At 64.2% G+C, this 54,321-nt stretch carries 59 protein-coding genes and 1 tRNA gene (2 of these 60 only partly in view); 28 read left to right on the top strand and 32 right to left on the bottom strand.

Translation table 11 applies throughout. The features are described 5' to 3' along the window. From AKL02_RS00850 to mbfA, 4 genes are all read right to left on the bottom strand, one after another. Positions 1–197, bottom strand: the 5' portion of a protein-coding gene (locus AKL02_RS00850; RefSeq protein ID WP_078522289.1) for a YaiI/YqxD family protein. Its footprint begins 262 nt before the window's first position; the window shows 197 of its 459 coding nt (coding positions 1–197); it begins with the start codon at positions 195–197; its stop codon lies off the left edge, out of view. Next, positions 194–1,024 carry an S-formylglutathione hydrolase gene (fghA, locus tag AKL02_RS00845; protein WP_083076386.1) on the bottom strand — a complete coding sequence of 277 codons (831 nt, stop codon included), beginning with the start codon at positions 1,022–1,024 and terminating at the stop codon, positions 194–196. Before fghA ends, AKL02_RS00850 begins: the two co-directional genes overlap by 4 nt. Positions 1,025–1,034: 10 nt before the next feature. Continuing rightward, positions 1,035–1,952 carry an AEC family transporter gene (locus AKL02_RS00840; protein ID WP_083076389.1) on the bottom strand — a complete coding sequence of 306 codons (918 nt, stop codon included), beginning with the start codon at positions 1,950–1,952 and terminating at the stop codon, positions 1,035–1,037. A 198-nt stretch (positions 1,953–2,150) separates the two neighbouring features. Beyond that, entirely contained in the window at positions 2,151–3,128 is a 978-nt protein-coding gene (gene mbfA, locus AKL02_RS00835; protein ID WP_083076393.1) for an iron exporter MbfA, read from the bottom strand. 155 nt (positions 3,129–3,283) lie between these two features. Here mbfA and AKL02_RS00830 point away from each other — a divergent pair, with 155 nt between their 5' ends. Beyond that, positions 3,284–3,448 (top strand): hypothetical protein, encoded by a 165-nt coding sequence (locus AKL02_RS00830; RefSeq protein WP_157771528.1) that lies wholly within the window; start codon positions 3,284–3,286, stop codon positions 3,446–3,448. Here AKL02_RS00830 and trhO read toward each other — a convergent pair. Further along, positions 3,445–4,350 carry an oxygen-dependent tRNA uridine(34) hydroxylase TrhO gene (gene trhO / locus AKL02_RS00825; RefSeq protein WP_083076396.1) on the bottom strand — a complete coding sequence of 302 codons (906 nt, stop codon included), beginning with the start codon at positions 4,348–4,350 and terminating at the stop codon, positions 3,445–3,447. The genes AKL02_RS00830 and trhO overlap by 4 nt on opposite strands. Before the next feature lie 98 nt (positions 4,351–4,448). On the opposite strand from trhO, the gene pncA reads away from it, so the two are divergent. Both pncA and pncB read left to right on the top strand, forming a co-directional pair. After that, positions 4,449–5,048, top strand: coding sequence for a bifunctional nicotinamidase/pyrazinamidase (pncA, locus tag AKL02_RS00820; RefSeq protein WP_083076399.1), 600 nt, complete (start codon positions 4,449–4,451; stop codon positions 5,046–5,048). 3 nt (positions 5,049–5,051) lie between these two features. Beyond that, on the top strand, positions 5,052–6,359 hold the full coding sequence (gene pncB, locus AKL02_RS00815) for a nicotinate phosphoribosyltransferase (RefSeq protein ID WP_083076402.1): 1,308 nt from the start codon (positions 5,052–5,054) through the stop codon (positions 6,357–6,359). A 4-nt stretch (positions 6,360–6,363) separates the two neighbouring features. Here pncB and AKL02_RS00810 read toward each other — a convergent pair whose 3' ends face one another. The 7 genes from AKL02_RS00810 to dapF form a co-directional block, all read right to left on the bottom strand. Next, positions 6,364–7,845: an inorganic phosphate transporter gene (locus AKL02_RS00810; RefSeq protein ID WP_232621687.1), complete on the bottom strand. Its 1,482-nt coding sequence runs from the start codon at positions 7,843–7,845 to the stop codon at positions 6,364–6,366. 90 nt (positions 7,846–7,935) lie between these two features. Next, a complete protein-coding gene (locus tag AKL02_RS00805; protein ID WP_098409674.1) occupies positions 7,936–8,379 on the bottom strand; it encodes an NUDIX hydrolase in 444 nt (147 codons plus the stop codon). Next, on the bottom strand, positions 8,376–9,353 hold the full coding sequence (locus AKL02_RS00800) for a phosphotransferase enzyme family protein (RefSeq protein ID WP_083076409.1): 978 nt from the start codon (positions 9,351–9,353) through the stop codon (positions 8,376–8,378). The genes AKL02_RS00805 and AKL02_RS00800 overlap by 4 nt, the downstream gene beginning before the upstream one ends. Continuing rightward, positions 9,350–10,612, bottom strand: coding sequence for an aspartate aminotransferase family protein (locus tag AKL02_RS00795; protein ID WP_083076426.1), 1,263 nt, complete (start codon positions 10,610–10,612; stop codon positions 9,350–9,352). The genes AKL02_RS00800 and AKL02_RS00795 overlap by 4 nt, the downstream gene beginning before the upstream one ends. Then, positions 10,602–11,024 (bottom strand): alternative ribosome rescue aminoacyl-tRNA hydrolase ArfB, encoded by a 423-nt coding sequence (gene arfB, locus AKL02_RS00790; RefSeq protein WP_075775325.1) that lies wholly within the window; start codon positions 11,022–11,024, stop codon positions 10,602–10,604. The genes AKL02_RS00795 and arfB overlap by 11 nt, the downstream gene beginning before the upstream one ends. A 101-nt stretch (positions 11,025–11,125) precedes the next feature. After that, positions 11,126–12,388, bottom strand: coding sequence for a tRNA (N(6)-L-threonylcarbamoyladenosine(37)-C(2))-methylthiotransferase MtaB (gene mtaB / locus AKL02_RS00785; RefSeq protein ID WP_083076429.1), 1,263 nt, complete (start codon positions 12,386–12,388; stop codon positions 11,126–11,128). After that, a complete protein-coding gene (gene dapF / locus AKL02_RS00780) occupies positions 12,385–13,221 on the bottom strand; it encodes a diaminopimelate epimerase (protein ID WP_083076433.1) in 837 nt (278 codons plus the stop codon). The genes mtaB and dapF overlap by 4 nt, the downstream gene beginning before the upstream one ends. 106 nt (positions 13,222–13,327) lie before the next feature. Here dapF and AKL02_RS00775 point away from each other — a divergent pair. Further along, positions 13,328–13,403: transfer RNA gene (locus tag AKL02_RS00775), tRNA-Lys, on the top strand. 75 nt (positions 13,404–13,478) lie between these two features. On the opposite strand, the gene fliP is transcribed toward AKL02_RS00775, so the two are convergent. Genes fliP through fliF form a run of 4 tightly spaced genes read right to left on the bottom strand, consistent with a single transcriptional unit; the run spans position 13,479 to position 16,713 of the window. Beyond that, positions 13,479–14,255 carry a flagellar type III secretion system pore protein FliP gene (fliP, locus tag AKL02_RS00770; protein ID WP_083076436.1) on the bottom strand — a complete coding sequence of 259 codons (777 nt, stop codon included), beginning with the start codon at positions 14,253–14,255 and terminating at the stop codon, positions 13,479–13,481. A gap of 1 nt (position 14,256) precedes the next feature. Further along, on the bottom strand, positions 14,257–14,535 hold the full coding sequence (locus AKL02_RS00765; protein ID WP_078522277.1) for a FliM/FliN family flagellar motor switch protein: 279 nt from the start codon (positions 14,533–14,535) through the stop codon (positions 14,257–14,259). Further along, positions 14,528–15,127 (bottom strand): FliH/SctL family protein, encoded by a 600-nt coding sequence (locus AKL02_RS00760; protein WP_133051932.1) that lies wholly within the window; start codon positions 15,125–15,127, stop codon positions 14,528–14,530. The genes AKL02_RS00765 and AKL02_RS00760 overlap by 8 nt, the downstream gene beginning before the upstream one ends. Beyond that, the gene (gene fliF / locus AKL02_RS00755; RefSeq protein WP_232621805.1) at positions 15,124–16,713 is read right to left on the bottom strand and encodes a flagellar basal-body MS-ring/collar protein FliF; all 1,590 of its coding nucleotides are present in this window, start codon (positions 16,711–16,713) and stop codon (positions 15,124–15,126) included. Before fliF ends, AKL02_RS00760 begins: the two co-directional genes overlap by 4 nt. A gap of 158 nt (positions 16,714–16,871) precedes the next feature. Here fliF and AKL02_RS00750 point away from each other — a divergent pair, with 158 nt between their 5' ends. The 10 genes from AKL02_RS00750 to AKL02_RS00705 all read left to right on the top strand — a co-directional run bounded on the left by AKL02_RS00750 (position 16,872) and on the right by AKL02_RS00705 (position 26,724). Beyond that, positions 16,872–17,363, top strand: coding sequence for a flagellar basal body-associated FliL family protein (locus AKL02_RS00750; protein ID WP_083076447.1), 492 nt, complete (start codon positions 16,872–16,874; stop codon positions 17,361–17,363). Between the two features lie 11 nt (positions 17,364–17,374). Beyond that, a complete protein-coding gene (locus AKL02_RS00745) occupies positions 17,375–17,728 on the top strand; it encodes a hypothetical protein (RefSeq protein WP_083076450.1) in 354 nt (117 codons plus the stop codon). Further along, positions 17,725–18,327, top strand: a complete 603-nt coding sequence (locus tag AKL02_RS00740; RefSeq protein WP_078522272.1) for a MotE family protein — start codon at positions 17,725–17,727, stop codon at positions 18,325–18,327. Before AKL02_RS00745 ends, AKL02_RS00740 begins: the two co-directional genes overlap by 4 nt. A 77-nt stretch (positions 18,328–18,404) precedes the next feature. After that, positions 18,405–19,274: a flagellar motor stator protein MotA gene (gene motA / locus AKL02_RS00735; protein ID WP_078522271.1), complete on the top strand. Its 870-nt coding sequence runs from the start codon at positions 18,405–18,407 to the stop codon at positions 19,272–19,274. Next, on the top strand, positions 19,271–21,580 hold the full coding sequence (locus tag AKL02_RS00730; protein ID WP_083076454.1) for an NACHT domain-containing protein: 2,310 nt from the start codon (positions 19,271–19,273) through the stop codon (positions 21,578–21,580). Before motA ends, AKL02_RS00730 begins: the two co-directional genes overlap by 4 nt. An 84-nt stretch (positions 21,581–21,664) precedes the next feature. Then, positions 21,665–22,411, top strand: a complete 747-nt coding sequence (locus tag AKL02_RS00725) for a transglycosylase SLT domain-containing protein (protein ID WP_083076458.1) — start codon at positions 21,665–21,667, stop codon at positions 22,409–22,411. Then, positions 22,411–24,495, top strand: a complete 2,085-nt coding sequence (gene flhA / locus AKL02_RS00720; protein WP_083076461.1) for a flagellar biosynthesis protein FlhA — start codon at positions 22,411–22,413, stop codon at positions 24,493–24,495. The genes AKL02_RS00725 and flhA overlap by 1 nt, the downstream gene beginning before the upstream one ends. A 101-nt stretch (positions 24,496–24,596) precedes the next feature. Beyond that, on the top strand, positions 24,597–25,280 hold the full coding sequence (locus AKL02_RS00715; RefSeq protein WP_232621685.1) for a flagellar biosynthetic protein FliR: 684 nt from the start codon (positions 24,597–24,599) through the stop codon (positions 25,278–25,280). Then, positions 25,277–26,368, top strand: a complete 1,092-nt coding sequence (locus AKL02_RS00710) for an EscU/YscU/HrcU family type III secretion system export apparatus switch protein (RefSeq protein ID WP_083076468.1) — start codon at positions 25,277–25,279, stop codon at positions 26,366–26,368. Before AKL02_RS00715 ends, AKL02_RS00710 begins: the two co-directional genes overlap by 4 nt. Beyond that, positions 26,356–26,724 (top strand): hypothetical protein, encoded by a 369-nt coding sequence (locus tag AKL02_RS00705; protein ID WP_083076471.1) that lies wholly within the window; start codon positions 26,356–26,358, stop codon positions 26,722–26,724. Before AKL02_RS00710 ends, AKL02_RS00705 begins: the two co-directional genes overlap by 13 nt. Positions 26,725–26,766: 42 nt before the next feature. On the opposite strand, the gene AKL02_RS00700 is transcribed toward AKL02_RS00705, so the two are convergent. Genes AKL02_RS00700 through AKL02_RS00660 form a run of 9 tightly spaced genes read right to left on the bottom strand, consistent with a single transcriptional unit; the run spans position 26,767 to position 31,343 of the window. After that, complete coding sequence (locus AKL02_RS00700) at positions 26,767–27,297, bottom strand: flagellar basal body-associated FliL family protein (RefSeq protein ID WP_083076475.1); 531 nt, start codon at positions 27,295–27,297, stop codon at positions 26,767–26,769. Positions 27,298–27,306: 9 nt separating this feature from the next. After that, the gene (gene flgH / locus AKL02_RS00695; RefSeq protein ID WP_078541761.1) at positions 27,307–28,032 is read right to left on the bottom strand and encodes a flagellar basal body L-ring protein FlgH; all 726 of its coding nucleotides are present in this window, start codon (positions 28,030–28,032) and stop codon (positions 27,307–27,309) included. 10 nt (positions 28,033–28,042) lie between these two features. After that, positions 28,043–28,468, bottom strand: a complete 426-nt coding sequence (gene flgA, locus AKL02_RS00690) for a flagellar basal body P-ring formation chaperone FlgA (RefSeq protein WP_083076479.1) — start codon at positions 28,466–28,468, stop codon at positions 28,043–28,045. Then, positions 28,468–29,253, bottom strand: coding sequence for a flagellar basal-body rod protein FlgG (gene flgG, locus AKL02_RS00685; protein WP_083076482.1), 786 nt, complete (start codon positions 29,251–29,253; stop codon positions 28,468–28,470). Before flgG ends, flgA begins: the two co-directional genes overlap by 1 nt. A gap of 15 nt (positions 29,254–29,268) precedes the next feature. Continuing rightward, positions 29,269–29,985 (bottom strand): flagellar hook-basal body complex protein, encoded by a 717-nt coding sequence (locus AKL02_RS00680; protein ID WP_083076486.1) that lies wholly within the window; start codon positions 29,983–29,985, stop codon positions 29,269–29,271. Position 29,986: 1 nt separating this feature from the next. After that, entirely contained in the window at positions 29,987–30,253 is a 267-nt protein-coding gene (locus tag AKL02_RS00675; protein ID WP_078522260.1) for a flagellar biosynthetic protein FliQ, read from the bottom strand. Next, entirely contained in the window at positions 30,253–30,543 is a 291-nt protein-coding gene (gene fliE, locus AKL02_RS00670; protein WP_083076489.1) for a flagellar hook-basal body complex protein FliE, read from the bottom strand. The genes AKL02_RS00675 and fliE overlap by 1 nt, the downstream gene beginning before the upstream one ends. A gap of 18 nt (positions 30,544–30,561) precedes the next feature. After that, complete coding sequence (gene flgC, locus AKL02_RS00665) at positions 30,562–30,954, bottom strand: flagellar basal body rod protein FlgC (RefSeq protein ID WP_083076493.1); 393 nt, start codon at positions 30,952–30,954, stop codon at positions 30,562–30,564. A gap of 2 nt (positions 30,955–30,956) precedes the next feature. Next, positions 30,957–31,343, bottom strand: a complete 387-nt coding sequence (locus AKL02_RS00660; protein WP_083076496.1) for a FlgB family protein — start codon at positions 31,341–31,343, stop codon at positions 30,957–30,959. An 80-nt stretch (positions 31,344–31,423) separates the two neighbouring features. Here AKL02_RS00660 and AKL02_RS00655 point away from each other — a divergent pair, with 80 nt between their 5' ends. After that, positions 31,424–32,749: a FliI/YscN family ATPase gene (locus AKL02_RS00655; protein WP_083076500.1), complete on the top strand. Its 1,326-nt coding sequence runs from the start codon at positions 31,424–31,426 to the stop codon at positions 32,747–32,749. Between the two features lie 3 nt (positions 32,750–32,752). Here AKL02_RS00655 and AKL02_RS00650 read toward each other — a convergent pair whose 3' ends face one another. Next, entirely contained in the window at positions 32,753–33,511 is a 759-nt protein-coding gene (locus tag AKL02_RS00650; RefSeq protein ID WP_075775250.1) for a TSUP family transporter, read from the bottom strand. Between the two features lie 168 nt (positions 33,512–33,679). Between AKL02_RS00650 and AKL02_RS00645 the strand changes: the two genes are divergently transcribed. From AKL02_RS00645 to AKL02_RS00630, 4 genes are all read left to right on the top strand, one after another. Next, entirely contained in the window at positions 33,680–34,573 is an 894-nt protein-coding gene (locus AKL02_RS00645) for a CPBP family intramembrane glutamic endopeptidase (protein ID WP_083076504.1), read from the top strand. A gap of 66 nt (positions 34,574–34,639) precedes the next feature. Then, positions 34,640–35,584, top strand: a complete 945-nt coding sequence (gene accD / locus AKL02_RS00640; protein ID WP_078522256.1) for an acetyl-CoA carboxylase, carboxyltransferase subunit beta — start codon at positions 34,640–34,642, stop codon at positions 35,582–35,584. Between the two features lie 91 nt (positions 35,585–35,675). Beyond that, positions 35,676–36,947: a bifunctional folylpolyglutamate synthase/dihydrofolate synthase gene (locus AKL02_RS00635; protein WP_078541614.1), complete on the top strand. Its 1,272-nt coding sequence runs from the start codon at positions 35,676–35,678 to the stop codon at positions 36,945–36,947. 92 nt (positions 36,948–37,039) lie between these two features. After that, a complete protein-coding gene (locus AKL02_RS00630) occupies positions 37,040–38,062 on the top strand; it encodes an LLM class flavin-dependent oxidoreductase (protein ID WP_083076507.1) in 1,023 nt (340 codons plus the stop codon). On the opposite strand, the gene zapE is transcribed toward AKL02_RS00630, so the two are convergent. Beyond that, positions 38,059–39,150: a cell division protein ZapE gene (gene zapE, locus AKL02_RS00625; RefSeq protein ID WP_083076773.1), complete on the bottom strand. Its 1,092-nt coding sequence runs from the start codon at positions 39,148–39,150 to the stop codon at positions 38,059–38,061. The genes AKL02_RS00630 and zapE overlap by 4 nt on opposite strands. A gap of 77 nt (positions 39,151–39,227) precedes the next feature. Between zapE and AKL02_RS00620 the strand changes: the two genes are divergently transcribed. The 4 genes from AKL02_RS00620 to lpxK all read left to right on the top strand — a co-directional run bounded on the left by AKL02_RS00620 (position 39,228) and on the right by lpxK (position 42,629). Continuing rightward, positions 39,228–40,049 carry a sugar phosphate isomerase/epimerase family protein gene (locus AKL02_RS00620; RefSeq protein WP_083076511.1) on the top strand — a complete coding sequence of 274 codons (822 nt, stop codon included), beginning with the start codon at positions 39,228–39,230 and terminating at the stop codon, positions 40,047–40,049. An 87-nt stretch (positions 40,050–40,136) separates the two neighbouring features. Next, the gene (locus AKL02_RS00615) at positions 40,137–40,394 is read left to right on the top strand and encodes a DUF4170 domain-containing protein (protein WP_078522252.1); all 258 of its coding nucleotides are present in this window, start codon (positions 40,137–40,139) and stop codon (positions 40,392–40,394) included. Positions 40,395–40,401: 7 nt separating this feature from the next. Next, on the top strand, positions 40,402–41,640 hold the full coding sequence (locus AKL02_RS00610) for a 3-deoxy-D-manno-octulosonic acid transferase (RefSeq protein WP_083076515.1): 1,239 nt from the start codon (positions 40,402–40,404) through the stop codon (positions 41,638–41,640). Beyond that, positions 41,640–42,629, top strand: a complete 990-nt coding sequence (lpxK, locus tag AKL02_RS00605) for a tetraacyldisaccharide 4'-kinase (protein ID WP_083076518.1) — start codon at positions 41,640–41,642, stop codon at positions 42,627–42,629. The genes AKL02_RS00610 and lpxK overlap by 1 nt, the downstream gene beginning before the upstream one ends. Before the next feature lie 48 nt (positions 42,630–42,677). Here the strand turns inward: lpxK and AKL02_RS00600 are convergent, their stop codons facing one another. Further along, on the bottom strand, positions 42,678–43,355 hold the full coding sequence (locus tag AKL02_RS00600) for a DsbA family protein (protein ID WP_083076521.1): 678 nt from the start codon (positions 43,353–43,355) through the stop codon (positions 42,678–42,680). Continuing rightward, complete coding sequence (locus AKL02_RS00595) at positions 43,356–43,904, bottom strand: DUF721 domain-containing protein (RefSeq protein WP_108722333.1); 549 nt, start codon at positions 43,902–43,904, stop codon at positions 43,356–43,358. A gap of 150 nt (positions 43,905–44,054) precedes the next feature. Here AKL02_RS00595 and AKL02_RS00590 point away from each other — a divergent pair, with 150 nt between their 5' ends. After that, on the top strand, positions 44,055–45,041 hold the full coding sequence (locus AKL02_RS00590; RefSeq protein ID WP_232621804.1) for an A/G-specific adenine glycosylase: 987 nt from the start codon (positions 44,055–44,057) through the stop codon (positions 45,039–45,041). 58 nt (positions 45,042–45,099) lie between these two features. Further along, positions 45,100–46,242 carry an alkane 1-monooxygenase gene (locus AKL02_RS00585; RefSeq protein WP_083076530.1) on the top strand — a complete coding sequence of 381 codons (1,143 nt, stop codon included), beginning with the start codon at positions 45,100–45,102 and terminating at the stop codon, positions 46,240–46,242. A 66-nt stretch (positions 46,243–46,308) separates the two neighbouring features. On the opposite strand, the gene AKL02_RS00580 is transcribed toward AKL02_RS00585, so the two are convergent. Continuing rightward, positions 46,309–46,944 carry an alpha-ketoglutarate-dependent dioxygenase AlkB family protein gene (locus AKL02_RS00580; protein WP_083076533.1) on the bottom strand — a complete coding sequence of 212 codons (636 nt, stop codon included), beginning with the start codon at positions 46,942–46,944 and terminating at the stop codon, positions 46,309–46,311. Between the two features lie 182 nt (positions 46,945–47,126). Here AKL02_RS00580 and dnaK point away from each other — a divergent pair, with 182 nt between their 5' ends. The 3 genes from dnaK to radC all read left to right on the top strand — a co-directional run bounded on the left by dnaK (position 47,127) and on the right by radC (position 51,137). Further along, positions 47,127–49,043, top strand: a complete 1,917-nt coding sequence (dnaK, locus tag AKL02_RS00575) for a molecular chaperone DnaK (RefSeq protein WP_078605951.1) — start codon at positions 47,127–47,129, stop codon at positions 49,041–49,043. A 74-nt stretch (positions 49,044–49,117) separates the two neighbouring features. Next, on the top strand, positions 49,118–50,281 hold the full coding sequence (gene dnaJ / locus AKL02_RS00570; protein ID WP_078570707.1) for a molecular chaperone DnaJ: 1,164 nt from the start codon (positions 49,118–49,120) through the stop codon (positions 50,279–50,281). Positions 50,282–50,375: 94 nt separating this feature from the next. Continuing rightward, positions 50,376–51,137: a RadC family protein gene (gene radC, locus AKL02_RS00565; protein WP_083076777.1), complete on the top strand. Its 762-nt coding sequence runs from the start codon at positions 50,376–50,378 to the stop codon at positions 51,135–51,137. Here the strand turns inward: radC and AKL02_RS00560 are convergent. After that, entirely contained in the window at positions 51,128–52,090 is a 963-nt protein-coding gene (locus AKL02_RS00560; protein ID WP_133051933.1) for a hypothetical protein, read from the bottom strand. The genes radC and AKL02_RS00560 overlap by 10 nt on opposite strands. Positions 52,091–52,324: 234 nt before the next feature. Beyond that, positions 52,325–54,321, bottom strand: the 3' portion of a protein-coding gene (gene secA, locus AKL02_RS00555) for a preprotein translocase subunit SecA (RefSeq protein ID WP_083076540.1). The gene runs 712 nt beyond the window's last position; only the last 1,997 of its 2,709 coding nucleotides appear in the window; its start codon lies beyond the right edge, outside the window — the gene reads right to left on this strand; its stop codon occupies positions 52,325–52,327.

Genomic DNA, 54,321 nt, shown 5'->3' with positions numbered 1-54,321 from the left:
TCGCCGACCGTCGCCCGCTCGGCGATATACATATCGGCCACGTCCGGCCCCTGATCGACATAGACCATCTCGACCAGCGGATTGGGCGACGGCCGCAGCCCGCCATTGGAGACAAGCATCAACTTGACGCCGAGACGGGTCGCGACCTTCTCGGCCTCGGCTTTCACCGGGCAGGCATCCGCGTCGACCCAGATCACGCCCAGAGCGCCTCGGCGTGGAACTCAATGTGATCCGGAATGAAGGTCGAGACGAAATAGTAACTGTGATCGTAACCTTCCTGAATCCGGAAGGTGCCGGGCTGACGGCGCGCGGCCATCGCCTCGGCCAGCGCCTCGGGCTTCAGCAGATCGAGGAACTGGTCCGAGCCGCCCTGATCGATCAGCATTTCGCCCGCAAATCCGCGCTCGCGGACCAGTAGCGTCGCGTCATGCGCCGCCCATGCAGCCTCATCGTCGCCCAGATAGGCGCTGAATTGCTTGCGGCCCCAGTCGCTTTGCGTCGGGTTCGCAATCGGTGCGAAGGCCGAGACCGAGCGGAAGCGCTCGGGCAGCGACATCGCCAGCGTCAACGCACCGTGTCCGCCCATCGAATGGCCGGTGATCGCCTGCCGCTCGGGGTCGATCTCGAAGGCGGCGTCGATGGCGTTCGGCAATTCCTCGGCGATGTAATCCCACATCCGGAAATGCGGCGCCCACGGATCCTGCGTCGCGTTGACGTAAAAGCCCGCACCCTGACCCAGATCGTAATCCTCGTGATTGGCCACGCCCTCGCCGCGCGGCGAGGTGTCGGGGAACACGAGCGCGATCCCGTGCTCGGCCGCAAACGCCTGCGCGCCCGCCTTGGTCATGGCGTTCTCATGGGTGCAGGTCAGCCCCGAGAGATACCACAGCACCGGCACCGGACCGTCCTCGGCCTCGCGCGGCAGGAACAGCCCGAAGGTCATTTCGCAATCATTGACCTTCGAGCCGTGCGAATAGACGCCTTGGACGCCTCCGAAACAGCGGTTTTCCGAGATCGTTTTCATCAAAGCCTCCTTAGCCGTGAACCCAATGGATGACCGCCGGAACCGTGAGGATCGAGACGGCTGTCGAGACGAGGATGGCGGCCGAAACGCGCTGCGGCGCCACCCCGAAATGCTGCGCCAGAATATAGACATTGCCCGCGACGGGAAGGGCGGCGGCGGCAATCATCACGCCAGCCGCGAAGGGATCGACATCGAAGATCAGAAGCGAGGTGATGGCGATCGCGGCCGGGTGCAGGAAGAGCTTGCCGAAGGACAGCCAGACCGCCGGCGCGGGCTTCTCGGCCGATTTGCCCGCAAGCGAGGCGCCGATGGCGAACAGTGCCCCGGGCGTCGCGGCGGCACCCAAAAGCGTCACGAATTCCGATAGCGGGCCCGGCATCGGCAGCTTCAGCCCCGCCCAGGCGAGCCCCGCCACCATCGAGACGATCATCGGGTTCTTCACCAGCCCCAGCGCGATCGGCGCGAGCGAGACCTTCCCGTGCCGCGCGGCGGTGATGAAGATCGTGATGATCGAGGAAAACACGATCAAATCGCAGCTCAACACCATCAGCACCGGCCCGACCGCCGCCGGTCCCAGCAGCACCACCAGCATCGGCACGCCGAGGAAGCCGGTATTGCCGGTCATCGAGGTATGCGCCTCCATCGCCGAGAGCGCGGTGGGCAGCTTGCGCGCCTTGGCGACCGCGAAAGTGATCAGCCAGACCGCGCCCGAGCCGGTGAGATAGGCGAGGATGAATTGCGGATCGACGAGCGCGGCCAGATCGAGATTGGCGGAGAATTTGAACAGCATCGCCGAGAGCGCGAAGTAGAAGACGAATTTCGTCAGCCACGCGGTCGCCTCAGCGGTGAAAAAGCGGATCTGTCCGGCGAACCAGCCAAGCCCGATCAGGGCGAAAAACGGCAAGGTCTTCAGAAAGATCTCAAGCATGGCCAAGGGCTAGCATGGGCCTTTGGCAAGTGCCAGCTATGGAATGACCTCTGCGCGCCCGTGGCGGGGTCGGGAAGCCTCCGGCGGGGATATTTTTACCAAGCCGAAGGCAAAGCGCCCGTCTTCGCCTTGGCTCAAATATCCCCCGCGGAGCGTCCCGCATGCGCCGCTGGCGCGCGGGTCGGAGGTAAGGCTGTGTCAGCCGCCGCCGATCAAGACGCCGGCTGCGAAGACCAGCGCGCCGCCGAGCACGACCTGGAAGGCCGCGCGCAGGAAGGGCGTTTCCATGAAGCGGTTCTGGATCCAGGCGATGGCCCAGAGCTCGATGAACACGACGATGATCGCGATGGTAGTTGCGGTCCAGAAATCGGGGATCAGGTAGGGCAGCGCGTGGCCCAAGCCGCCAAGCATCGTCATCACGCCCGAGGCGATGCCGCGTTTGATCGGCGAGCCGCGGCCCGAGATCACGCCGTCATCATGCGCCGCTTCGGTGAAGCCCATCGAGATGCCCGCGCCGACCGAGGCCGCGAGGCCCACGAGGAAGGTGGTCCAGGGGTTTTGGGTCGCGAAGGCGGTGGCGAAGATCGGCGCGAGGGTCGAGACGGAGCCGTCCATCAGCCCGGCGAGACCCGGTTGCACCCAGGTCAGGATGAACTGGCGATGGGCCTGACGGTCTTCCTCTTCCTTTTCGCTCTCGGGCAGATGCGTGTCGGTCAGCTCTTCGGCCTTTTGCTCGTGACCGAGTTCGGCCGCGGCGAGATCGCCCAGCAACTCGCGCGTGCTGGCATCGGAGCTACGCTGGGCCGCGAGCGTGTAGAACTTGCCCGCCTCGCGCTCCATTGCCTCGGCCTCGCCGCGGATCGTGTCGAGCGAGAGGTTCTTCGTGAGCCAGATCGGTTTGCGGTTGTAGAAGCCCGCGACATGTTCGCGACGGATCAGCGGGATCACATCGCCGAAGCGGTCCGTATGCCGGGCGATCAGGAGGCGGCGATGCTCGTCTTCCTCTTTCGCCATCTCGTCGAAGATCTTCGCGGAGGCCGGGAATTCGGCGCGCAGATGTTCGGCATATTGGCGATAGATGCGTGCGTCGTCCTCCTCGGAGGAGATCGCGAGCGCAAGCACTTCCTGTTCAGTGAGATCGTCGAAACGGCGGCGTGACGCGAAACCGGGAAGCATGGGAGGCCCTCTTTTTTAGAACGGTTCTAAAATATGCAGAGTTGCGTCCAGCGCAAGGCAGTATTTCGAACTGATCGGTTCATTTGGACTTGATTTCCGAACCGAACGGTTCATATTAAATTCCGAACCAAGTAGTTCAGTTATGGAGAACCGCTATGAAACGTCTCGCTTACGCCCTTGTTCTGTCTGTGTTTGGCGCAACCGCCGCATCGGCTGGCGTCGGGGATTTCTCGCTGCCGCGTCTGGACTTCCCGACCACCGGGGCTCCGACCGTCACGCAAGGCTGCAACGATCTGACGCAGGTCTGCGCGGATAATTAATCGCGTCCGAGATGCGCTTCGCCCCGCTCGGCGGCGAGGCGCATCTGACGTTCGCGCTCGCGGAAGCGGTCGCGATCGGCATCGGAATACTCGCCGATGCAGCGGTGACAGGAGACGCCTTCCTCGTAATCGGGATGGCGTTTGTCTTCCGCGGAGACCGGGCGGCGACAGGCATGACAGCTGTCATAATCGCCCTGTTTCAACCCGTGGCGCAGGCTCACGCGCTGATCGAAGACGAAGCAATCACCCTGCCAGAGCGAGCCGTCTTCGGGCATGCCTTCGAGATATTTCAGGATACCGCCCTTGAGGTGATAGACCTCGGGCACCCCTTCCGAGAGCAGGAAATTCGTCGATTTCTCGCAGCGGATGCCGCCGGTGCAGAACATCGCGACGCGCTTGTTGTGGAAGCGATGCGCATTGTCGCGCCACCATTGCGGAAATTCGCGGAAGGATTTCGTGCCGGGGTCGATCGCGCCCTCGAAAGTGCCGATCTCGATCTCGTAATCGTTGCGCGTATCGATCACGACCGTGTCGGGCGAGGAGATCAGCGTGTTCCAGTCCTGCGGCTCGACATAATGGCCGACGCGGGCTTTCGGATCGATATCGGGCTCGCCCATCGTGACGATCTCGCGCTTGAGCCGCACCTTCATCTTGCCGAAGGGCATCTCCTCGGCCGCGCTTTCCTTCCATTCCAGATCGGCGCAGCCCGGCAAGCTGCGGATATGCGCCAGCACCGCGTCGATCCCTTCGCGGGTGCCGGCGATGGTGCCATTGATCCCTTCGCGCGCGATCAGGAGCGAGCCTTTCACGCCATGCGCGCAGGCGATCTTCGCCAGCGGGGCCTTGATGGCCTCTGGCGACTCGAACCGGGTGAAATGGTAAAGGGCGGCAACGGTGAACATGGGCCCCGCATTAGCGCCGTGCGGGGGCGTTAGGCAAGAGCCGTTGACCATGTGGGGCCCGCGCCCTACCCATGGAGAGACCCTGCGGGAGAGACAAAATGACCAAAGCCCTGATCGTGATCGACGTGCAAAACGATTTCTGCCCCGGCGGCGCGCTGGCAGTCTCGGGGGGCGACGAGATCCTTCCGCGCGTGAACACGCTGATGACCGAGTTCGACACCGTGGTGCTGACGCAGGATTGGCACCCGGCGGACCATTCCTCTTTCGCGAGCCAGCACGAGGGGGCCGCCCCCTTCACGCAGGTACATATGGAATACGGGCTGCAGACGCTGTGGCCCGATCATTGCGTGCAAGGCAGCAAAGGGGCGGAGTTCCACCCCGATCTCGCCGTGGACCGGGCGCAGCTGATCATCCGCAAGGGGTTCCGGCGCGGCGTCGACAGCTATTCGGCCTTCTTCGAGAACGACCACAAGACGCCGACCGGGCTTGCGGGCTACCTGCGTGACCGGGGCGTCGAGGACCTGACCTTCGTGGGGCTCGCCACCGATTTCTGCGTCGCATGGTCGGCGCTGGATGCGGCGAAGCTGAGTTTCCGCGCGACGGTGATCGAAGGCGCCTGCCGGGCGATCGACCTCGACGGCTCGCTGCAGGAGGCGCATAGCGAGATGCGCTCTGCCGGTGTGAAGCTGGAGGCCTGATCCATGGTCGACATCGCGAGCCGCGTCTATAACCACAAGTGGAAGATCGACCCGATCGTGCGATCTCTGATCGACACGGATTTCTACAAGCTGTTGATGTGCCAGTCGATTTTCCGCAATAAGCCGGAGACGCGGGTCACGTTCAGCCTGATCAACCGCAGCAAGTCGATCCGGCTCGCGGAGCTGATCGACGAGGCGGAACTGCGCGAGCAGCTGGATTATGCGCGCTCGCTGAAACTGTCGCGCGGGGAGAGCACCTGGCTGCGCGGCAACACGTTCTACGGCAAGCGGCAGATGTTCCGCTCGGATTTCATGGAGTGGTTCGAGGGCTATCAACTGCCGCCCTACCATCTGGAAAAGCGCGATGGTCAGTACGAGCTGACCTTCGAGGGCAAGTGGCACGAGGTGATGCTCTGGGAGATTCCGGCGCTCGCGATCCTGATGGAGTTGCGCGGCCGCGCGGTGCTGAACACGATGGGACGTTTCGAGCTGCAGGTGCTCTATGCGCGCGCAATGACCAAGGTCTGGGAGAAGATCGAGGCGCTGCGCGAGCTGGACAACCTGCGGATCGCGGATTTCGGCACTCGGCGGCGGCACAGCTTCCTGTGGCAGGACTGGTGCGTGCAGGCGATGCTCGAAGGGCTGGGCGATGTTTCCGAAGGGGGCGCGTTCACCGGCACTTCGAACTGCCTGGTTGCAATGCGCCGCGACATCGAGGCCGTGGGCACCAACGCGCATGAGATGCCGATGGTCTATGCGGCGCTGACCAATAGCGACCCGGAACTGGCGAAGGCGCCTTACAAGGTGCTCGCCGACTGGCATGAAGAGCATGACGGCAATCTGCGCATCATTCTGCCCGACACCTATGGCACGAAAGGTTTCCTCGACCACGCGCCGGATTGGCTGGCGGGCTGGACCGGCATCCGCATCGATTCGGGCGATCCGGCGACGGGTGCGGAGATCGCGATCGACTGGTGGAAAGCGCGCGGCGAGGACCCGCGCCAGAAGCTGGTGATCTTCTCGGACGGGCTGACGGTCGACAAGATTCGCGAATTGCACGCGCAGTTCGCCGGTCGGGTGAAGGTCAGCTTCGGCTGGGGCACGTTGCTGACCAACGACTTCCGCGGGCTGGTGCCGCATGATGCGCTCGCGCCGTTCAGCCTCGTGTGCAAGGCAGTCGAGGCCGATGGGCGCCCGACGGTGAAGCTGTCGGACAATCCCGCGAAGGCGATGGGCCCGGAGGGCGAGATCGCCCGCTACAAGCGCGTCTTCGAGGTCGGCCAGCAGCAGGCGATGAAGGTCATGGTCTGAGCGGTCAGGTGATCGCGTTCAGGATCAGGTAGACCACCGCCGAGAGCGCGGCCGAGGCCGGCACCGTGACGATCCACGCCGTGGCCACCGTCATCATATGCGAGCGGCGCACCAGCAGGCGGCGCTTGCGCTCTTCCGGCGGGACGGGCTTGCCCTTGCGGATGCCCAGCTCGCGGGCGCGTTTCTCGGCATGCCATTCGCGATAGAAGCCGACGCCGAAGATGCCGCCGACCGCGATATGGGTCGAGGAGACCGGCAGGCCCAGCCAGGAGGCCACGATCACCGTGATCGCCGCCGAGAGCGCCACGCAATAGGCGCGCATCGGGTTGAGCTTGGTGATCTCGTTGCCGACGAGGCGGATCAGCTTGGGTCCGAACAGGAGCAGGCCGACGGAAATCCCCAGCGCGCCCACGGCCATCACCCAGAACGGGATGCCGACCTGCGCGGCGATATCGCCCTGCTCGACCGTGTGCACGATGGCCGCGAGCGGGCCGACCGCATTGGCGACGTCATTCGCGCCATGGGCGAAGCTCAGCAGCGCGGCAGAGACGACGAGCGGCAGGCCGAACAGCGTCTTGAGCGACTTCTTGCGGTTCTCCATCCCCTCGGACTGGCGGCGGATCATCGGGATCGTGACGAGCCATGCCACCACACCGACGACGAGGCCGATCAGGACCGCTTCGACAATCGTGATCTTGAACAGGTGCTTGAGACCCTTGAGCGCAAGATAGGCGGCGAAGGCGCCCGACATGATGCCGATCAGGATCGGCACCCATCGGCGCGCGGCGGCGATCTTGTCGTCGACATAGATCACCTTCGTCTTGATCAGCGCGAGGAAGGCGGCCGCGATCACGCCGCCCATGACCGGAGAGATCACCCAGCTTGCCGCGATCTTCGCCATCGAGACCCAATCGACAGCCCCGAAGCCCGCGGCCACGATGCCCGCGCCGACGACGCCGCCGACGATGGAATGGGTGGTCGAGACCGGCGCGCCGAGCCATGTCGCGAGGTTCAGCCACAGCGCCGCTGCCAGAAGCGCCGCCATCATCGCCCAGACGAAATGCCCGGAATCGGGCAAGGCGGTCGGATCGATGATGCCCTTCGCGACGGTTTTGACGACATCGCCGCCCGCGACGAGCGCGCCCAAGCTTTCGAAGATGGCGGCGACGATCAGCGCCCCGATCAGCGTCATCGCGCGCGAGCCCACGGCGGGGCCCATGTTGTTGGCGACGTCATTGGCGCCGATATTCAGCGCCATATAGGCCCCGATCGCAGCGGCGGCGATCACCACCAGTTGGCCGGGCTGCCCGCCCACCAACACGGCCGCCACCAGACCGACCAGCACGATGAAGGCCAGCGCGATCCCCGGCGCGACCATGCCGCGCGCCACGAATTGCCCGGCACTTTCGACGCGCCCGATCCGCTTGAGATCCTTGTCGAGCGTTTTCCACTGATTGACGCGGGTCTCGTTGTCTTGATTGGCCACCGTCACGAACCTGTCATCTAATTGTCAGAAGTCCGCGCGGGCCTAGCGGGTTTGACCCGCTGTGACAAGACATTCGGTCGATCCCGGGGCTCAGAGCTTGCGCAAGAGCTTCTGCAGCCCCTCTTCGTTGACCAGCTTCGCCGCCTGCTTCGGCGCGAACCATTTGCGCTTGCGCTGATGCTCTTCGGGAAAGGACTTCATCAGGGTCTCGACCCGCATCGGGAAGACCACGACATCGGTGGGCGTGGCCAAGCCGCTATCGAGGATCTTGTCGTAGCGGAACGCCCCGGTGGGTTCCTTGTCGATCTTGCCGACCGCCCCGGCTTCTTCCCATGCCTCCTGCTTGGCCGCGCCGGACAGCGAGCGGCCCCGCATCGGCCAGCCTTTCGGGATCACCCAGCGCCCGGTGTCGCGCGAGGTGATCAGAAGGACCTGTGTCTTGCCGTCTCGGATTCGCAGACAGAGCGCGCCCACCTGCAAAGAGGCGGGGCGATACCCCAGCAAGCCCTTCGCGACGGATTTCGCCCATTTCATCGACTGGTCTCCCATGGCGGCGTACGGTTCTCCAAATGCTGTGCGAGTTCAAGCGCACGCTCTAAATATAGTCTTTGGCGCGGATCGGAACCCGGTGCCCGGGTCACAATCCAGCCAGCAGACGCGAAGGCTCTCAGCGCCACGAAAAGCGGCAGCAGTGCCTCCTGATCGGGCGGAAGCGGACGCAGGCTGCGATAGCCCTCGACGAGCCCTGCCGCCTGTTCACCCCAAAGCGGGTCGCCCCAGCCCTGCACCAGCGCCGTCGCGAGGTCGTAGAGCCGGTAGCCCGGCCCGCAATCGTCGAAGTCGATCAGGGCGAGCCCGTCCGGGGTCGATAGCACGTTCTCACGCAGGCAATCGGCGTGGATCGGACCGTAATCCTGTGCCTGTGCCAAGAGTGCACGCGCAAGGTCGCGGCCCGAAGACAGCGTTGCGGCCTCAACTTCCGAAAGCTGAGGATGTTCCCAGAAACGTCCCCAAAGCGGAGTCTCCCCCAGAAACCCCTCGCCATCCCACGGGTTCCGGTCGAACCCGTCGGGCGGGGCGGCATCGCTGCTGATATGCAGTTGCGCGATCAGACGGCCCAGCGCATGAGCCTCGGCGCGCACGGCCTCGGGCGCGCCAGAAAGCGGCTGATCGCCCGCGCCGATCGGCGCACCATCCAGCCACTCCACGCAGGAGGTGACGCGGTTGCGCACGCTGCCCGTCAGCGCCCCGTTCAGCGCACGCACCGGGCGCGGCACCGGCATCCCCTGATCTGCGAGGCTTTCGCACCAGCGCAACTCGGCCTCGATCCCTTCGCGGCCCTGATAGCCGGGACGGTGCAGCCGCAGCGCGACATGGCGGCCATCCTTCAGATGCGCCTCGAAGACGATATTCTCACGATTCTTCACCAGACGCGGCGGCGCGCTCGTCTGCCCCCAGGAATAGAGGGCGGAGTCCGCCATCGCCTGTGCGGTCTCGTCCGAAATCATGCCGGAAGCTCCTCGAAACTTTGCGCGAGTTTCTCCAGCATTTCATCGGCATCGGCCCGATTGAAGACCATCGGCGGGCGGATCTTGAGAATGTGTTGTGCCCGGCCCACCCGGCCCATCAACACATGGCGCTCGCGCATCGCCTCGACGATCCGGCCCGCGGCTTCGCTGGCGGGTTCGCCGTCCTGCGCAAGTTCGATCCCGAGGAAAAATCCCAAGCCGCGCGCCTCGGCAATCAGCGGATGGGACAGCTCGCGCAGCCGTTGCAGAAGATAGTCGCCGACCTGCGCCGCGTTCTCCTGCAGACCTTCGTCTTCGATCACACGCAAGGTCTCCATCGCCGCGGCGACCGAGACGGGGTTGCCGCCGAACGTGTTGAAATAGCCGAAGGCCTCGCGGAAGGCGGCCATCACATCGGGCTTCGCCACCAAGCCCGCGACCGGATGACCATTGCCCATCGGTTTGCCCATCGTGACCACGTCTGGCGTGAAGCCCAGCCATTCGTGGCCCCAGAAATGCGAGCCGATCCGGCCGAAGCCCGGCTGCACCTCGTCGCAAAGGATCAGCCCGCCCGCGCGGCGGATCACCTCGACCGTCTGGTCGAGGAAACCGGGCGCGATGCCGGGCATCCCTTCATTGGCGAAGATCGGGCAGAGCATGAAACCCGCGAAGCCGTGGCCGCTCTCTTCCAGCTCGGCGATCGCTTGGGCCACATTCGCCGCAAAGGCCTCGGGCTGCGCTTCCAGCGATCCGCCCAGAGGCGCAAGACTGTCGGGCGCGGGCACCCGGCGGATATGGTCCGGCCAGCCCCCGATCGGCGGGCGCCGCGTCGAGAGATGCGCCACGGCGGTGGTGTTGCCGTGATAGGTGTTGTCGGTCGCGATGAAGCCGCGCTTGCCGGTCACCGCCTGCGCCATGCGCAGCGCGACGTCATTGGCCTCGGACCCGGTGCAAGTCATCAGAAGCTGGCCGTCAAAGCCGAACTTGCCCAGCAGCGCCTCGGCATAATCGAGGATGCCTTCATGCAGATAGCGGGTATGGGTGTTGAGCGTGGCGGCCTGTTCGCAGATCGCCTTCACGATGCGCGGATGGCAATGGCCGCAATGGGCGACGTTATTATAGGCGTCGAGGTAACGCTGGCCGTCGGCGTCGAAAAGCGAGCTGCCCTGCCCGCGCACGATCTCGACCGGACGCGCATAGAAGGTCGGCACGTTCGGCCCCAGAAGCCGCGCGCGCCGCGCCAAAAGATCATTCCCCATCCGAGACCTTCCCGCGCAGCGCTTTCTTCTCGCCGTGAATCGCCTTCGCCTTCAGACGCCGCTTCTTCGAGCCGAGCGTGGGCCGGGTCGGGATACGTTTCTTGGGCTTTTCGCAGGCCTTGCGGATCATCTCGGCGAGGCGGTCGCGCGCGATCTCGCGGTTGCGCGCCTGACTCCGCGTGTCCTGCACCAGCAGCAAAAGCGCGCCATCGCTGGTCCATCTGCGGCCCGCGATCCGGCGCAGGCGGTTCTTCACCGGTTGCGGCAGATGCGGCGAGCGTTCGGCCTCGAAGCGCAGCTCGACCGCAGTCGAGACCTTGTTCACATTCTGCCCCCCCGGACCTTGCGCCCGGGTGAAGGTTTCGGTGATTTCCCAATCCTCGATGGTTATCTGATCGTTGATCCGCAGCATGGCCACAAGCTAGCTCACGCTGCGAAAAACGAAAGCCCCCTTCGGCTTGGCTCAAATATCCCGGGGGAGAGGCGCACGGCGCCGAGGGGGCAGCGCCCCCTTTACCCCGCCAGCAACCGCGCCCCGTCATGGCCGGTGATGCGCACGGTCATCAGCGTGCCTTCGGGCTGGTCCGCTTCGAACGCCACCTCGGCAAAGCCTTCGGTGCGCGCGACGCGCGGGGTCTCGGTCAGCACGAGCTGTTCGGTGCCGACCTGCGCGTCGAGATGCGCTGCCAGCGCGGCCTCTCCCTTCGCGCGCAGCCGGGCCGCCCGTTCCTTGACGATCGGGCCCTTCACGGCCGGCATCCGCGCGGCGGGCGTGCCCTTGCGCGCGGAATAGGGGAAGACATGCAGGAAGGTCAGCCCGCAATCATCGACGAGCCGCAGGGAGTTCTCGAACATCTCCTCGGTCTCGGTCGGGAAGCCCGCGATGATGTCCGCGCCGAAGACGATCCCGGGGCGCAGCTTGCGCGCTTCCTCGGTAAAGGCGATGGCATCGTCGCGCAGGTGGCGGCGCTTCATCCGCTTGAGGATCATGTCGTCGCCCGCCTGAAGGCTGAGATGCAGATGCGGCATCAGGCGCGGCTCAGTCGCGATCGCCAGCATCAGGTTCTCGTCGGCCTCGATCGAGTCGATGGAAGAGATGCGCAGGCGCGGCAGGTCCGGCACGAGGCGCAGGATTCGCATCACCAGATCGCCCAGACGCGGCTCGCCCGGCAGGTCCGCGCCCCAAGAAGTCAGATCGACCCCGGTGAGGACGACCTCGTTGAAGCCGCGATCCACGAGGCGCTTGATCTGCTCGACCACGACGCCCGCCGGGACGGAGCGCGAATTGCCGCGCCCGAAGGGGATGATGCAGAAGGTGCAGCGGTGATCGCAGCCGTTTTGCACCTGCACATAGGCGCGATGGCGGCCGAACCCGTCGATCAGGTGACCGGCGGTCTCCTTCACCGACATGATGTCGTCGACCATGACGCGCTCCGTCTCGCCGATGAAATCGGGGCCTTGCGGGGCGAGCTGCGCCCAAGTGTCGGCCTGCATCTTCTCGTGATTGCCGATGATCTTGGTGACCTCGGGCATCGCCGCGAAAGTGTCGGGCTCGGTCTGCGCGGCGCAGCCCGTCACGATCACCGGCACGTCCGGGTTCTCGCGCGACAGACGGCGGATCTCCTGCTTGGCCTTGCGCACGGCCTCTGCGGTCACGGCGCAGGTATTGACCACCACGGCCCCTTCGAGCCCGGCGCCTGCAGCCAATTCCTTCATCGCCTCCGTCTCATAGGCATTGAGACGGCAGCCGAGGGTCGAGAAAACGGGCGGTTTCATATCGCGTCCAGAAAATCTTGGGTGAGGGTCGCATCGAAGACATGCGCGGTGGGGCCGGTCATCCAGACGCCATCGTCGCGCCAGTCGATCTCCAGCTGGCCGCCATCGACCTCGACGAGGACGCGCTTGCCGGTGAGCCCCCGCAGTTGCGCGGCGACGGCGGTGGCGCAGGTGCCCGAGCCGCAGGCCAGCGTGATGCCGGTGCCGCGCTCCCAGACGCGCATCCTCAGATGGTCGGGACCGATCACGCTGGCGAATTCGACATTGGTGCGCTCGGGGAACAGGGGATCATGCTCGATCACCGGGCCTTGGCGATCCACTTCGACCGCCTCGGCGTCGTCCACGAAGAAGACGCAATGCGGGTTGCCCATGCCGACCGCGATCGGGTCGCCGCCCAGCGGCAGATGCGCGGGATCGATGCCGGGCAGAATCGGAATTTGCGCTGCTTCGAGAATCGGCGCGCCCATATTGACCGAGACCATCCCGTCATCGCGCCGGATCGCGCTGAGGTGCCCGCGTTCGGTCACCAGCGTGACACTCTCCCGACCAAGCTGGCGCATCATGTAATCGCTCACGCAGCGGGTCGCATTCCCACATGCACCCGCCCGCGTGCCATCGTTGTTCCAGAAATCGAGCGTGAAATCAGCCCCTTGGGCGGGGCGGATCACGGCGAGCTGGTCGAATCCCACGCCGCGATGCCGATCACCGAGCGCACGCGCGAGCGCAGGCGTAACCGGATCGTCGCCCTCGCGGGCGTCGATCACGACGAAGTCATTGCCAAGCCCATGCATCTTCATGAAGGGCAGTCCGCTCTGTGTGCGCTTTGTATTCATGGCGCGCGATATACGCCCGCGCCAAGGTTTTTTCCAGATGTGCAATTTTTGTGAATTTTATGCCTTGACCCCCCCGGCGGGGGTTTGTAGAGACGCGCCCTGTGATGGGCCGTTAGCTCAGTTGGTAGAGCAACTGACTTTTAATCAGTGGGTCGCAGGTTCGAATCCTGCACGGCTCACCATCACCCTCAGAAACCCGGGCTTCGGCCCGGGTTTTTGCGTTTTGGGGTCTGCGGTTACGGGAGCCGCCCTCGGCGTCAGAAATAACTGCGCACCAGGGCCCCCGAGAGCAGCACCCAGCCGTCGGCCACCACGAAAAAGGCAAGCTTGAACGGAAGCGCCACGACCGCGGGCGGCACCATCATCATCCCCATCGACATCAGAACCGCCGAGACGACGAGATCGATAATCAAAAACGGCAGGTAAACGAGGAAGCCGATCTGGAAGGCACGGGTGACTTCGGACAGCATGAAGGACGGCACGAGAGTCGAGAGCGGCGCGCCCTCCAGGCTTTCCGGTGCGGGCGTGCCGCTGCGTAGTTCGGCTAAAGCTGCGAAGGTGTCGGGATTGGTGCGCCCGGCCATGAAGGTGCGGAAAGGCTCGATCCCCTTGGTGAACGCCTCCTGCCAGTCGATCGCGCCGTCGATCAGGGGCTGGCCCGCGACGCGCCAACTCTCAAGGAAGACCGGCTCCATGATGAACCATGTCAGGAACAGCGCGAGGCTGATGATCAGCATATTCGGCGGCGATTGCTGCAACCCGAGGGCTTGGCGCAGAATCGACAGCACCGTGACGATGAACGGAAAGGCCGTGACCATGATCGCGAGCCCGGGCGCGAGGCTGAGCAGCGTGATCGCCGCAATGATCAGCAAGGAGCGACCCGCGAGGCTATCGCCTTCCCCGACAGAGAGCGTAATGTCCTGAGCCTGCGCGGGCAGCGCCGCAAGCGTTAAGGTTAATGCGGCGAGCGGGACGAGCCAAAGCGCTGGCAGGCATATCGTGGCGGCGCCGGGAGAGATTGGGCGGGGGCGCATCTCACAACCCGTTTTGCAGATCGGCCACCTCGGTAAGCCGCACCGCAAGCTGTCCGTCGCTGCCATCGATCTCGGTCAGCTCGCCGCGCGCTATCAGCTTGTCCCCGACATACAGCTCCACCGGATCCTCCACTTTCCGGTCAAGCGGCAGCACAGCGTCGCGCTTCAGGCGCAGCAAATCGCGCACCAGCGGGCGGGCCTTTCCGACCGAGATGGTGATCTCGATCGGGACCTGCGTGAAGGGATTGGCGGTCGAAGCGTCCGGCGCGGTCTCATTCATCGGGCTTGTCCTTCGCGGTGGCAGTGAAATAGGTCGTGACCGCGCGCGAAATGGCGGCGGTGACGGCGTCGAGATCGACGCGGGTCTCGGTATCGGCGAAGCGCAGATAGACCTGACCCTCGCCAAGGCTGGGCTCTGCCGCGAAGACGAGTGGCAAATCTGCACGTGGCGCGAGCGCCTCTTGAATCTGCGGCAATGCGGACGGATTGCCGACCACCGTGATCGGCGTCGCGCAGAGATCCTCGGCAATCGGCATCAACTGCTCGGCCACGACGGGGCCAAGCGACGCGCGCGCAAGCTCGGGCAAAAGCTTGCCGCAGATCTCGACCAGAAGCGGCTCGAGCGCGTCGAGCATGTGCTGGCGCGCTTCGTGATAGGTGAAGCCCAGCGCCTGAAGGTTGCGCCCCAGATCGGCGTGGAGCCGCGCAGTTTCAGCATTCTGCGCGGCAACTGCATCGTCCCACCCGGCCTGATATCCGGTCTCGAAAGAGGCCAGCTTGACCTCTTCCAACTCGGCGGGCGCGAGCGCGATTTCCCCCGCCTCTGTCGAGTTGGGCTCAAACGATTCGAGTTTCAGCCTTTGCCCCATCATGTTTTCTCCGACGGCTCTTCCATCCAGCTACGCAGGATTTCGACGGTTTCCGCCTGCCGCTCCTCAATCATCTTCTTCAATCGGTCGACTGGATCGGTGGGACGGTCGAGGTCGAAATCCGCCTGTGTCGCCATCGGCAGGTCACCGAGGTCGAAATCGGACACCAGCTGCATGTTCATATCGGGCATCTCCCTGTCGTCGATCTCACCGGTGAGCGCTGTCGACGCCGTGGCGCCCTCCTCCGTGGCGCTGGGCGCGGGCAACTCCGCCGCGCCTGCACGCGATTTCTGCAGCAGGATCGGGCGCGCGACGAAAAGACCAAGCACGAGCGCGACGACCGCAAGGACCGCGATCTGGATGATCTGCGTCAGATCGAGCGCCATGCTGTCGATGAAGCCGGGCCCTGCGACGGTTCCTGCCTCTGGCAGCGCCTCGAACTGCATCGACCGCAGGGTGATCACGTCCCCACGCGCCTCATCGAACCCGACCGCCGAGGCGACGAGTTCGCGCAGGTCGGCCAGCTCGGCATCGCTGCGCGGCTCCCAGCTTGGCGTTCCGTCCGGATTGGTCCCGCGCACCCCATCGACGAGGACGGCCACGCTGAGCCGCTTGAGTGCGCCGGGCGCGCGCAGCAATTCGCGACGCGTCTCCGACACCTCGAAATTGGTGCGCGCGCGGGTCTCGCTCGTGCGGCTTTGCGATTTTCCGGTCGCGCCGGTGCCGTTATCGGGCAAGTTAGAGGCGACGGTCGTTGCCGGCGGCGTGGTCGAGTCGGAGGTCTTCGAGGTCTCCGACGTATCGGTGGAAATCGCCACGCGCCCCTCCGGATCGAAGCGCCTTTCGGTGATCGCCTCGCGCTCTGTCGCGGTGTCGAGAGCCACTTCGACCACGACGTTTCCGGGCCCCACACGCGCCTCGAGCAGCCGTTCGACATTCTGCTTCAACGCTTGCGCGCGATCTTCCCCGCTGCCGGGCAGCGCGGGATTGTCGTTAAAGGGGATGAGCCCGCGCGCCGAGTCGATCACCGAGACATCTTCGGGCGTCATGCCGGTCACCGCCGAGGCCACCAGATAGCGCACCGCCTTTGCCTGTGCGCCGCTCAAGCCCCCGAGCGTCGGCGTGATCGTCACCGAAGCGGTCGGCTTGGGCGTCCCGCGAAACGGCATATTCGTCGGATGCGCGATATGCACCCGTGCCGATCGGATCGACGGCACGGCGGCGATCGTTCGCGCCAATTCCCCCTCTTTCGCGCGCCAATAGGCCGCGTCGAACATCTGCGAGGTCGTGCCGAAACCCGACAGCGAATCGAGCAGCTCGTAGCCCGCGCCACCGGTTGCGGGCAGACCTTGCGAGGCAAGCGTCATCCGCAATTCGTCGCGCTGCGGTGCGGCCACGAAAATCGAATCGCCACGCACCTCGTAGGCCACGCCGCGCTGTTCGAGCGCCGAGATCACCTCCCCCGCTTCCGAGCTGCCAAGCCCCGCGTAAAGCAGCGCAAGCGTCGGCTTCGACGCGATCGACCCGATGGCGAAAACCGTGGCGATCATGGCGATCACCCCAAAAATTGCGGCGAGTTTCCTGCGCATATCCAGGCCGGCCCAAGTGTCGATGAGTTGCTGCAAGACGAACCTCCAGAGAGCGGGCGTTCTACCCGAGCGTCGCAGGCACCTTCCCTTAATGCGATTAACAATCGGTTAGTCCGACTCGGGTATTCCAAGTCTCGAACCGCAACAGCGAGGCCCCTATGACGGACGCCACTGCAGAGGCCGAAGAGCCACCCAAGAAAAAGTCCAAGCTGATGCTCATGGTCGGTCTCGTGCTCATGCTTTTGCTGGGCGGCGGGGGGTTCTACGCGGTCTATTCGGGGCTGATTCTCGCGCCTCCGGACACGGCACACGGTGCTGCCGGGCCGGAGACGCACACGCCCGAGGCGCTTCCCGATATCGCCTATGTCGCACTCGAACCGCTCGCGATCACGCTGAGCGGGGCATCCGCGCGTCACCTGCGGTTCGCGGCCGAGCTTGAGGTGCCCAGCGCCTATCAACATGACGTGGAGCTTTTGAAGCCGCGCGTGATGGATGTGCTGAACGGGTATTTGCGCGCGGTCGATGTCAGCCTTCTGGAGGATCCAAGCGCGATGATGCGCCTGCGCGCGCAGATGTTGCGGCGGGTGCAACTGGTCACCGGAGACGGGCGCGTGCGCGACCTTCTGGTCATCGAATTCGTGCTGAACTGAGGGAGAGAGCAATGCAATTCCTTGCCGAAATCACATCCGGACTCGCGGCCTTGGCGGCGGCGATTTATTGCTTCGTGCTCGCGCGCAGACTCAAGCGGTTCAATCAGCTGGAGACCGGGATGGGCGGGGCGATCGCCGTGCTGTCCGCACAGGTCGATGACATGACACGCGCGCTCGAGCGGGCGCAGGCGACCGCGGGCACATCCGAGCGGCAATTGCGCGCCCTGACGGAACGCGCGGAAGCAGGCGCAGAGAAGCTCGAACTGCTTCTGGCCTCGCTGCACGATCTGCCCGAAGACGGCGAACCGCGCCGCCGTGTGCTGCGCCGACGGCACCGGGAAACGGATATGGAGGCGGCGCAATGAGCCGTCTGCCCAAGCGCAAACCCGGCCGTCGCAAATCCCGCCCGGGTCGCGGTGCGCTCTGGATCATCGCCGCGCTTTTCGTCCTGTCCGGCGGATTGCAGCTTGCGCAATTCGGAGCCTGGGCGCGCGAGGCGACCGGCCCCGCGCATGAGACCGAAGCGGCAAAACCGGAAGACGATTGTATCGACGACGCGGGGTTCATGGCAATGCTTGCAGATCTCAAGGTGCGCGAGGCGAAACTCGTCGAACAGGAAGGGCTGCTCAGCGACCGCCGCAATGCGCTCGCTCTCGCGGAAACCCGGTTGGAAGCGCGGCTGAATGATCTCGTTGCAGCGGAAGAGGCGCTGTCCAAGACCGTGGCCGTGGCAGATGGCGCGGCCGAGAAAGATGTCGGAAAGCTCGTCGCCCTTTACGAGAACATGAAGCCGAAACAGGCCGCCCCGCTTTTCGCCGAAATGGACCCGAATTTCGCCGCAGGTTTTCTCGCACGGATGCGCCCCGCTGCTGCAGCCGCGGTTATGGAAAGCCTCGAGCCGAAAACGGCCTACGCGATCAGCGTCCTGATGGCGGGTCGCAACGCAGGCGCGCCCCGCGACTGAGGCAGACGTTAAGGGTCTTGGGCATTTCTTAAACCGAATCATTCAAAGTCGCCCAAGAGAAACGGAAGGGGCTTTCCATGATCGGCATCATCGGCATCGTGATCATCTTCGCGATGGTTTTCGGCGGCTATGTCGCGGCGGGCGGGAAGATGGGGATCATCCTGAAATCGCTGCCCTTCGAGATGATCATGATCGGCGGCGCCGCCGTCGGCGCCTTCGTTCTGTCGAACGACATGGCCTCGATCAAGCACACGCTGAAGGATGTCGGAAAGGTTTTCAAAGGACCGAAATGGAAGCCCGACGACTACCGCGATCTTCTTTGCCTGTTGTTCGAACTGATCCGGCTTGCCCGTCAGAACCCCGTCGCGATCGAAGAGCATATCGAAGACCCGGAGAGCTCTTCGATTTTCGGGAAGTATCCGAAAATCCTGCACGATCACGAGGCGATCGACATCATCTGCGATACGATGCGATCGGCCTCGATGAATTACGACGACCCCATGCAAGTGGAAGAGGTGCTCGATAAGCAGCTCGAGGCGAATTACCACCACGCCATGCATTCGAGCCACGCGATGCAGTCGGTTGCCGACGCGATGCCCGCGCTCGGGATCGTCGCGGCGGTGCTCGGGGTCATCAAGACCATGGGGTCGATCGACCAGCCCCCCGAAATTCTCGGCAAGATGATCGGGGGCGCGCTTGTCGGGACCTTTCTCGGCGTGTTCCTCGCCTACGGGTTCATCGCCCCCTTCGCGAGCCGGATGAAGGGGGTGATCGACGAAGATAGCCACTTCTACAAACTGATCCGCGAGGTGTTGATCGCCAACCTGCACAATCACGCAACCAATATCTGCATTGAGGTCGGTCGCCAGAACACGCCCCACCACATTCGCCCAAGCTTCTCCGACCTCGAGGAGGCCTTGAAGTCGGTGAAATCGGAGGCGGCATGAGGTTCTGGATCGCGCTTCTTTTGCTGCTGCCCTTCACCCTGGCTTATGCCACGCCAATTCCGGTCAAATCGGGCGAACATGACGGCTTTTCCCGCCTCGTGGTCTATCTGCCCGCATCGGCCAGTCGGGCTCTTGCACCCGTAGATGGAGGTTTTCGCCTCGCGACCGACGCATCAGATCCGCAATATGCGATTCAGAACGTGTTCGAGTTGATCCCGCGTGAGAGGTTGAAAGCACTTATTGCTGAACCGGATGGCACGCTTCGTCTGAAACTCGCTCCCGAGGTCGTTCCCGAAACCTTTACTCTCGAAAGCGGTGCATTCGTCATCGACCTCAAGGATGCCCCCCCAGCTCAAGCCGCGCTGGCGCCAGCTGGGGCCGTGCGCGATCGGGCCAAATCTTCGCCAACGAATGCGCCGCGGCCATCCTCCCCGCCCCGGCTTAGAACCGTTCAGCCCGTCGCGATTGGACGGGACTATCTCGACCTCTTCTGGCAGCCGCCGCATATGCGCGAAACCACCGCTGCGCCGGTGACGATCTCGGATAGCGCGCCTAAACCGCAAATCCCGCCGAAACCGGATCCGCGACTTGATGGCATTGAAGAGAGCCTCTTACGCCAGATTTCGCGGGCGGCATCGCAGGGGCTCGTCTCGGCTCAGGTGAAGCCTTCGAAGGCCCAGCCCTCTAGGAGCGGGCAACAAGCAAACTCTCCGGCAAGCGAGACGCCCACGGAGAGCGCCGACGATCCTATGGGTCCACCCGCGCCGACACTGCCGCCGCATCTCGCCGTCGATTCGATGACCGTGATCGATCGAGATCATCTCGTCACGCCACCCCAGACGCAACTGGAGGTATCCGAATGCCCTCCCGATCGATATTTCGACCTCGCGAGCTGGATCGACGAGCGCCCGGCCTTCGCGCAGATCAGCGATGCACGCCGTGATCTTTTGGGCGAATTCGACGTCCCCAACCCGCGTAAGGTGATGGCTTTGGCAAGGCTATACATCGCCTTCGGCTTCGGGACGGAATCCCGCGCGCTTTTGCGCGACATGGGTAAGGATGGTCCTGGCAAAGATGCTCTGCTCTTTGTCGGATCGATCCTCGATCAGGACCCTGCCGCCGCCGCATCGCCGCTCGCGCGGCTCACAGATTGCGATGGTGCGGTCGCGCTTTGGGCTTTCCTTGCATCAGACCCGCCGCCCGAAAAACGAGATGTCGCATTCGCCGCGCTCCGCCGAAATTTCGAAGCACTTCCGGCGGATCTGCGACGTTCCCTGGCACCAAAGCTTGTGGCTAGGCTCACGCAAATTGGGGCAGCGGATGTGGCACGGTCTCTCGAACCTGCGGTCAGCCGAATAACCACGGAGGATCGAACTGCGCTTGATACAGTGGAGGCGGAAATTCAAGCGAAAGAAGCGGATCCACAAGCTTTGGGTAACCTTGAGGCGCTTTCGAAAACGAATTCAGAGCAGGGCTTGCGCGCGTTGATCTTATGGCTCAACGGCCAGATCGATGCGGGCGGAGAGGTCGATCCGGCATCTCTCGCCAATGCTGAGGCGCTCGCCTTCGAACTTGCCAAAGCGCCGGAGGCACCGGAGCTGCGGCGCATCGCTGCGATCGGGCACGCCGCGAATTCCGAATTTCCTAAAGCTTTTGAGATCTATGCCGATGCGACCATGATCGCGGACTCAAACGGCACGCTCGCGGCAATATTCACACGGTTAGTTGGTCAAGCCAGCGACGCGGCTTTCCTTCGCACCCTCTATGACGAATTGCCACTTGCCGAGGAAGTCGCACAGATACCGGACCTGCGACAAGAATTGGCCGAACGCGCAATCTCTCTGGGAATGCCGGCAGTCGCCGTGCGCCTCCTCGGCAAGGCCGCGCCACTGACGGAGCAGGACAAAACGCTGCTCGCTCGGGCAGCGCTTCTTGAGTTGGACCCTGCAGCTGCTCTCGCCCATCTGAAAGACCTCGGCGGTCAGCAAGTCGAGCAACTCCGGGCGGAGGCTTTGTCCCGGCTCGGTCGACACGACGACGCGCGCGCCGCCTACCTTCGCGCGGGCAATCGAGAAGATGCGCGCGCACAGTCCTGGCATAAGGGCGACTGGTCAAACCTGGAGACCTCGCCCGATGCGGTGGAGAAGCAGTTTTTGGAAACCTTCGGTGCGGCGCCTTCGCCTGGGACGGATATCCAAGGCGGCCCGATCACTCAGGCGCGCAGCCTCTTGGAGCGAAGCCAAGCCGAGCGAGAAACGTTGTCGAAAATGCTCGACCGTCTTGCCTTGCCGTCCGCACAGGAATGACGCGCCTAAACGGCGCAAACGGTTTCTAAATCTTTGGCCGCTAGGTCTGGGTTTGCAAGAATTGCACTGCAAAGGGGAAATCCCATGCCTTGGTTTCGGCGGGCTCTGTATGTTCTCTGTCTAACCCTCGTTCCGCTATCCGCGGCGGGGCAACCCCAGCTATGCGAGGCCGCCGCGAAGCAAGCCTCGCGCGAAAGCGGCGTTCCTTATGCGGTGCTCATGGCGATCTCGCTAAATGAGACCGGACGAAAAGGCGCGGGTGGCTTCGAGCCGTGGCCGTGGACCGTGAATATGGAAGGCGCTGGGCATTGGTTCGACCGCCGGAATTTGGCGCTCGCTTACGTTTTCAAGGAATTCAAACGCGGCGCGCGAAGCTTCGACGTCGGCTGTTTCCAGATCAATTTCAAATGGCACGGGCAGCATTTCTCATCGATCGAAGACATGTTCGACCCGTTGGAAAACGCCCGATATGCGGCGCAATTTCTGAAATCGCTCTACGCAGAAAGCGGTGACTGGAAGAGGGCGGCGGGCGCCTATCACTCGCGCACGCCCAAGCATGCGAAAAGCTATTCGACACGCTTTGCCCGGTTTTTCGCGAAACTCGAAGGCAGGAGCGGCCCGAAAGACGTGATGACCACTTCCGCCGCCGCGGCCAGTCCATTGCCTGATATTCCCGACATCGTGCTGGCACAAAGCGCGTCCCAAGAACAACGCCGAGAAAACGGCTACCCGCTTCTGCTCAGGTCGAAAGACGCAGAGCCGCCCCGGCCGGGCGGTGCCCCGGGCGCCTCCCTATTCGCGCGTGCCGCGCGAAAAGCGCGAGGGATGTGATGGCGCCGACGCTCCTACAACGCGCGTTTCAGCCAACGATCCTGCTGGCACTCGCGCTGATGGCGGTCATCGCGATGATGATCCTTCCGGTGCCCTCCTGGATTCTCGACATTGGCCTCGCGACCTCGTTCGCCCTCGCGATCCTGATCTTCACCGTCACACTTTTCATCGAACGTCCGCTCGATTTCTCCGCCTTCCCCACCATTCTCCTCGCGACGCTCATGCTGCGGCTGTCGCTCAACGTTACCTCGACGAAACTCATCATCGGAAACGGACACACGGGCACGGGTGCGGCGGGCGGCGTTATCGAAGGGTTCGCGAATTTCATCATGAGCGGCTCGGTCCTGATCGGGCTGGTCGTGTTCTGCGTCATCCTGATTGTGAATTTCATCGTGATCACCAAAGGCGCGGGGCGCATGGCCGAGGTCGGCGCGCGCTTCGCGCTCGACGCGATGCCGGGTAAGCAGCTCGCGATTGACAGCGACATGAATGCGGGCGCCATCGACCATGCCGAGGCGCGAGAGCGGCGCGAACGCGAGCAGGCGGAAACCACCTTTTTCGGCTCGCTCGACGGGGCATCCAAATTCGTCAAAGGGGACGCGGTTGCCGGGCTATTAATCACGATGCTCAACCTCGTGGTCGGGCTGCTTATCGGCACCGTCGTGCATGGAATGCCGCTCGATCGCGCGCTTGAGACCTATGCGATCCTCACGGTCGGCGACGGCCTCGTCAGCCAGATACCGGCGGTCATCATCTCGATCGCAGCGGCCATCTTGCTGTCGCGCGGCGGGGCGAAAGGCTCCACCGATCTGCAGCTATTCCGCCAGCTTGGGAAATATCCGGCCGCCCTGACCACCGTTGCGGTCTTGATGGCGCTTTTCGGTCTCGTGCCGGGCCTCCCCTTCCTGCCTTTCACCGCGGGGGCCATCATCCTCGGCACAGCAGCCTATATGCTACGGCGCGCCGAACGGGCGCGCGCACGGCGCGAGGCGATGAAAATGCCCGCGCCGGAGACCGGACCGAAGCAGAAATCCATGGGTGACGTACTCGACATCGACGATATCCATGTCGAATTCGCCCCGGATCTGGTCAAGATGGCGCTCGATCCGGCGACGGGTCTGGACGCGCGCATATCCAACATGCGCAATCACGTCGCGGCGAATTTCGGATTGATCCTCCCTGAAATTCGGCTGACCGACGACGCCACTTTGCCGCCCGGTCATTACCGCATCCGCGTTCAGGGGGTGGAGCAGGCGCGCGATCGGCTGATGCCGGAGCATGTTCTTGCGCTGATCGCGGACAATCGCGAATTCCTTCCAGACGGCGAAGAAGTGCGCGAACCGGTGTTCCACGCGCCCGCGCTTTGGGTGCCCGCCCATCAGCAGGAAGACGCGGCGCTCGCCGGCTCGACGGTGGTCGGGCCGACGGAGGTGCTCGCGACGCATCTTCTCGAAGTGATCAAGGCGAATTTCTCTCGGCTGATGACGTTGCGGGCGCTGCGGCGGCTGCTCGACGAAGTCGCGAACCTCTCCGATCCGACACGCGCACAGGCCAATCGACGCGTTCTCGACGAGCTCATCCCCGACAAGGTGCCGGTCGATCTACTGCTTTCGGTGTTAAGGCTACTGCTCGATGAACGGGTCTCGATCCGCAACCTTCTGCTGATCGTCGAGGCAATCTCGGAAGCGCGCCACCTGCAAAGCCCCGAGCAGATCTGCGAACATGTGCGGCAGCGCCTCGGCTTCCAGCTCGTTGCCGATCTGCGTCGCGAGGACGGCACGATTCCCCTGATCCAACTGGCGCCCGATTGGGAGGAACGCTTCGGAAAATACACGATCGGGGGCGAGGCGGGCAGTGATGTCGCCTTGCCACCTGACCTATTCAACACGCTGGCGGCGAATATCGCCGAGAAACTCGCCGGGGCGGCCCAAGCGGGGACCTTCCCGGCACTGGTCTCTTCAGGGCGCAGGCGGCGGTTTTTGCGTACGGTCATCAACGCGAAAGGGCTGAACGCACCGGTCCTGAGCTACGAAGAAATCGGCCTGGAGGCGCGGCCCGCGATGGTCGGACAGGTCCCTGCATGAGCCCGTCGCTTCTCGATCTGCTCAGCGAAGTCCTGCAGCAAGCACGAAGCTTTTTGTTCATAGGTTTCATTGTCTTGCTGCGGGTGGGCGGGATTGTCGCCATGGCCCCGGGCTTTGGCGAGACGAGCCTGCCGGCGCGGATCAAGACGGGGGTCGCACTTGCGATAACCCTGGTGTCGGTTCCGGCCCTCGCACCGACGCTCGCCAGTTTCGACCAAGGGACGGTTCTGCCGCTGTGGCTGGCCTCGGAAATCGCGATCGGCCTCTTTCTCGGCTTCGGATTGCGCGCCTTTGTCTTCGCTTTGCAAATCGCAGGCACAATGGCGGCGCAGTCGAGTTCGCTCTCCCAGCTGCTCGGCGGAATGGGCGGGGAACCGCAACCCGCAATCGGAAATGTCCTGCTGATCGCCGGAATCGCGGTGCTGATGAGCCTCGGATTTCACGTCCAGCTCATCGAGTTTCTGATCGGAACCTATCAGGTGTTACCGGTGGGCGAATGGCCCGATCCGGATGCGCTGCGGCGCTGGGGCGTCTCGGGTGTCGCGCATGCGTTTTCGCTCGCCTTCAAGCTCGCCGCCCCCTTCGCGGTCACCGGGCTGATTTACAACGTCGCGCTTGGCGCAATTAACCGAGCCATGCCGCAGCTCATGGTCGCGTTCGTCGGCGCCCCGGCGCTCACGGCAGGCGGTCTGATCCTGCTTGCCCTCTGCGCGCCCACTGCCATCGCGATCTGGCGCGAGGCGGTCATGGCCTTCCTCGGCAACCCGTTCGGAGCCGTGCAATGAGCGAAGACGAAGCCGGCGAAAAGGAATTCGATCCAACCCCGCAGAAGTTGGAGGAAGCGCGGCGCAAGGGCGATCTGGTGCGCTCGACCGAGATTTCCGTGGCCGCCGTCTATGGCAGTTTTCTCGCGACACTGCTCGGCCTGGGTATCTACAGCGTGACGCGGTTCGGCAGTGGGGCGATGGCAATGCTGGATCGCGCCGATGAGATGGCCGCGCAGTTTCTTGGTGGCGGGACGGCCCTGGGCGGGCGGATCATCGGCACGCTGCTCGTGCCGCTCGCGCCGTTTTTCGTGGTGCCGATGATCGCCGCGCTCGTCGCCTACTGGGCACAACGCGCGATCGTGGTCGCGCCCGACAAGATCCAGCCAAAGCTCAGCCGAATCAATCCGCTGAAGAATGCTGCGCAGAAATTCGGACGCAGCGGGCTGTTCGAATTCGCCAAGAGCGCGACGAAACTCGCGGTGATCGCGACGATTCTTTTCATTTACCTCAGGGCGCGCGCCGATCTGATTTTGCTCACGCAGCGCCTCGAAACGGTGCAGATCGTGGGGCTGCTGTTTCGGATGATCGCCGAGTTTCTGATGATCGTCACTGCCCTCGCCGCCACGATGGGCGCGATCGACTATCTTTGGCAGCGGTCCGAATTCCTGCGCCGCAACCGGATGACGCGCAAGGAATTGACCGACGAAATGAAACAATCCGAAGGCGATCCTCATCTGAAGGCACAGAGACGTCAGAAGGGGATGGAGCTTGCGATGCGGCAATCGGTTCCCGACACCGCCAAGGCCGATGTCGTGATCGTCAACCCGACCCATTACGCGGTCGCGCTGAAGTGGGATCGCGCCTCGGGTCGTGCACCGGTCTGCCTGTCGAAAGGGGTCGATGCGATCGCGGCGCGGATCCGCGAGATCGCGGCGGAGAACGCGGTGCCCGTGCATTCGGACCCGCCGACCGCGCGGGCGCTGTTCGCGGCGATCGAGATCGGCGAGGAAATCCGGCCGGAGCATTACAAACCCGTGGCGGCCGCGATCCGCTTTGCGGAGAAGATGCGCAAGGCGGCCCGCGGAGGTTCGGCATGGCGCAAATGAGCAAATTGCAGGTAAAGCAGCTGGCGGCACTCGCCCGATTGACCCGTATGCAGCGGGAGGCGGAGTTGGCTGCGCTCGCACGGCTGAACGCCCGGGCGCGCGCGCTCGATGCGCGAATTGCCAGCCTTCAGGCGGAGGAGCGGTCGATTCGGGAGACGCTCGCGCAGGAACCCGCCTCCGGGCAAAACACCCTCGCCTATTTGCGCTACCTGTCGCTGGAAGACACGCGGCTACGCGCCGCGCGGACGGATCTCGACCCCGCGCTTGCTGCGCAGCATGGCGCAACCGCGCGCGCGGTGGGCCGCCATGACGTTGTCACGAAACTTGGTCACCCGAAACGAGGCGCGCCGCGCTGAGGCGCGGGATCTCTCGTCTGTCGCAGATATCGCGGATCTGACCTAGCTGTCCTGACGCACGATATCGGAGACCAGAACCGCAAGGACACCGGGACCGAGAATGCTGCGCGCGGTCTCGGTCAGGGCCCGACGCAGGCGCGACATGTTCGCGGAATCCGTGAACAGGCCCTGAAATCCCCCCGTATTCGCATGATCGAACAGCACCTGCAGGAACGCATCGCGCAGTTTCGGCTCGGCGCGATAGACGGCCTCGGTCTCACCGACCTTCACCTCGAGGCTGAGCGACAGGATGACCATGCCGGAGATGCGCGACTCGGTTACCAGCGGCACGATGAACTGGTTGTTGAGCTTGACGAATTCGGAGGTGACATCGCCCTCGGCCCCAGGGTCGGCAGCGGCCGGGGCCCCATGAGCCTCTGGTGCGGCGCCGTGATCTCCTGCTGCCGCCTCCGCAGCGGCCGAGTCGGTGGGTTGTTCTGCGGGCGGTGGGGCGGGACGCAGGAAATATCCTGCCGCGCCGCCGCCGGCGAGGCCGATCAGACCGAGGAGAAGCGGGAGGAGTTTACCAAGCATTGCGGAACCTCAGAAGGGCAGGAGAATATCGGCGATCTGCTGGCCGTAGCGCGGTTGCTGCACATCGGTGATCTGCCCGCGCCCGCCATAGGAAATCCGCGCGCCAGCGATCTTGTCATAGGTGATCTCGTTCTGGCGGCTCACATCGGCGGGGCGCACGAAACCGGTGACGATCAGCTCGCGCACCTCGAAATTCACCCGCACCTCCTGGCTGCCCTGAATGCGCAACACGCCATTCGGGAGCGTCTCGATGATCGTTGCGGCCACGCGCAGGGTCAGTTTCTCGTTGCGCGATACCTGCCCGTCGCCGGAATAGGTCGAATTCGAATTGGTCGAGACGGCGTCGGCCATGCTCGCCCCGGCGGGCAGGCGCTTGTCGATCCGCTGCGGAATGCCGAGCATCGAGGTCACTCCCATCGTGTCGGACCCGCTGCGCGAGCGACCCGTCGAATTCGAGATTTCGGCCTTATCGTTAATCTCAATCACGACGGTGAGGATATCGCCGCGTTTGGCGGCGCGTGGGTCGCCCAACAGGGAATTGCGCGCACCGGACCAAAGAGAGGCTTCTTGTTCAGGGCTGCGCGACTCTGTCGTGACGGGCAGCGGCGAGGAGGCCATGGCGTAGAACTCGTTGCCGCCTTCGACCGGCGTAAATCCGGGCGCCTTACCGACCTGCTCGAGCCGCCCGCAGGCGATGAGCGTGATCGACAAAAGCAACAGGGCAGGAGATTTCATCGCAAATTCCTCATGGGGCAACATGGGCAGTTCCGTCAGCGCCAAGCGTCGCGGAGACCACGGTTTTCGAAGCGGCGTTCATCACGCGGATCGTCTCTCCGATGCCGGCACGATCGAGCGCGCGGCCTTCGGTTCGAATCTCCAACGAGCCGCGGCGGAACAGGAGCGGGATGATCTGATTGCGCTCGACAATGGCGGGCTGCCCCAGATCGCGGGCTCGGATCGGGCGACCGGCATAGATCACCCCGCGCGTCTCAAGGCCGATCGCTTCCTCCGGCCCGGTCAACGCCCCGACCACCTCACCCGGTTGCAACCCGACATCTGCGGGGGCGACGATCGTCCGGGCGCGCATGGTGTGCAGCGCGACGAGCGTGTCCGCCAAGACGTGGCCCGGCAAAAGACCGGATGCCGCAATCAGGAGCGCCCGCCACAGCATCAGCGCACCTGTGTCGTCGCGCCAAGCATCTGATCGGCGGCGGAAATGACCTTCGCGTTCAACTCGTAGCCGCGCTGCGCCTTGATCAGCTCGGTGATCTCGCGCACCGGATCGACCGAGCTCTCCTCCAGATAGCCCTGCCGCAACGTGCCCAACTCATCCGCGCCGGGCGTATTCACATTGGGCGGCCCCGAGGCGCCGGTTTCCAGAAACAGGTTCGAGCCGATCGCCTCCAGCCCCTTCTGGTTCGAGAAATTCGCCAAGGTGAACTGGCCGAGTAGCTGCGGCGCGACCTGATTGCTGAAATAGGCATAAACCTCGCCTTGCGCGTTGATCGCCACGGCGCGCGCGTCGTTCGGGATGGTGATCTCGGGCACGACCGGGTAGCCGTCAGAGGTCACGATCTGGCCGGTCCCATTGCGCTTGAGCCCACCATCGCGCGTGTAGGCGGAGATGCCCGAGGGCAGCGTCACTTCGAGATAGCCATTGCCGTCGATCGCGACGTCCAGATCGCCGCCCGTCGCGCTGAGAGAGCCTTGCGCGATGTTGACCGTCACGGCGGTCGGGCGCACGCCGAGGCCAAGCTGCACCCCGGCGGGGATGGTCGTGCCATCGGTCGCGTTGATCGTGCCGGGGCGGGTCATCTGCTGGTAATGCAGATCGGCGAACTCGGCGCGGCGCGCGTTATAGCCAGTGGTCGACATGTTCGCGAGGTTGTTGGAAATCACCTCGACGCGCATCTGCTGCGCGCTCATGCCGGTGGCTGCGATCTGAAGAGCTCTCATGTCATGGGCCTCCTGTTAGCGGGCGAGCGTCTGGATGACGCCGCGGATTCGTTCGTCTTCGCGTTCGAGAAAGGCCTGGCCCATCTCATAGGCGCGCTGGACCTCGATCATGCGCGCAATCTCGGTGATCGGATCGACGTTGCTGTCTTCGAGAAACCCCTGCATCAGAACCGCGCCCTCCACCGGTTCGGCCCCGGCCTCTGCGGTGAAGCGAGTGCCGCCGACATGGCTCAATTCGTTGGGATCGGTAGGAAGGTAGACGCCGACCTGCGCGATCGGCTGGCCGTTGTTCGAAAGCGTGCCATCGGCGGCGAGCGCGACCGAAGTCGCCCCCGAGGGGATTGCGACCGGGGTGCCACCGGAATCGAGCAGCCGGAACCCGTCGGGCGTGAGCAACTCACCTTCAGCCGACGGGATAAAACTGCCAGCCCGCGTGAGCTGATTGCCCTGCGGGGTCTCGACCATGAAGAACCCCTCGCCCTCGATTGCGAAATCGAAGGTGCCGCCTGTCTGGGTCAGCCCGCCTTGGCTTCGATCGATCAGACGACCATGCGCCCGCGCCATCGACAGCGAGGGTTCGTTGCCTTGAAGCCCCGAGAGATATTCGGAGAAGATCACGCCCTCGCGCCGAAAGCCGGTGGTCGAGACATTCGCGATATTATTGGCGACGGTCCGCATTTCGCGCATCAGGCCAGATTGCCGCGTGAGTGTGGTATAGATTGCGTTATCCATCTTAGCCCCCGGCGACGATCGGCAGGATCGTGCGGGTGAAAAACTCCACCAGTTTTTCCGACATGAAGCTCATCGACACCCAGAACACGACGAGCATCGCGCCCACTTTGGGCACGAAGGTCAGCGTCATTTCCTGCACCGAGGTCAGCGCCTGAAAGAGACCGATCGTGACCCCGGCGACCAGCGCGACCGACAGAAGCGGCGCCGCGATCAGCACGGCGATCCACAAGCCCTGCCGGAGCGTGTCGAAGAAAATCGCGTCCTGCATCAGACCGACATCCTGAGAATTTCCTGATAGGCCTCGACGACCTTGTTGCGGACCGTCACCGCCGCCTCGATCGCGAGTTCCGTCTGGGCGAGCGCCTGCACCAGCGCATGCGGATCGGCCTGCCCCGCCATCGCGGCTTTGGCAGTGTCTTCGCCCGCCTTGACCACATCGACGAATGAGTTCGCCGCCTGTTCGAAAAGGGAGCCCGGCCCGGAACCGCCCGCTTCCGGCGGGACAGCAGCCCGGGCCTGGGCGTAGCTTTGCGTTGCAAGGGAGGTGTTAAAATCCATTCTAGATCTCCTCGGTCCTTAGCGGCGAAGCAGTTCGAGCAGGGAGGCCGACATTTGCCGGGCCTGATCGAACATGCGCAAATTCGCCTCGTAGCTGCGCTGCGCTTCGCGCGCGTCAGCGATTTCGACCACCAGATCGACATTCGAGCCGTCGTGATAGCCGTTCTCGTCGGCCATCGGATGGCCAGGTTCGTAGATTTGAGTGAGTTCGGATCGGTCGAGCCGCACCGGGCCAAGGGTGACCTCTCCGGTCGGGGCGCCATCTGAGACGACCTTCTCGAAGCCCGCGATCTTGCGGTGATAGCCGGGCGTATCGGCATTCGCGATGTTCTCGGAACTGTGCCGAAGCCGCATAGCCTGCGCCTTCATGCCCGAGGCGGACAGCGCCATGGATTGGGTGAAATCGCTCATCTTCAGCCCCTCCCGAGCGAACTGCGCAGGATGTTGAGCGAAGAACGATAGATCGCGAGCGACAGATCATGCTCGCGTTTCACCTCGACCGAGCGGACCATCTCTTCTTCGAGCGAGACCGAATTGCCATCGGGCGAGGTGACACCGGGGGAGGCTATCACCTCGGGCGCGGTGGTGATCGTCGCCGAGGTGTCGATGTGACCCGACCGCGTCGTCCGCAGAGCACCGCTACCCTCGCTGCGATAGAGGTCTTCGAAAGCCGGCAGGTCACGCGCCGCATAGCCGGGCGTGTCCGCATTGGCGATATTCTCCGCAACCGCGTTCTGGCGGGCTGCGGCGTGGGTGGCCATCGCACTGGCCATTTTCATGATCTCAATCTTCTCGAACATCGGGGCTTCTCCTCCGAGCTATCAACCAAGCTTTAAGAGCGAATCGTTTAGAAAACGTTTCGAGAACATCGGAGGCCAGAATGGCATTTGCGGGATTCGACCTGTTGCGCGCCGAAATGCGCAGTATCGCCAGTACCCATGCAGTCGGGCGCGTGCGCGAGGTGCGGCGCGGGATGATCGAGGTCAGCGGTCTGGCCCGTTCGGCGGCCCTTGGCGACCGCGCGACGATTCGCTGTCAAAGCGGGCGCGAAATCGGCGCGGAAGTTCTGTCGCTGACGCGCGGGGCGGTCACGGTGCTGCCCGACGGAGCCGCCGATGGCGTGGCGATCGACGACGAGGTGGAGCTGCTCGGTCAGGGCGGGATCGCCCCGCATGACAGCTGGGTCGGACGGATCATCGACCCGTTCGGAAGACCGCTCGACGGGCAACCGCTGATCCACGGCGCGTGCGAGCGCGACTTGCGCGCAAGCCCGCCGCCTGCCGCCCAGCGCAAGCGGTTGGGGTCTCGATTGGAGACGTCACTTGCCGCCTTCGACACGATGCTGCCGCTGGTCCAAGGCCAAAGGATCGGCCTCTTCGCGGGATCGGGCGTCGGGAAATCCTCGCTATTGGCGAGTTTCGCGCGCGGGGTGTCGGCCGATATCGTCGTCATCGCGCTGATCGGCGAACGCGGCCGGGAATTGCGGGAATTCGTCGAAAATACCCTTGGTCCGGAGGGGATGGCCCGCGCGGTGATCGTCGCCGCCACCTCGGATCAGTCGCCGCTGGTGCGCCGTCGCTGCGCCTGGGCCGCGATGGCCGTGGCCGAGCATTTCCGCGATTCGGGCCAGCATGTGCTGTTCCTCGCCGACTCGATCACGCGCTTTGCCGAAGCCCATCGCGAAGTCGCTTTGGCCGGGGGCGAGCCCGCCTCGCTGCGCGGCTATCCGCCCTCGACCTCCTATCAGATCATGGCCTTGGGAGAGCGCGCGGGTCCCGGCGCGGAGGGTCGGGGCGACATCACCGGTGTCTTCTCGGTCCTCGTGGCCGGTTCCGATATGGACGAGCCGATCGCCGATATCCTGCGCGGCGTGCTCGACGGCCATGTCGTGCTGGAGCGCGAGATCGCGGAGCGGGGGCGCTTCCCGGCGATCAACATGCTGCGCTCGGTCTCGCGCTCGCTGCCCGACGCGGCGGATCCCGAGGAAAACCGGCTGATCGGCAAGGCGCGCAGCCTGCTTGGCGCCTATGACCGGGCCGAGATGATGATTCAGGCGGGGCTCTATGCGGAAGGCTCGGACCAGCGCATCGACGCGGCGATCAAGGTTTGGCCCGAACTGGATGCCTTCGTTGCCGAACCCGCCCCCGACGGCATCGCGGGCAGTTTCGCGCAGCTGCGCACGATCCTGTCACAGGTGCCGGGATAGTGCTTACATCAGGTCCCAAAGCAGCTTCGCAGCCAGCAGCGTCGAGGTCGTCACCAGCAGCGGCTTGATCAGTCGCGCGCCCACCCGCATCGCAAGCCGCGAGCCCAGCCGCGCTCCGGCGATCTGCGCCAGCCCCATCGCGATGCCGAGCACCCAGAGCGGCGAGCCGACCAGCAGAAACCCCGTCAGCCCCCCGATATTCGACGAGAAGTTCAGCAGCTTCGTATGCGCCGTCGCCTTCAGCACGCCGTAGCCCGCCAGCGTCACGAAACCGATCATGAAGAACGACCCCGTCCCCGGCCCGATCAGCCCGTCGTAAAAACCGATCACCGGCACGAAGGCGGCGGTGAACAGGCCGGGCCGAATGCGCTGCACCCGATCCGTGTCATCCAGACCGGGCCGCAACGCGAAAAACGCGGCGATCGCGACGAGGATGAACGGCAGGGCGATCTCGATCTTGTCGGTCGGGATGCGCGACACGAGAAGCGCCCCCGCCAGCCCGCCGAGGAAACCGATCACCGCGGCCAGCAGCTGTTTTCGCAGCACGACATGGCCCGAGGCCGCATAGGAAATCGCCGCCGTCGCCGCGCCGAACGTGCCCTGAATCTTGTTCGTCGCGAGCGACTGAACCGGCGGCACGCCCGCCAGCAAAAGCGCCGGCACCGTGATCAGCCCTCCGCCGCCCGCGATGGAATCGACTACCCCCGCCGCGAAGGCCGCGCCGATCAGCATCACCACCAGATCGAGAGGAAGTTCAAACATTTGCACCCCGGTCAGAAGACAGCCGCCTCTTGTCCTGCCCGCGCCGCGAAAAGTAAAGCCGTTGCCTCACCGGGGCCGCAGCCGCTATCACCGAAGCTCAGCCTTGCGGAAGACCCAGATGACCCAATCGCCCCTTGCAGCCGCCCCGCTTTTTGCGAGCCCCGCCCGGTGATCGCGCGCACGAACCGATATGCGCCGCTCGAGGCGTTCGCGGCCCCCGCGAAACCCTATGCGCAGATCTGGCGCGGGATGCTGGGTCTGGGCGTGATCGTCGCCTTCTACCTGCTCAGCGGCTGGGCGATGATCCTGTTCTTCTCTTCGATGCTCGACGATTTCTCGATGCTTCGGCTGTTTCAGGAAATCGCCCATGGCTCGACCCCGCGCGGCCTCGCCATTCTGCTGGCAAGTTTCGCGCCGCTTCTGATCGCGACTTTCGTCGTTAGCCGCCACCTGCATCACCGCGCGCCCGCAACGCTGTTCGGCAGGCGGAGCTTCGCCACCTTCACGAAGGTGCTGCCGGTTCTGCTGCTCTTCGCTCTTTTTTCCTTCGGGCTGACCCAGCTCAGCGAGTCCACGGCGCGCTCCAACCCGCTGGTGCATGTGCTGAGCTGGGCGCCGATCGCGCTGCCGCTTCTGGGTGTGCAGATCGCAACCGAAGAAGTGCTGTTTCGCGGCTACCTCCTGCAGCAGCTCGCGGCGCGCTGGCGCAGCCCCCTGATCTGGATGGTTCTGCCCTCGGCACTGTTCGGGGCGCTGCATTATTCGCCCGGCGCCTATGGCAGCAACGCGATTTGGCCCGCGCTCTGGGCTTTCGGCTTCGGCTGCCTCTCAAGCGACCTGACCGCACGGACCGGCAATCTCGGCGCAGCCCTTGCGCTGCATTTCGCCAATAATTTCGGCTCGCTTTTCCTCGTCGGCTTCTACGGCCAGCTCGACGGGCTGGCGCTCTACACGATCGTGATCAACACACGCGACCTGTGGGACCTCTTGCCGTGGCTTCTGCTGGACATGCTGCACCTGCTGATCGCGTGGTTGTTGATCCGCCTCACCCTGCGCGTCTGATTGCAATTCGTGCAGGGGCGGCGTATTTCAAGCCAAACCGACCCGCCCCAGCGAGAGGCTCATACGATGAACTGGATCACCAATTACGTCCGTCCTCGGATTAACTCGCTGTTTTCGCGCCGCGAAGTGCCCGAGAACCTTTGGACGAAATGTCCCGAATGCGGGACGATGCTGTTCCACCGGGAGCTGTCGGACAATCTGAACGTCTGCACCAATTGCGACCACCACCTCGCGATCACGCCCCGCGTGCGCTTCGAGGCGCTGTTCGACGGCGGCATCTTCTCCGAAGTTAAAGTGCCCGAACCGATCACCGATCCGCTGCATTTCAAGGACCAGAAACGCTATCCGGACCGGATGAAGGCGGCGCAGAAATCGACCGGCGAGAAAGAGGCGATGCTGGTGGCCGAGGGCGAGATCGGGCGCACCCCGATCGTGGCCGCCGCGCAGGACTTCACCTTCATGGGCGGCTCGATGGGCATGTATGTCGGCAACGCGATCATCGCGGCCGCCGAACGTGCGGTGAAGCTCAAGCGTCCGCTGGTGCTGTTCTCGGCGGCTGGCGGCGCGCGGATGCAGGAAGGTATCCTGTCGCTGATGCAGATGCCGCGCACGACCGTAGCGGTGCAGATGCTCAAGGAAGCGGGCCTTCCCTATATTGTCGTACTGACCCATCCGACGACCGGCGGCGTGACCGCCTCCTACGCGATGCTGGGCGACGTGCATATCGCAGAGCCCAACGCGCTGATCTGCTTCGCGGGCCCGCGCGTGATCGAACAGACGATCCGCGAGAAACTGCCCGAAGGTTTCCAGCGCGCCGAATATCTGCTGGATCACGGGATGCTCGACCGCGTGACGCATCGCATGAAGATGCGCGATGAGCTGATCACCATCCTGCGCATGCTGATGAACCTGCCGCCTGCGGTGAAGGGCGATCTGCCCGCGCCGGAGAAGGCGCCCGAGGAAGCGGTCGCCGAGGCGGCTCCCGAGGCCGAGGCGAAGCCCAAGACCTGATCTTCGTATTGGCTGAAATATCCCGGGGGGCGGCATCAGCCGCGGGGGCAGCGCCCCCTCCCCGGTCCGCCATCTAAGGCCGGAGGGGCCAATGACGCAAAGCTCCGATGATATTCTCGACCGCCTGATGGCGCTGCATCCCAAGGTCATCGACCTGTCGCTCGACCGGATGGAGCGGCTGCTGGCCGATCTCGACCATCCCGAGCGCGACCTGCCGCCAGTGATCCATATCGCGGGCACCAATGGCAAGGGCTCGACCCAGGCGATGATCCGGGCCGGGCTGGAGGCTGCGGGCAAGCGCGTCCACGCCTATACTTCGCCGCATCTGGCACGCTTCCACGAACGCATCCGGATCGCCGGATCGCTGATCTCCGAGATCGATCTGGCCGCGCTGCTCGATGAGGTCGAGGCGGCGAATGGCGGCAAGCCGATCACCTTCTTCGAGGTGACGACGGCGGCGGCGCTTCTGGCCTTCGCGCGGACCCCTGCGGATTACACGCTTCTTGAGGTGGGTCTCGGCGGACGACTCGACGCGACCAATGTGGTCGACACACCCGCGCTGAGCATCATCACGCCGGTCTCGATCGACCATCAGCAATTCCTCGGCGAGACGCTGGGCGAGATCGCAGGCGAGAAGGCCGGTATCATCAAGCGCGGCGTGGCCTGCGTGGTCGGACCCCAGCAGGAGGCCGCGCTCGACGTGATCGAGGCGCGGGCGGAAAAGCTCGGCGCGCCGCTTCTGGTGCATGGCCAGCATTGGCAGGTCTGGGAAGAGCGCGACCGGCTGATCTTCCAGGACGAGAACGGGCTTCTCGATCTGCCGCTGCCGAACCTGCCCGGCCCGCATCAGATCGCGAATGCCGGGGCGGCGCTTGCGGCGTTACGGCATCTGGGCTTTGACGAGGCTGCCTGCGAGGCGGCGGTGACGAAAGCCGAATGGCCCGCGCGGATGCAACGGCTGCGTCACGGTCCGCTGGTAGACGGCGCGCCCGAGGCGGAGGTCTGGCTCGATGGCGGGCATAACCCGGCGGCGGGCGACATGATCGCAAAGACGCTCGGCGCGCTTCCGAAACGTCCGACCCATCTGATCTGCGGCATGCTCAACACCAAGGACGTGACCGGCTATCTGCGCCCGCTGGCGGATCACGCAGCGAGCCTGCTGGCCGTCTCGATCCCCGGCGAGGCGAACACGCTGCCCGCTGAAGACACCGCCGCGGCCGCGCGCGTGGTCGGCATCGAGGCCCGCCCTGCGGCCTCGGTCGGCTCGGCGATCGCGGGGATCGTCGCGATCCATCCCCATGCCCGCATCCTGATCTGCGGCTCGCTCTACCTCGCGGGCCGGGTGCTGCGCGACAACGGCTGAGGCTGCGGTCTCGCACGGAGTCTGTGCGGGGATACCGGTGGCTGACCTGCGCCTGCGCCCCTATCTTCGCGTGAACAGGAAAGGAGGCCACCATGCAGCTTGAGCTTGGGATCGACACGTTCGGCGATGTGACGCGCGGGGAGGATGGCCTGCTGCGCAGCCATGCCGAGGTTATCCGCGACACGTTGGCCGAAGGCGAGCTCGCCGATCAGGTCGGGCTCGACTATATCGGTCTGGGCGAACATCACCGCCCGGATTTCGCGATCTCCTCGACCGAGCCGATCCTCTCGGCGATCCTCGCGCGCACCGAGAAGATCAAGGCGGGCACCTCCGTGACGGTGCTGTCCTCGGACGATCCGATCCGGGTTTTCCAGCGTTTCGCGACGCTGAACGCGCTGGCGCCGGGACGGGCCGAGATCACCATCGGGCGCGGCTCCTTTACCGAGAGCTTCCCGCTCTTCGGGCTCGACCTGAACGATTACGAGGCGCTGTTCACCGAGAAGTCGCAGATCCTTCATCTGCTCGCGACGCAGGAGAAGGTCAGCTTCGATGCCCAGATGCGCCCGCCGCTTAAGAACGTCACCGTCTATCCGCGCTCCGAGACGCCGCTGCAGATCTGGCGCGGGGTCGGCGGGTCGCCGCAATCGGTGGTCGAGACCGCCGCGATGCAGATGGATCTGATGCTGGCGATCATCGGCGGGGATTCGACCCGGTTCAAACCGCATGTCGATCTCTATCACCGCGCACATGACCAGATGGGCACCAAGCCCGGCAAGATCGGCGTCCACTCTCCCGGCCATATCGCCGAGACCGACGAGATCGCGCAGGAAGAGTTCTACGAAGGCTATGCGCGGATGCATGACATGATCGGGCGCTCCCGCGGCTGGCCGCCCTTCCGGCGCGAGGCTTACCTGTCGGAGATCGAGCATGGCTCGCTCTATGTCGGCAGCCCGGAAACCGTGGCGCGCAAGATCGCGCGGACGGTGACGGCCCTGGGTCTGTCGCGGTTCACGCTGAAATATAGCGGCGGGCCGCAGAATCCCGCGCATCTGCGCAAGACGATCGAGCTTTACGGCACCAAGGTCCGCCCGCTTCTGGCGGAGATGCTGGCTTAAGCCTCAGCCGCCCAGCCGTCTGCCTGCATCTCGCGCAGGCGGCTGGCGGTGCGCTCGAATTCGAACGTGCCTTCGCCTTCGACGTAAAGCCGCTCGGGCTCGTCCGCAGCCGAGCAGATCAGCCGGACCTTGCCCTCGTAGAGCGAGTCGATCAGCGTGACGAAACGCTTCGCCTCGTTGAAGTTCGAGGCCGAGAGCAGCGGAATATCGTCGAGCAGCAGCACCTTCACCGCATCCGCGATGGCGAGGTAATCCGCCGGACCCAGCGGCTGCGCGCAGAGATCCCAGAAGCTCGCTCGGCCGACCCCATTGTGGAAATGCGGGATTTCGACCGTGCGGCCCTTCACCGGAATATCGAGCTTGCCGTGATGATCGCCCCCGGTCAGCTCATCCCAAAGCGCATCCATCTTCGCGCGCGCCTCGCGGCCCGCAGGCGTGAAATAGACCTGTTGGCCTGCGAGACGGTTCTGCCGGTAATCGTTTTCGGAGGCCAGTTCGTAGATGTCGAGATTCTCGCGGATCAGCCCGATGAAGGGCAGGAAAAGCTGGCGGTTGAGCCCGTTCTTGTAGAGGTCTTCGGGCACCCGGTTCGAGGTGGTGACGATGGTCACGCCGCGCTCGAACAGCGCCTCGAACAAACGGCCCACGATCATCGCGTCGGCAATATCCGTGATCTGCATCTCGTCGAAGCACAGCAGCCGCAGCGAGCCCGCCACCTCTTCGGCCACGGGGCGCATCGCGTCGACCGTGTTGGCGCGGCGCGCATCGTCGAGCTTGCCTTGGACTTCCTGCATGAAAGCGTGGAAATGCACCCGGCGTTTCGGCACGTCTGTCTGGCCGAAGAACAGGTCCATCAGCATGGATTTCCCGCGCCCGACACCGCCCCAGATATAGAGGCCGCGCACGCCTTCGACCGGCTTGATCTTGCGCTTGAAGAGCCCGCGTTTCACCGGCTCGGGCGCAGGCGCCTCTTCCAGCGCGCGGCGCACGCGCTCCAGTTCGGGCAGAATGGCGCGTTGGGCGGGATCGGGGTTGAGGTCCCCGTTCTCCACCATGGACTCGTAAAACTCGGGCAGACTGCGTTTCATGACGTTCCGATATAGCGCGCTCACGGGATTGAAAAGCCCCGCGGCTTGCGCGAGCATCCGATCCGGAGGAGGACCCCATGGCCAAGGAATTACCGCTGCTCGGTGCTGCGCTGAGCCTCGATATGCTCGCGCATCATCGCGACTGGATTCTGAACGACCAGCGCGATCTGGAATTGCAGAGCTTCTGTTGGCCGAACGCCACGGATGCGGATCTGCGCAAGATGGTCGCGCGGACGAAGGAATTGCTCGACGGCTATACCGGGCGGCTGGGGCTGCACGGGCCCTTCACCTCGTTCAGTATCGACTGCGCCGATTCCGAGATCATCGAGGTCATCCGCGCCCGGATGCTGCGGGTGCTGGAAATCACGGCGGAGCTGGGCGGAGATCAGATGGTGATCCACTCGCCCTATACGCTGTGGAAGGAAGCCGATCTGGAGCAGAACCCCGCGAACGCGTTCATTCAGGTCGAACGCGTGCGCTATGTCCTGACCCCGGTGATCGAACGCGCCGAGGAGCTGGGCGTGACGCTGGTCATCGAGAACTGCGAGGACATCACGCCGAACCTGCGTGTCGAACTGGCCGCGAAGATGAAGAGCAAAGCGGTGAAGGTCTCGCTCGATACGGGCCATGCACAGTTCATGCATCGCCGCTGCGGCGCGCCGCCGGTCGATGTGTTCGTCCATGCGGCAGGCGCGGCGCTGGAGCATGTCCACCTGCAGGATATCGACGGCTATGGCGACCGGCACTGGCACCCCGGCGAGGGCACGATCGCGTGGCATTCGGTGTTCAAGGCGCTCGGCAAGCTGCCGAAGATGCCGCGTCTGATTTTGGAAGTGAATGACGAGATTGGCGTGAGAAAAGGCGCGGACTATCTGGAATCGCTGGGCCTCGCGCGGTAACGGCTACGTGCGCCCCCGCCCCTCGCCTTGTGAAGCGTGGGGGCAAAGCGTAATCTCTGCGCCGCAGAAAAGCCGACAGGAGTTCTTATGGCCAAACCGACCCCGCAACGTCTTCACCTCGTCTTCGGCGGCGAGCTGGTGACCCCGAGCCGCACCGAATTCAAGAATGTCGACGATATCCATATCGTCGGGATGTACCCGAACTACGCCTCCGCCTATGCCGCGTGGAAGGCCGAGGCGCAGCGCACCGTCGACGACGCCCATACCCGTTACTTCATCGCGCACCTGCATCGCCTGCGCGACGAAGAGCTCGAAGTGTCGACCACCGAAGAGCTCGGCAACTAAGGCTGGCATGGCGCGCTCTCTTCCTCTCTGGCTCAGGCTGCAACTCTCCGCCTTGCGTCCTGCGGGACCCAAGGCGAAAGCCGCGGTCGAGGCCGGTCAGGGGGAGGAGCGCGCCGACGCCCCGCTGCTGTGGATCTGGGCTGCGGGGAAATGCGCGGAAGCCGCCGGGCTGGTCGCGCGCAGGGTGGCCGCGCGGATGCCCGATATCCGCATTGCGATGACGGTGCGCGGCGTGGAAGATCCGCCCGATGGGCTGCCCGAAGAGGTCTATTTCCGGCCCACCCCCGAGGATCGTCCCGCGTCCGTCCGTCTGGTCTTGGATGCGTGGCGCCCCGATCTCGTGCTCATCATGGACGACTTGCTGCCCGCCGCCCTGATCGCGGAGACGCAGAAACGCGGTATCGCCAGCGTTCTGGCCGATGCGAAACTCGGCGGTCAGGATGGGCTGCGGCTCGATGACGTCTCACTGACGCTGCTGGGCCGGATCGACCGCATCTACCTGCGCGACGAGGCGAGCCTCGAACGGGTGGGCGACCGGCTGAACGGGCCGGTCATCGTGGTCAATGACGGTGCGCTCGGCGAGCCGCCGCAGCCGCTCTACGGCTCCGAGGCAGAGCGCGCCTCGATGGCCGAATCGATGGGCGCACGTCCGGTCTGGCTGGCCGCTGCCGTGCCCGAGGCCGAAATCGGCCCGGTGACGGCCGCGCATCGCTACGCCCAGCGCCACGCGCATCGGCTGCTGCTTCTGCTTGCGCCGGATGACGAATCCCAAGGCGAGGCCCTCGCCGCGCAGCTGACCGCCGAGGGCTGGTCGGTCGCGCGCCGGTCGCTCGAGGGCGAACCGGAACTGACGACCGAGATTTTCATCGCCGACGACGCGATGGAATACGGGCTTTGGTACCGGCTGGCCGCGCTCAGCTATATGGGCGGCACCTTGTCGGGGACGGCGCAGGCGCCACGCTCCCCGGTCGAGGCGGCGGCGTTGGGATCGGCGATCCTGCATGGCCCGAAACTCGCACCTTTCCGCGAAGATTACCTGCGGCTCGAGGCTGCGAAAGCCTGCCGCGGCGTGGTCGTGCCCGAGGATCTGCCCGAAGTGGTCGCGGACCTGATCGCGCCGGAACGCTCTGCGCAGCTGGCCCATAACGCCTGGGCAGTGACCTCGGGCGGCGCCGGCGCGGTGGAGACCATCGCCCGCGATCTGGCCGAGATTCTCTCGGGCACCCAGCCCGCACGGGTGGCGTGATGGGCGCGCCCGGCTTCTGGTTCAACACCTCCGCCGCGCCGGGCCTGCGCGCACGGCTGCTGTCGCCGCTCGGCGCGATTTACGCGGCGATGACGAAGCGGCGTGTGGCGCAGCCGGGGCTGCGGCTCGACGTGCCGGTGATCTCGGTCGGCAACATCAACGCGGGCGGGACCGGCAAGACGCCGACGGTGATCTGGCTGGTGCAACGGCTGGCCGCACGCGGTGTGACCGCCCATGTGGTCACGCGCGGCTATGGCGGATCGCTCGAAGGGCCGGTGCAGGTCGATGAGCGCAGCCATCGCGCCGAGGAGACCGGGGACGAGCCGCTGTTGCTATCGGCTTTCGCGCCGGTCTGGGTGGCGCGCGACCGGGCTGCAGGGGCGCAGGCGGCAGTCGCGGCCGGAGCGCAGGTGATCGTGCTCGACGACGCCCATCAGAACCCCGCATTGTACAAAGACCTCTCCATCGTGGTGGTCGACGCGCATAAGGGCTTCGGCAACGGGCGCTGCCTGCCTGCCGGGCCGCTGCGCGAACCGATCGAGGCCGGAATGGCCCGCGCAGACTTTCTGCTGTCGATCGGGCCGGAAGCTGCACAGATTGAATTCGCTAATTTCTGGAGTTCCAGAATTTCGAAACCACATCTGACGGGGCAGCTCGCTCCGCTTCAGACGGGCATGGATTGGGAGGACCTTCCCGTCCTCGCCTTCGCAGGCATCGGCCATCCCGAGAAGTTCTTCGCCACCCTTCGCGGTCTCGGCGCGGAGCTGCTGCGCGGCGAGGCGCTGGAAGATCACCAGCCTTTCACGACCCGCCTGTTGCAGCGCATCGAGGCGGAGGCCGACACGCTCGGCGCGCAGATGGTGACGACCGAGAAAGACGCGGTCCGCCTGCCGGAAAGCTTCCGCCCGAAAGTGCTCGCCCTGCCGGTGCGGCTCGAGATCGACGACCCCACAGCGCTCGACGCAGCGCTCGACAGGCTCGGGATATGAAAAAGGCCGGCCCCGCGGGACCGGCCTTCGTAACATCTGTCGTCGCGATCAGTTGGCTTTCTGCGCCAGCTCGTCGTCGAGGATTTTCTTGAAGTCGTCCCAAACCATGTTGGAATGCTTCTCGCCGTCGATGATGAAGGTCGGGGTTGCGTCGATTTTGTCGTCGCCCGCGTTCTTCTGATAGGTCGCGACCATCCGCTCGGCGCGCTTCTCGTCGTTCATGCAGGCGGTGACCTGATCGTTGCTCAGCCCGGCTTGCAGGCCGATCTTGCGCAGGTTGTCCGCGATGGTCTGCGGCTTGCCGTCGCCGATCCAGTCCTTCTGCTTGTTATAGATCATGTCCGCGATCGCGTAATATTTCGGATCGCCGCCGCATTGCGCGATCAGACCGGCCCAGACGCCGTACTTGTCGAAATAGACTTCGCGCTGGATGAACTTCACCTTGCCGGTGTCGATGTAGTTCTTCTTGAGCTGCGGGTACTCGACCTTGTGCCATTCGGCGCAGTGCGGACAAGTATAGGAAGCATATTCGATCACGGTGACCGGCGCGTCTTCCTGACCCAGAATCACGTCGGGCAGAGTCTCGACATCCTTGCTCGCCGTTGCTTCCTGCGCTTGGGCCGCAGTGATCAGGCTCGCCTCGCTATGTTGGCTGGCATACCAGCCGCCCGTCGCGAGGAGCCCCATGACAGCCGCGCCGCCGAGGATCGAAAGAGTTTTGCTCATCTATCTGCCTTTCTTGTGTGCAGCCCGCTCTGCGGACTTCGATAGAACGTTTCTTGCCAGTTCTTCCAGCGCCGATTTGAGATCGGCATCGCCACAATCGGCCACCTGCGCCTTCGCCGCTTCGGCGACGTGGGGGTCCGGCTTGCGGGGTTCGGGTTTCGGTTTCGGTGCGAATTGCGCCTGACCTTCGGCAAAGCCGGTCGGCGCGGTCTGCGTCAGCGAGATGCGCGAGATCGCGTTATAGCCGTAGCAGGCATTCACCTTGTCGCGGATTTGCGGCAACTGCATCTGCAGCATCGGCGCCGCCGCCCCGGTCGTAAGCAGGGTAAGGGTCGCGCCGAAGCCGCCTTTGGTGTAGCCGATCTTGACCGGGCGGCATTGCGCGGCCGTCTCAGGCCCGACCACTTCCGCCCAATGGGTCAGCAGGCGCGAGACCGCAAAACCACGCGCTTCACCCGCGGCGCGGATACGGTTGCGCAGCAGCCCGCCCGCGGCTTCAAAGCCACGCATCCGCCGGGCAGGCGTCTTTTGCGGGTCGCTTTTCTTCATTCGTGGGCGGTTCCTCTTGATCCATCCCATTCTAGGAAGCACATCGGGCCGGGCCAACCGGTCGGCAAGAGGGGAGCATAAACATTGCGTGACGGTAAAGGGGCAATCGGCGAAACCCTGCTCACTTGGTACGATAGCCATGCCCGCGTCATGCCGTGGCGCGTGTCGCCTACGGATCGTGCAGAAGGGGAACGGCCCGATCCCTATCGCGTCTGGCTCTCCGAGGTGATGCTGCAGCAGACCACGGTCGCCGCCGTGCGCGACTATTTCCGCCGCTTCACCGAGCGCTGGCCCGATGTCGGTGCATTGGCGGCGGCCGAGGATGGCGACGTGATGGCCGAATGGGCCGGGCTGGGCTATTACGCCCGCGCCCGCAACCTGCTGAAATGCGCGCGTGTCGTGGCAGGTGATCTTAACGGGCGCTTCCCCGAAACGGCGGCGGAGCTGCAAAAGCTGCCCGGCATCGGCCCCTACACCTCCGCCGCGATCGCCGCCATCGCCTATGACGAGCCGGTCGCCGTGGTCGACGGCAACGTCGAGCGCGTCGTCTCGCGCCTTTTCTCGGTCGACACGCCGCTTCCCGGCGCGAAGACGGAACTGACCGAATTGACGGCGCAGATCACGCCAGAGGATCGGCCCGGAGATTTCGCGCAGGCGATGATGGATCTGGGCGCGACGATCTGCACGCCGCGCAATCCGGCCTGTGGCATCTGCCCGCTCATTGATGCCTGCACCGCCCGCGCTGCCGGGATCGCCGAGACGCTGCCACGCAAGGCTCCGAAAAAGGAAAAGCCCACCCGCCGTGGCTTCGCCTATGTCGCGATGAACGGTCAGGGCGACGTGCTGCTGGAACGCCGCCCCGACAAGGGACTCTTAGGCGGTACGCTGGGCTTTCCCGGCTCCGACTGGTCCGACGCGCCGACACCCGCCCCGCCGATGCAGGCCGACTGGACGACCTCTCCGGTCGAGGTGCGCCACACCTTCACCCATTTCCATCTGATCCTGCAGGTCCATGTCACCCGCACGGAGGCTCGCGCCATGACCCCGCGCGCCGATTTCCGGCCCGGCGATCTACCCACCCTGATGCGCAAGGTCTGGGATGCAGCCCAAAGCGCCGAATGGCCGCAACCCGAGTGATTGTATCGGGTTAGCGTTCGGCTAGTATGACCGCGCCCGCATCGCTCACGAGGCCCCGATGTCCAGCCGCGACGAAATCCGCCGCCCCTCTCACGCCCTGCCCTTCTGGCTGTCGCTCGGCACCGTGCCGCTGGCGGGGATCGAGGCGTGGTTCGGCGGTTGGACCCTGATCCTGCTGCCCGCCTATGCGTGGTGGCTGACGACGGTGCTCGACCAGCTACTCGGCCGTAACGAGGATCAGCCCGACACCGGGACGCCCGAGGCCGACCTGTTCTGGTATCGCGCGATCACGCTGATCTGGTTCCCGATTCAGGCGGCCGTGATCTTCGGCGCGATCTGGTGGGTGACCCATACGAGCCATCTGAACGGCTTCGAGATCGTCGCCCTGATGTTCGGCGTGGGCGTGATCTCGGGCACGATCGGCATCGTCTATGCCCACGAATTGCTGCACCAGAAGAGCAAGCTGGAACGCTGGCTGGGCGATCTGCTGCTGGCGAGCGTCCTTTACTCCCATTTCCGGACCGAACATCTGCTGGTCCACCACCTCTGGGTCGGCACGCCCCGCGATGCGGTCTCGGCGCGCTACAACGAGGGGTTTCACCGCTTCTTCTGGCGGGTGATCTTTGAATGCCCCCGCTCCGCCTGGAGAGCCGAGAAACTGAAACTCAGCCGCGCGGACCGTCCGGTCTGGCACCGCTCCAACCCGTTCTGGCGCTACGCCGCATTGCAGGCGCTGGCGCTGATCGTGGCGGCGCTATTGGGTGGCTGGATGGGGCTCGGTCTGTTTCTGCTGCAGGCGCTCTTCGCGATCTGGCAGCTGGAACTGACCAACTATGTCGAGCATTACGGCCTGACCCGGCAATACAAGGGCGAGGGGCGTTATGAGCATGTCCTGCCGCGCCATAGCTGGAACGCCGATCACATGGCCTCGAACTGGCTGCTGATCAATTTGCAGCGCCATTCGGATCACCATTACAAACCCGACCGCCGCTTCCCGCTCCTGCAGACCTACGATGCCGAGGAAGCCCCGCAGCTGCCCTTTGGCTATCCCGGCATGACGGCGCTGGCGATGATCCCGCCGCTCTGGCGTCGTCGGATGAACCCGCGCGTGCGAGCGTGGCGGCGGAAATACTACCCGGATGTCGAGGATTGGACGCCCTATAACAAGGGCACGACGCCGCTGCCGCGCGGCTCTTTCTAACTAGCCTCTTCCTCTTGATGAAAATATCCCCGCCGGAGGCTCCCCTAGCAGCCACCGGCACAGGCCTCAGGTCACGACGCGCATCGTCAGGTTGATCCGCCCACCCTTCGGCATCAGCGGCGAGGTGCCGGGCTTCACGCGGTCGATTCCATGATAAAGCAGCCGCGCCTCGCCCCCCATCACCATCACATCGCCCGAACGCAGCCAGAGGCTTTCGGTCTTGCCACCGCGGGTCTTGTTCCCGATGCGAAACAGCCCGTCATCGCCCAGCGAGACCGAGACCACGGGCTGATCGAAATCCTGCTCGTCGCGGTCCTGATGCATCCCCATCTTCGCGCCTTCGCCGTAGAAGTTGATGAGACAGCATTCGGGGGCGCGGGGCGTGCCCGAAACCGCCTCCCAGATATCGAGGATCGGCTGTGGGATTGCGGGCCAAGGTAGGCCGTCGGGATGGGCCTCCGAATAGCGGTAGCCGCGCCGGTCGGAGATCCAGCCGAACCGCCCGGCCGACGTCATGCGCACCGACATCGGCTTGCCGTAGGGTGTCATCGGCGAGAACAGCGGCGCCTGCGCCACGACACCGCGCAGCGTCTCGATCAGCGCCTTTTGCTCGTCGAGGTCCAGCCAGCCGGGATAATGGCGGAAGCCGCGAATCTCCTGCGGATCGGGCCGAGATATTGCGTGTTTCGGATTTTCTGTCATTTTCTCACCCTCTTCCTCGGGGGAGCCTTCTTGCAGCCCGATTTTCCCCTCCTTATATACGCTTCGAAGCCGAAGGCGGCTCACACCGCCAGATAGCAGAACATGAAACCGAAACCCAAGGGATAGGGGCCGGGGGCCTGAATGGACCCGTTCCCCGTCATATCGCCAAGAGAGGTAACATCATGGGTAAAGTCATTGGTATCGACCTCGGGACCACGAACTCCTGCGTCGCCATCATGGATGGCGCACAGCCCCGAGTGATTGAAAACTCCGAAGGGGCGCGCACCACCCCCTCGATCGTCGCCTACACGGACGACGAACGTCTGGTCGGCCAGCCGGCGAAACGTCAGGCGGTCACCAACCCCTCGAACACCGTTTTCGCTGTTAAGCGTCTGATCGGTCGCCGCACCACCGATGCGGAAGTCGAGAAGGACAAGAAACTCGTTCCCTATTCCATCGTCGACGGCGGCAATGGCGACGCATGGGTCGAAGTGAAGGGCGACAAGTACTCCCCGGCTCAGGTTTCGGCCGTGATTCTTCAGAAGATGAAGGAAACCGCCGAAAGCTATCTGGGTGAGGAAGTCACGCAGGCCGTCATTACCGTGCCCGCCTACTTCAACGACGCTCAGCGTCAGGCCACCAAAGACGCCGGCAAGATCGCTGGCCTCGAAGTGCTGCGCATCATCAACGAGCCGACCGCGGCTGCGCTGGCCTATGGCCTCGACAAGAAAGAATCGAAAACCATCGCGGTCTATGACCTTGGCGGCGGTACGTTCGACATCACCATCCTCGAGATCGACGACGGTCTCTTCGAAGTGAAATCGACCAACGGCGACACGTTCCTCGGCGGTGAAGACTTCGACATGCGCATCGTCAACTACCTCGCTGACGAGTTCAAAAAAGAGCATGGAGTCGACCTCACCAAAGACAAGATGGCGCTGCAGCGTCTGAAGGAAGCTGCCGAGAAAGCGAAGATCGAGCTGTCGAGCTCGAGCCAGACCGAGATCAACCAGCCCTTCATCTCGATGGGCAAGGACGGCACCCCGCTGCACATGGTCATGAAATTGACCCGTGCGAAGCTGGAAAGCCTCGTGGGCGACCTCATCAAGGCTTCGCTGAAGCCCTGCGCCGCCGCGCTCAAGGATGCGGGCGTCTCCAAGGACGAGATCGACGAAGTCGTGCTCGTCGGCGGCATGACCCGTATGCCGAAAGTCGTGGAAGAAGTGACCGGCTTCTTCGGCAAAGAGCCGCATAAGGGTGTGAACCCGGATGAGGTTGTGGCGCTCGGTGCGGCCATTCAGGCCGGCGTTCTTCAAGGTGACGTGAAAGACGTCGTCCTGCTCGACGTGACCCCGCTGTCGCTCGGCATCGAGACGCTGGGTGGCGTGTTCACCCGCCTGATCGATCGCAACACGACGATCCCGACGAAGAAGAGCCAGGTGTTCTCCACCGCGGAAGACAACCAGAACGCAGTGACGATCCGGGTCTTCCAGGGTGAGCGCGAGATGGCTGCCGACAACAAGATGCTCGGCATGTTCAACCTCGAGGACATCCCGCCGGCCCCGCGCGGCATGCCGCAGATCGAAGTGACCTTCGACATCGACGCCAACGGCATCGTGTCCGTTTCGGCGAAGGACAAGGGCACCGGCAAGGAGCAGAAGATCACGATCCAGGCGTCCGGCGGTCTGACCGACGACGAGATCGAGAAAATGGTTCAGGACGCAGAGGCGAATGCCGACGCGGACAAGTCCCGCAAGGAACTGGTCGAAACCAAGAACCAGGGCGAATCGCTCCTGCACTCGACCCGCAAGTCGCTCGAAGATCACGGCGACAAGGTCGATGCCTCGACCGTCGAAGCGATCGAACTGGCGGCCAACGCGCTTGAGGAAGCCCTCAAGACCGAGGAAGCCGGCAAGATCAAAGGCGCGATCCAGAACCTGACGGATGCGGCGATGAAACTCGGCGAGGCCATCTACAAGGCCGAGCAGGAGAAAGCCGGTCAGGGCGAGAGCTCCAACGACGAAGACAGCCCGCGCGATGTCGATGAAGATATCGTCGACGCTGACTTCGAAGATCTGGGCGAGGACGAGCGCAAGTAATTGCGCATGGAATGTCGGGAGGGCCTGCCTTTTCTAAGGGCGGGCCCGCCTGCGTTCCGCCAAGGGGGTAACCAATGGCAAAACGCGACTATTACGACGTTCTGGGAACTGCCAAAGGCGCCTCGGCCGAAGAGATCAAGAAAGCCTATCGCAAGAAGGCGAAAGAGCTTCATCCCGATCGCAATTCCGACAATCCCGATGCCGAGGCCCAGTTCAAGGAAGTGAACGAGGCTTACGACGTCCTCAAGGACGCCGAGAAGAAAGCAGCGTACGACCGGTTCGGTCACGCGGCCTTCGAAGGCGGCATGGGCGGCGGGCGTCCGGGCGGCGGCTACGGCGGCGCGGGCGGTCAGGGCGACTTCGCCTCGGCCTTCTCCGACGTCTTCGAAGACCTGTTCGGTGATTTCATGGGCGGCGGCAGAGCCGGTCCCGGCGGTGGGCGTTCGCGCGCACAGCGGGGCTCCGATCTGCGCTACAACATGCGCGTCACGCTCGAAGAGGCGTATCGCGGCACCCACAAGACGATCAACGTGCCAAGCTCGGCCGCCTGTACCGAGTGTAACGGCTCCGGTGCGGAAGGCGGCTCCGAGCCGCAGACCTGTCCGACCTGTTCGGGTCTGGGCAAGGTGCGCGCGCAGAACGGCTTCTTCACGGTCGAGCGGACCTGCCCGACCTGCGGTGGCCAGGGTCAGGTGGTGAAGAACCCCTGCAAGGTCTGCCATGGTGCAGGCCGCGTGGAGGTCGATCGCCAGCTTCAGGTCAACATCCCTCCGGGGGTCGAGACTGGCACCCGCATCCGTCACGCCGGCGAAGGCGAGGCGGGGCTGCGCGGTGGTCCTTCGGGCGATCTCTACATCTTCATCGAGGTCCAGCCGCACGCGATCTTCGAACGCGAAGGCACCGATTTGCACTGCCGCGTGCCGGTCAGCATGGCGACCGCAGCCCTTGGGGGCGAGGTCGAAGTGCCGACGATCGATGGCGGTCGAAGCCGTGTGAAAATCCCGGCCGGCAGCCAATCGGGGCGGCAGATGCGCCTGCGTGGCAAGGGTATGCCCGCGCTGCGCGGCGGCGGGGCCGGCGACATGTTCATCGAACTGGCCGTCGAAACCCCGGTGAACCTGACCGCACGGCAGAAGGAAATCCTCAAGGAGTTCCAGGGGATCGAAGCCGAGAACAACCCGGAAGGCGCGAGTTTCTTCAAGAAAGTCAAAAGCTTCTGGGATGGCATGACCCAGTGATCATTTCGAAAAGGCGCCTTCGGGCGCCTTTTTCTTTGGGCTGACGGAGGCTGATTAAGGCTTTCTTCAATCCGAATCGTTCATGGTCTGTTTCATGGACCAGATGCCCCATCATATGCAGGAGCCTCCGCTGCCGTTGTTCACCGGCGGCACCTCGATCCATCCTCCGCCGGGCGCGTCCAAACCGTCCTATCTGTTCGATCATCGGCAACGGCTGCGCACGCGGTTCATGGAAGGCGGCGCGCAGCCCTTGCCCGATTACGAACTACTTGAACTGGTGCTGTTTCGCGCGATCCCGCGGCAGGACGTCAAACCTCTCGCCCGTCACCTGATCGAAACCTTCGGCGATTTCGGGCGGGTGGTCTCTGCCCCGCCTCACCGCCTGCGCCAAGTGATCGGCGTGGGCGAGGCCGTGGTGATCGAGTTGAAGCTGGTGGAGGCCTCGGCGCAAAGGCTCGCACGGTCGAAGGTGATGCATCGACCGGTGCTCAGCTCGTGGCAGGCGCTTGTCGACTACTGTCACATGGCGATGCCCCATGCCGAGACGGAGCAGTTTCGTCTGCTGCTGTTGGACCGGAAGAACGCGCTGATTGCGGATGAGGAACAAGGCCGCGGCACGGTGGATCATGTCCCCGTCTATCCGCGCGAGGTGATGAAGCGCGCGCTGGAGGCCAATGCCTCGGCGCTGATTCTGGTGCACAACCATCCGTCGGGCGACCCGACCCCGTCGGAGGCGGATATCGCCCTCACACGGCAGATCGACGAGGCGGCGAAGCTCTTCGGCATCGTGCTGCACGATCACCTGATCCTCGGCAAAGATTGCGAAATCAGTCTGCGGTCGGAGGGTTACTTTTGAGCGGTCAGGCCCTGGGATTCGAACCCATCCAGCGGCAGAACCACCGCGCCGCCATCGGACGGGCAGGCGGGCAGATCGAGCGTGATCGGCATCGCTGCAGTCCCGGTGCCATGCATCCGCATCAGCCGACCGTCGACCGGTTTGCCGCAATCGTCAGGGGACAACGTCGCCTCGAGTTGCAGCTTGAGCGCGGTGAGCGTCTTGGGTGCGGTATAGATTTCGATGCGTTTGCCATCTGCGGAGGTGAAGCTTTGCATATAGCCGCCCAGCGAGGTTTCCGGCGTGCGCGGCTCGGTCACGTCGAGATGGCCTGCATCGTCGAACTGCGCGCCGTTCTCATAGACGTTCAGATGCAACGGGCTTTGTCCATCGGTCACCCAGATCGCGCGGTTGATCTTATCGAGCCCCGACGCCGCGGCCTCGACCTGTGCGATCGTCGATCCACCGGTGGTGACTTCCAGCGACGTCGTCGGCGCGAGCAAAGGCAGGATAGCCGAGAAAGCCCCCGACTTATCGGTCTGCCCGGCAATCGAGAGCGACGCATCGCGGATCGTCAGTTTCGTATCGGGGTGGCACGGCGCGCTCAGCTCCAGCTTGGTCAGCCCATCGCCTGCGGGGGTGACCGACAGGACGGCGTGCCCGCAATCGGCAGCGCCGGTTTTCAACGGCATCGGTTGCGAAAGCGAAGAGGTGAACTGGTCGCCGGATGTGCGCACCGTCGCAGGCACGATCCCGACACCGGGATCCGTCGCGAAATGATAGACCGGCGGATTACGAAGAACGGTTTTCGAAATGAGCTGCACCCGCGGTTCCTCGCGCGGCTCGACCCGATTTCTCCAAGTCTCGCGACTGACCGAGCTCGCCACCAAAGACGCACCGAGTTGCGGACGCGGACCCACGCTTTGCATCACATGACCGGTCGCGGCGGCGAGCAGGAATGTCGCTCCGATCATGGATATCTTGCGAATGGTGCGCATCGCCGCCTCGAACTGGGGTCTGTCTTAGAAAACTGCTTAATAATTTTCTAATGACCGAAAGCGGCGAAGCTGCGGCGCGAATTGGGAAATAGTGCCTCTCACGCGGCTGGCGTGGGGGGTGGACCTGCCAAGAGAGTCAATGACTCCAACAAGATATGGAAAAGGCGGCCGAAGCCGCCTCAACTTTGCCACATTCGCGTCAGAGTTGTGTCAAACCAATTGCCCGTGGCAATGCTTGAACTTCTTGCCCGACCCGCAGGGGCAAGGATCGTTGCGCGACGGCTCGCCCCAGGTCGCCGGATTCGTCTCGTCGAAGCCCGGCAGCGGCTCGCCCACCACCTCGACCTCGGGCACCGCCTCGGTCGGGGCTTCCGCCGACGCCTCGGCGGGTGCGGGCTGCTGTTGCGCCTGCATCATCTGCGCCTGCTCTTCTTCGGTGAGCGGGCGGATACGGGCCAGCTGCTGCGTCACGTCCGAGCGCAGGCTGTCGAGCATGATCTCGAACAGCTGGAAGCCCTCGGTCTTGAATTCCGACAGCGGATCGCGCTGCGCATAGCCGCGGAAACCGATGGTCTGGCGCAACTGATCGAGCGTGACCAGATGCTCGCGCCATTTCGCGTCGATGATCTGCAGCAGGACCTGCTTTTCGATCATCTGCATCGTGTCGGCGCCGAACGCCTCGGCCTTCTCGGCCATCAGCGTATCAGTCGCTTCCTCGAGACGCTCGGTGACGACTTCTTGATCGACGCCCTCTTCCTCGGCCCATTCCGCGAGCGGCACGTCGAGGTTGAGCTGTTCGATCACCTCTTGATGCATGCCTTCGACATCCCATTGATCGGCATAGGATTTCGGCGGCATGAAGCGGTCCACGAGGTCCTCGATCACCTGCACGCGCATGTCGCGGGTGATCTCGCCGACCTCTTCGGTTTCCATGATTTCGCGACGCTGCGAGAAGACCGCTTTCCGCTGGTCGTTCATCACGTCATCGAATTTCAGAAGCTGCTTACGGATGTCAAAGTTGCGGCCCTCGACCTTCGCCTGCGCGCGCTCAAGCGACTTGTTCACCCACGGGTGGACGATCGCCTCGCCCTCTTTCATGCCCAGCTTCGAGAGGACCGAATCGAGCTTGTCGGAGCCGAAGATCCGCATCAGGTCGTCTTCCAGCGAGAGGAAGAACAGCGAGCGCCCCGGGTCGCCCTGACGGCCCGAACGGCCGCGCAGCTGGTTGTCGATGCGGCGGCTTTCGTGGCGCTCGGTCGCGAGAACGAACAGCCCGCCCGCTTCCAGAACCTTCGCCTTTTCCTCAGCGGTCGCCGCGTCGATCCGCTTGCGGACCTCTTCGGGATCGGCATCGGGATTCGCCGCGAGTTCGTCCTGCACGCGCATCTCGACATTGCCGCCAAGCTGAATGTCGGTCCCGCGGCCTGCCATGTTGGTCGCGATGGTCACCGCACCCAGACGGCCGGCCTCGGCGACGATGGTCGCTTCCTGCTCGTGCTGGCGGGCGTTCAGGACGTTGTGCTTGATGCCGGCCTTCTTGAGCATGTCCGAGAGCATCTCGGACTTCTCGATCGAGGTGGTGCCGACGAGCATCGGCTGGCCCTTCTCGTTGGCCTTCTTGATCGCCTCGACGACGGCGTCGTATTTCTCCTGCGCGGTCCGGTAGACGCGGTCGTGTTCGTCTTTCCGCGCGATCGGACGGTTGGTCGGAATCTCGACCACGCCGAGCGAGTAGATCTCGGCGAATTCTTCGGCCTCGGTGGCCGCGGTGCCGGTCATCCCGCCGAGCTTGTCGTAGAGGCGGAAGTAGTTCTGGAAGGTGACCGAGGCCAGCGTCACGTTCTCGGGCTGAATTTCGACGCCTTCCTTGGCTTCGATCGCCTGATGCAGACCTTCCGAGAGGCGGCGGCCCTTCATCATACGGCCGGTGAATTCGTCGATCAGCACGACCTCGCCCGATTGCACGACGTAGTTCTGATCCTTGAAGAACAGCTTATGGGCGCGCAGGGCTTGGTTCACGTGGTGCACGATGGTCGTGCTTTCCGGATCGTAGAGCGACTGGCCCTCGGGCAGAACGCCCCCCTCCAGGAGGATGTTTTCGAGGAAGTCGTTGCCCTCTTCGGTGAAGGTCGCGGTGCGGGCCTTCTCGTCGATGGTATAATGCTCTTCGCTCAGGCTCGGGATGAACTTGTCGAGCGTGATATACA

The organism is Thioclava electrotropha (assembly GCF_002085925.2).
Lineage (GTDB): Bacteria > Pseudomonadota > Alphaproteobacteria > Rhodobacterales > Rhodobacteraceae > Thioclava > Thioclava electrotropha.
Note: the sequence above shows the minus strand (reverse complement) of the source record. Positions and strands in the feature narration are given on the sequence as shown.

What these genes read in the sequence shown, in the direction of transcription:
- AKL02_RS00805 (WP_098409674.1), bottom strand. Translation starts at nt 8,379, where the DNA reads ATGAAATGGGCGAAATCCGTCGCGAAGGGCTTGCTGGGGTATCGCCCC.
- AKL02_RS00680 (WP_083076486.1), bottom strand. Translation starts at nt 29,985, where the DNA reads ATGGATAACGCAATCTATACCACACTCACGCGGCAATCTGGCCTGATG.
- AKL02_RS00675 (WP_078522260.1), bottom strand. Translation starts at nt 30,253, where the DNA reads ATGCAGGACGCGATTTTCTTCGACACGCTCCGGCAGGGCTTGTGGATC.
- AKL02_RS00595 (WP_108722333.1), bottom strand. Translation starts at nt 43,904, where the DNA reads ATGAAGAAAAGCGACCCGCAAAAGACGCCTGCCCGGCGGATGCGTGGC.
- zapE (WP_083076773.1), bottom strand. Translation starts at nt 39,150, where the DNA reads ATGAAACGCAGTCTGCCCGAGTTTTACGAGTCCATGGTGGAGAACGGG.
- AKL02_RS00760 (WP_133051932.1), bottom strand. Translation starts at nt 15,127, where the DNA reads ATGATGGGGCAAAGGCTGAAACTCGAATCGTTTGAGCCCAACTCGACA.
- fghA (WP_083076386.1), bottom strand. Translation starts at nt 1,024, where the DNA reads ATGAAAACGATCTCGGAAAACCGCTGTTTCGGAGGCGTCCAAGGCGTC.
- AKL02_RS00830 (WP_157771528.1), top strand. Translation starts at nt 3,284, where the DNA reads ATGAAACGTCTCGCTTACGCCCTTGTTCTGTCTGTGTTTGGCGCAACC.
- AKL02_RS00710 (WP_083076468.1), top strand. Translation starts at nt 25,277, where the DNA reads ATGAGCGAAGACGAAGCCGGCGAAAAGGAATTCGATCCAACCCCGCAG.
- AKL02_RS00590 (WP_232621804.1), top strand. Translation starts at nt 44,055, where the DNA reads ATGCCGTGGCGCGTGTCGCCTACGGATCGTGCAGAAGGGGAACGGCCC.
- fliE (WP_083076489.1), bottom strand. Translation starts at nt 30,543, where the DNA reads ATGGATTTTAACACCTCCCTTGCAACGCAAAGCTACGCCCAGGCCCGG.
- AKL02_RS00630 (WP_083076507.1), top strand. Translation starts at nt 37,040, where the DNA reads ATGCAGCTTGAGCTTGGGATCGACACGTTCGGCGATGTGACGCGCGGG.
- AKL02_RS00725 (WP_083076458.1), top strand. Translation starts at nt 21,665, where the DNA reads ATGCCTTGGTTTCGGCGGGCTCTGTATGTTCTCTGTCTAACCCTCGTT.
- motA (WP_078522271.1), top strand. Translation starts at nt 18,405, where the DNA reads ATGATCGGCATCATCGGCATCGTGATCATCTTCGCGATGGTTTTCGGC.
- arfB (WP_075775325.1), bottom strand. Translation starts at nt 11,024, where the DNA reads ATGCTGCGGATCAACGATCAGATAACCATCGAGGATTGGGAAATCACC.
- AKL02_RS00580 (WP_083076533.1), bottom strand. Translation starts at nt 46,944, where the DNA reads ATGACAGAAAATCCGAAACACGCAATATCTCGGCCCGATCCGCAGGAG.
- flgC (WP_083076493.1), bottom strand. Translation starts at nt 30,954, where the DNA reads ATGAGCGATTTCACCCAATCCATGGCGCTGTCCGCCTCGGGCATGAAG.
- AKL02_RS00840 (WP_083076389.1), bottom strand. Translation starts at nt 1,952, where the DNA reads ATGCTTGAGATCTTTCTGAAGACCTTGCCGTTTTTCGCCCTGATCGGG.
- AKL02_RS00600 (WP_083076521.1), bottom strand. Translation starts at nt 43,355, where the DNA reads ATGAGCAAAACTCTTTCGATCCTCGGCGGCGCGGCTGTCATGGGGCTC.
- AKL02_RS00765 (WP_078522277.1), bottom strand. Translation starts at nt 14,535, where the DNA reads ATGAATGAGACCGCGCCGGACGCTTCGACCGCCAATCCCTTCACGCAG.
- AKL02_RS00660 (WP_083076496.1), bottom strand. Translation starts at nt 31,343, where the DNA reads ATGTTCGAGAAGATTGAGATCATGAAAATGGCCAGTGCGATGGCCACC.
- accD (WP_078522256.1), top strand. Translation starts at nt 34,640, where the DNA reads ATGAACTGGATCACCAATTACGTCCGTCCTCGGATTAACTCGCTGTTT.
- AKL02_RS00700 (WP_083076475.1), bottom strand. Translation starts at nt 27,297, where the DNA reads ATGCTTGGTAAACTCCTCCCGCTTCTCCTCGGTCTGATCGGCCTCGCC.
- dnaJ (WP_078570707.1), top strand. Translation starts at nt 49,118, where the DNA reads ATGGCAAAACGCGACTATTACGACGTTCTGGGAACTGCCAAAGGCGCC.
- AKL02_RS00635 (WP_078541614.1), top strand. Translation starts at nt 35,676, where the DNA reads ATGACGCAAAGCTCCGATGATATTCTCGACCGCCTGATGGCGCTGCAT.
- flgG (WP_083076482.1), bottom strand. Translation starts at nt 29,253, where the DNA reads ATGAGAGCTCTTCAGATCGCAGCCACCGGCATGAGCGCGCAGCAGATG.
- AKL02_RS00750 (WP_083076447.1), top strand. Translation starts at nt 16,872, where the DNA reads ATGACGGACGCCACTGCAGAGGCCGAAGAGCCACCCAAGAAAAAGTCC.
- AKL02_RS00620 (WP_083076511.1), top strand. Translation starts at nt 39,228, where the DNA reads ATGGCCAAGGAATTACCGCTGCTCGGTGCTGCGCTGAGCCTCGATATG.
- AKL02_RS00705 (WP_083076471.1), top strand. Translation starts at nt 26,356, where the DNA reads ATGGCGCAAATGAGCAAATTGCAGGTAAAGCAGCTGGCGGCACTCGCC.
- AKL02_RS00650 (WP_075775250.1), bottom strand. Translation starts at nt 33,511, where the DNA reads ATGTTTGAACTTCCTCTCGATCTGGTGGTGATGCTGATCGGCGCGGCC.
- AKL02_RS00610 (WP_083076515.1), top strand. Translation starts at nt 40,402, where the DNA reads ATGGCGCGCTCTCTTCCTCTCTGGCTCAGGCTGCAACTCTCCGCCTTG.
- flgA (WP_083076479.1), bottom strand. Translation starts at nt 28,468, where the DNA reads ATGCTGTGGCGGGCGCTCCTGATTGCGGCATCCGGTCTTTTGCCGGGC.
- pncA (WP_083076399.1), top strand. Translation starts at nt 4,449, where the DNA reads ATGACCAAAGCCCTGATCGTGATCGACGTGCAAAACGATTTCTGCCCC.
- AKL02_RS00585 (WP_083076530.1), top strand. Translation starts at nt 45,100, where the DNA reads ATGTCCAGCCGCGACGAAATCCGCCGCCCCTCTCACGCCCTGCCCTTC.
- radC (WP_083076777.1), top strand. Translation starts at nt 50,376, where the DNA reads ATGGACCAGATGCCCCATCATATGCAGGAGCCTCCGCTGCCGTTGTTC.
- AKL02_RS00800 (WP_083076409.1), bottom strand. Translation starts at nt 9,353, where the DNA reads ATGATTTCGGACGAGACCGCACAGGCGATGGCGGACTCCGCCCTCTAT.
- pncB (WP_083076402.1), top strand. Translation starts at nt 5,052, where the DNA reads ATGGTCGACATCGCGAGCCGCGTCTATAACCACAAGTGGAAGATCGAC.
- AKL02_RS00655 (WP_083076500.1), top strand. Translation starts at nt 31,424, where the DNA reads ATGGCATTTGCGGGATTCGACCTGTTGCGCGCCGAAATGCGCAGTATC.
- dapF (WP_083076433.1), bottom strand. Translation starts at nt 13,221, where the DNA reads ATGAATACAAAGCGCACACAGAGCGGACTGCCCTTCATGAAGATGCAT.
- mtaB (WP_083076429.1), bottom strand. Translation starts at nt 12,388, where the DNA reads ATGAAACCGCCCGTTTTCTCGACCCTCGGCTGCCGTCTCAATGCCTAT.
- flgH (WP_078541761.1), bottom strand. Translation starts at nt 28,032, where the DNA reads ATGAAATCTCCTGCCCTGTTGCTTTTGTCGATCACGCTCATCGCCTGC.
- lpxK (WP_083076518.1), top strand. Translation starts at nt 41,640, where the DNA reads ATGGGCGCGCCCGGCTTCTGGTTCAACACCTCCGCCGCGCCGGGCCTG.
- mbfA (WP_083076393.1), bottom strand. Translation starts at nt 3,128, where the DNA reads ATGCTTCCCGGTTTCGCGTCACGCCGCCGTTTCGACGATCTCACTGAA.
- AKL02_RS00615 (WP_078522252.1), top strand. Translation starts at nt 40,137, where the DNA reads ATGGCCAAACCGACCCCGCAACGTCTTCACCTCGTCTTCGGCGGCGAG.
- fliF (WP_232621805.1), bottom strand. Translation starts at nt 16,713, where the DNA reads ATGCGCAGGAAACTCGCCGCAATTTTTGGGGTGATCGCCATGATCGCC.
- trhO (WP_083076396.1), bottom strand. Translation starts at nt 4,350, where the DNA reads ATGTTCACCGTTGCCGCCCTTTACCATTTCACCCGGTTCGAGTCGCCA.
- AKL02_RS00730 (WP_083076454.1), top strand. Translation starts at nt 19,271, where the DNA reads ATGAGGTTCTGGATCGCGCTTCTTTTGCTGCTGCCCTTCACCCTGGCT.
- flhA (WP_083076461.1), top strand. Translation starts at nt 22,411, where the DNA reads ATGGCGCCGACGCTCCTACAACGCGCGTTTCAGCCAACGATCCTGCTG.
- AKL02_RS00560 (WP_133051933.1), bottom strand. Translation starts at nt 52,090, where the DNA reads ATGATCGGAGCGACATTCCTGCTCGCCGCCGCGACCGGTCATGTGATG.
- AKL02_RS00745 (WP_083076450.1), top strand. Translation starts at nt 17,375, where the DNA reads ATGCAATTCCTTGCCGAAATCACATCCGGACTCGCGGCCTTGGCGGCG.
- dnaK (WP_078605951.1), top strand. Translation starts at nt 47,127, where the DNA reads ATGGGTAAAGTCATTGGTATCGACCTCGGGACCACGAACTCCTGCGTC.
- AKL02_RS00795 (WP_083076426.1), bottom strand. Translation starts at nt 10,612, where the DNA reads ATGGGGAATGATCTTTTGGCGCGGCGCGCGCGGCTTCTGGGGCCGAAC.
- AKL02_RS00715 (WP_232621685.1), top strand. Translation starts at nt 24,597, where the DNA reads ATGGCCCCGGGCTTTGGCGAGACGAGCCTGCCGGCGCGGATCAAGACG.
- AKL02_RS00740 (WP_078522272.1), top strand. Translation starts at nt 17,725, where the DNA reads ATGAGCCGTCTGCCCAAGCGCAAACCCGGCCGTCGCAAATCCCGCCCG.
- fliP (WP_083076436.1), bottom strand. Translation starts at nt 14,255, where the DNA reads ATGCGCCCCCGCCCAATCTCTCCCGGCGCCGCCACGATATGCCTGCCA.